Source organism: Proteus columbae, from assembly GCF_002777965.1.
Taxonomy (GTDB): Bacteria; Pseudomonadota; Gammaproteobacteria; order Enterobacterales; family Enterobacteriaceae; genus Proteus; species Proteus columbae.
This window is the reverse complement of the sequence record NZ_NGVR01000007.1, coordinates 1-57,671: the sequence shown is the minus strand read 5'-3', so window position 1 is coordinate 57,671 and position 57,671 is coordinate 1. Positions and strand designations below refer to the sequence as shown.

Here is a 57,671-nt window from a genome sequence, read left to right as displayed (position 1 = left end):
AATGACTATTTCAAAGAAAAAATTTCTTTCCCTTGCTTTATTTGTTTCAGCTTCAGTGGCAAGCGTAAATGTTCTAGCCGCTGATACTCATAGTGGCACTATCTCTTTTTCAGGTTTAATTTATAGTTCAACCTGTACTGTTAGTATTAATGGTGGAGGCTCTGATGGTAACGTTAATATGGGGCGTCATCCATCGAGTGCTTTTGGTACTGAGCCAAAACAAATTGTAGGTGGTGCTGGTACTGATGGACAATTGAATATTTCACTCATTGATTGCCCACCAACGGGTACAGTAGCCTTGAAAATTTCAGGTAGCGAAACACCAAATGAACCTCAAATTTTAGCTCTTGATAATCCTAGTGATGAAAAAACGGCAAAAAATGTTGGGGTATATATCTATGATAAAGATAATTTAGATACGCCATATAACATTAATTTCACAAAAGATATAGAAATTAAAGCTTCAGAGGAAAGTGCCTCCACGTCAGCTACAATCCCACTTATTGCAAAATACGTCAGCGTCAATGCAGGTGGTGTAAAAGCAGGCCAAGCTAATGCGACTCTCAATTATTCGTTAACTTACAAATAATAAACAATGCAGGTTAAATTTATTTAGCCTGCATTATAAAAATAATGGTGATAATGATGTCTTTAAAAAACGTAATTCTAGGATTAGGTCTTTTTTTAAGTTCAGCTACATACAGCTATGCGGGATTTGGTTTAGAAACAACGCGTGTTGTTTATAATGAAAAAAATAATAGCGAAAGTTTTGTTGCTTTTAATAGTGATGCAAATACAAACTATTTGTTGCAGTCTTGGATTGAAGATATCAATGGTAAATTAACCCAAGATTTTGTTATCACGCCACCTTTAATTAAATTAGTTGCACAACAGAAAAATACCTTACAAGTAATAAAAAACACAACATTACCTAACGATGTTGAATCAATGTATTGGATAAATGTTAAATTTGTCGCTCCTAGTAGTGAAGATTTAGAAAACGTTTTACGCTACTCGATGACAAATAGAATAAAGCTTATTTATCGACCTAGCTCATTAAATGATAATAATATCGAAAAAGATATTAATAATTTAAAATGGTCTGTAAAAAATGGCAACCTCGTTGTTAATAATGATTCACCTTTCTTTGTTAATATCGGAAAGATATCCATTAATAATAAAGAAATAAAAGAAACACCTAGCTATTTATCACCAAGAGCAGAAACAATAATAACAAAACCAAAAGAAAATCCAAATAAAATAAAATTAACTTATATTAATGATTTTGGTAAAGATATTTCTGTTGATTTTTCATTATAATTAGAGAGCTTTTTTAAAATGAAGATAGAAAAGGAACATTATTTTAATAAATCTTCACTCTGCTTATTAATAGCAGGAAGTTTATTTGTTTCATTTAATACTTCAGCTGATGATTACTATCCTCCTAATCTATTTAACATTGAAGGAAGCTCTCAACAATTAACCAATGAAGATCTCAGCGTTTTCAGAGAATCTGCCATTGCCCCAGGTATCTATAACGTTAGCTTTTTTGTTAATAAAAATCTGATTTTTACTCGTGAAGTTAAATTTGGACTATTAAAAAATAAAGATAACAAAGAAACACTCACGCCGTTAATGACAAAAGAAGAGTGGTATCAAATTGGTCTTGATATCCCTAGCCATATTTTATCTGAACAAAAAGATAATGAATTTATTAATATCAATGATATTGAACATGTAAACAATACACTGAATATTAACAAATACCAATATGAATTAACCTTACCTCAAAAATATGTTAATACACAAAGAGTAAGAAAAAATGAAAGAAATAATTGGGATAATGGTATTCCTGCATTATTAATCAATTATGCATTTTCTTCATTTAATAGTCGAGAGAATGGAGCAAATCGTGAAAGCTATTATGGTAATATTCAGTCTCAAGTAAATTTAGGTGTATGGCGTTTTCATAATTATTCTACTTGGTCTAAAAGTGAAAATGGCGATAAAAAATGGAATACATTAAGTAATGTTCTTAAAAGAACAATAACAAGTATTGAAAGTGAATTATCAATAGGTGACCTATATACCTCAACCCAACTTTTTGATTCAGTAAAATTTAGAGGGATAAAATTAGCCACTGATAAATTAATGACGCCTTCACAAAATAGATCGTATGCGCCAAGTGTTTCTGGCATTGCTAATTCAGAATCCGTGGTCACGATTACTCAAAATGGGCAAGTTATTTATAAACGTAGTGTACCTGCTGGGCCTTTTAATATTATTGATTACTCCCCGATGAATGCGGGTGGTGATTTATATGTTAACGTAAAAGAGGCCGATGGCTCTGAAAAGAATTTTATTGTTCCTTTTTCTTCAATCTCGAACTTAGAGCGAAAAGGTGAAATCAAATATGATCTCTCGACTGGTAAATATAATAGTCACAACAGTGGTGATGGTACTTATTTAGTGCAAGGTGAAGCTTATTACGGTTTAACTGATTTTGTTACTCTGTATGGCGGTGCTTTAATGGGTGAAAAATATCAATCTGTAGGTATAGGTACAGGTATTAACCTTGGTAGCTATGGTGCGATCACCACGGATTTACTTTATGCTCATTCATCTACTAATTATGGTAACGATACGCTTCAGGGAAATGCATTTAGAATCAATTATTCTAAAAATATCCCATTAACAAATACCAGTCTTACATTAGTGGGTTACCGTCACTTTGATGCCAAATTCTTAAGCTTCAATGATGCAATGGAGTATAAAGAAAAAAAATATGATCCCAAAAACGGCATAAAAAATGAATATACATTTTCTATTAACCAACCTTTATTTTCAGGACAATCATCCCTTAATTTAAGCTCGATTATCTATACTTATGTCGATGGGAAAAACACAAGCTCATATAATGTTGGATTTAATAGTTCAATAAATAAAATCAATTATAGCCTTTATTATACTTATTTCGATGCTAGTAGAAATAAAGACAGTAAAAGCACCTACGATATCAGTATGAATATTAGTATCCCTTTTACATGGCATGATAATTACATTTGGACCAATTACTCTGTATCAACGAATAATAGAGATCAGACATTACAAACTGCACGTATCAGCGGTACTTACGGTGATAAAAATCAAGCTAACTGGGACATCTATCAAGGCTATGGCAATAAAGATGTAAATTATAGTGGTGGTTTAAGTGGTTCTTATAAAGCACCAAGTGCCATTGTTAATGCCGGTTATGCTTATTCTAAAGATAGACAAAATATTAACTATGGTATTAATGGTGCGCTAGTTGCAACACAATATGGCGCAACATTGGCCTCATCTCTACAACAAACGAATGCATTAATTCTCACAAAAGACAGTGCAGGTATTGAAGTGGTTAATGGACAAGCTATTAAAACTAATAATAGTGGATTAGCAGTAGTTTCTGGTATGGTACCTTATCAAAAAAACAGTATCAGTATTGATACAAAATCAATCCCAGCCAATACCGAAATTTCAAATAATATTATTAGTAATATAATTCCGACTAAAGGTGCATTAATCCTTGCGGACTTTGATGCTAAAAAAGGAATTAAATTCTTACTCACATTACAAACGCCTGATAATAGCACTATTCCTATGGGTGCAAGAGCCAAAATAGACAATGCAGATGATCAATTAGTGGCAAGTTTTCATCAACTCTATTTTGTTGCAGAAAAACCAGAAGGTAAGATCACCGTATCATGGAAAGTAAACGGCGAGCAAAAAAGCTGTCATGCAACTTATAACATTGATAATAAAACGCCTGTTAATGGCTTATATATTTTAGATACTGAGTGTAAATAAGGAAATAAAATGGCTAACTTAAAAAATAAAATGAATAAATTATTATTTCTAATTTTTATTCTTAGTTTATCTACCCTCTCTTTTTACAGTCATGCCGCGCCTGATTGTGTCAATAATGGCGGGATTAAACATGGCACGATGGATGCCAGAGGCGGTACCATTGAACTAAAAGGGATGATTAAAAAAAATCAAGAAATAGCACGTTTTACATTTAAGCGTGATGGCTCTGATGTTGCAGTCGCAGATTGCCCCGATGGCGCGGAGTTCTATGCTTATGCGACATATAGTGAAGCCAGTGGCGTAATGCCAACCTATTATATGGATATCGATGGAAGACCTGCTTATTATGTTGTACGCAATGGTCATATTACAGGTTTAGATGATTATGCTTATGTTCTCATTGAAAATGAGTCAGGCCTTTCATTTAGAAGTCAGCCTGGACAAGAAGTTCCTGTTAACAGCCCTAAGCTTAATACAAGGGATGCTACTGTAATTATTTATTCCACTAAAGATAACCCTAAATCACAGCGTTTTACGACTCAATATATTGGCTCAATATTAATTAATCGCTTTAATTCAGGTGGCGGCACAACAGCGGTTGGTTTTAGTTATCGTTTATCAGTCAATATTATTAGCGCGCCAACATCTTGTAGTGCAGAAAATACTAATCTTCAAATGAAGCTTCCTGCTGTTCCGATAACGGCATTTTCAGAAATGGGCTTTCCCGATTCAAGCGTATATGCTGAAGATAATCTTATTATAAATTGTTCAGGCAATGTATCCGCAAAAATAAAGCTGATGGCTAACAATACAACTAGCTATGAAAGTCAGGAATCGGTGATTAAACCTGATAGCGAAGGCGGACGTAATGCAAAAGGTGTTGGTTTTATTGTGACATCACCACTTAGCGATAATACACGTTTAGTGAATAACCAGTTTGTTAAACTTGCCGATTTAAGTAGCGGTACAACTAGCGTGCCATTAAAAACAGAGTATTTTCGTTATGGCAATGAGGTTCAAACAGGATCTATAAATGCCACAGCAAACTTTGTGTTAGAGTTTAATTAGTTATTACTGCGTATTTTACGCCATTAATCAAAAACACCATTAAATAAAATTTTAATGGTGTTTTTATTTAGCCATTGCACTGATATTTTATTTTTAACTATATGTTATATGTCATCATTTATATTATTACTCAATACTATTCAGAAATAATTAATTACACTCATAGAGTGTTATTTAAACAAATAGTTAAATATATCTTGTTAATTAACATTGTCTAGCTAATAATAAAATCTTACTTAAGTAAAAAAAGGGAATTTGCATGGCTATAGGATATTTTCTACGGGTAGGTGATAAAACAACCTGTGGTGGTCAAATAATAACAGGTGATGATACTTTTAAGTTTTATGGTTCCTCGGCAGCACGCGAAGGCGATCGTGTTACCTGTGGTAAACATTCTGGTACTGACCAAATACTTGGTGGCATTAGTTATATTCTGGGAAATAATCGCCGTATCGCGGGAACATTAGACAGTTTTAGTTCCTGCCCTTGTAAATCAAAACTCATTAATTCTATTCAAGATTGCTATGTGACCGAATCATCAGAAAAATCAGGAGCTGGTACAGAAAATAATCTAACAAACAAAATCAATACGACAACAGATCAGCCACATCATATCCGGTATCTCTGCACTGACGACAATAATACTCCATTAGCAAATTGTGAATATCAGCTCTATCTTGATGACAATCAGTCTTTTTCAGGTATCACCGACTCTGAAGGTTATACTTCATGGCATAAAACAAATAGTGCATCACCAGAAAGTTTAACTATTCCAACACATTGGATTGTTTGGGATGGGCCTGTAACACAGATCAAAAATGGAGATATTAATTTACGATTATTTTCCTGGGGTATAATCAACGAACTAATAAAAGAAAATAAAGATGTTAGCTTTTTTATTAAGCGTTTTTTTGGAGGTATGGTTTTTAAACCGCTAAAATGAATATAATTATTTTAAGAATAAAAATTATTATATCCCTATTTTTTTAACTGCATGTAGTTTTTCTGGTAATAAAATAACTTATCTTCCTGATAACGAAATATTAGATAATGCCATTATTGGAGATCCTTATTTTCAAAAAATAACAATATTAGGAGGACCGGTTATTGGTGGTATGCACCGAAAAATTGGCTTTATCACTCCTAATAATTCTGGTCTTTTTCTACGTAATTGTGAATACCGAAGATCTTCTATTATCGATAATACTGAAACTGCCACTCGTGACTATAATTGTGTTGAAATATACGGAACACCCGTAAATATTGGAACAATAAAAGTAACCATTGCTGGCGCTACATATCCAAGCATGCTTATTCCATCAAAAGAATTTAGTAAAGATTATATTATTATAGCTGGCTCATTTTAGGGGAAGTGGATCGTACACATTTTTGATCCGCGGTATGAGTGCTTAACACCTTCTATCCTATCGCTTCACGTTCTGCGAGGATCGTCCACATGGCATTATCCAGATCAATTTCATCCCAACGGGCAAAACGCTGTTCACTAGAACAAATAAAGACTAATAAGGTGTGTTTTGCCCATATAGCTATTGATGCGCATTAGAACTCAGGTAGGTATTTAAGTTCTAAAGCGACTCTATGGATTCGTTTGCCTGTCGCTACTACACCAGCCCCATATCTTGCACTGGGTTATAGTCAATTAAGCCATTTTGAAGAGCCATAATTTATCTCCTTGCGTTGGTACAAACTATTACCAAATCGAGAGATATCGATACGCTTATGCCAACAACATGCAACAGCAGGTACTTGATGTGGGTTGATTTTAATATAACGATGAACGCTGAGAGAAAAGAAAAACCTTATAAACCATAAATTTCAGGCATAAAAAAAGACGCTTTTAGCGTCTGATTTTTGGTGCCGAAGGCCGGACTCGAACCGGCACACCCGAAGGCGGTTGATTTTGAATCAACTGCGTCTACCAATTTCGCCACTCCGGCACTGAAGTGTGTCTGGAAAACCTGCTCATTATACTTGCGTGAAGAACCCTCGCAACAATTATTGTTAGTTTTCAGTTTGATTGGCGAAAAAAAGTGCATTTAGGGTCTGTTGCTATCATAAAACATGGCTTATAGGTTACATCAAGGTATCTATCGTTAATGCTTTAATCATGTTGTATCGATAAATCAATTATTTTGTTTTTCTTGTAGCTAAGTTTATTCGTCATCTTATTTCTACTTTTTTCTTATCTTTTTTCTTTTAAAGATTATATCGTCATTATATAAATTTATTAAAACTAACTTACCTCATCGATATATTTTAAAACACATAACGATAAATAAAAAAAGGATCAAAACTTGGGTTAGTGTTTTGATCCGATAGTACTGCTAATAGAGGGCTTAATTTTATTTTAATGACTATAAATTATTTTTGTAGCGTCACTGCCCTTTTCTTCCCTGGTGTGAGAAGAAGGCGGTTATGTTCTATTAATATAATATACTTCTTTATCTATACTACATATTATTGATATAAAGGATTTACTGCTTTAATAAGATACTTCTTACTACATATAGGAAATTAATATTTAATACAAAGGTACTTATTTACTACTTTAACGAAGGTACTACTATCTAATATAATGGTGTTGAAATATTACGATTAATATATAACTTATTTATTATTGAAGAGGCTATTTTATAATATGCCTTCTTATTTATTTCACTCTATTATTGCTGGGTTATCTTTGCTCTGTAACTCTTATATTCTCAGTCTCTCGACTTGATGAAGCTATAATAAATTTAATTTCACAATCCCACAATCAATAAATTATTACAAAATATGACACACACTTATATTATATTTATAAAACTCCAATAATAGTCATTATAAGAATAAATATGAGAACAATAAACCATGTAAATACCAAAACAAAGACCATAACACCATTCATTAACATTTTCTTGATATACATATCCTAACTTAATAATAAAGAAATGCTAATAATAGGGTTAAAAACCAGGATAAACCAAGGAGGATTGTAACTTAACGGTAATACTTACCTCACTTTTAGAGGAGAAATATGAGGGAAATGTCTTTTTATGATGCAGTTTTTCTTCACTATTTTTTTCTTAGAGACAATTTGACACATTTAATGCCAACTTTTTGATAACTGGCTCTTGCACTGATAGACATTCTTATTTCTGATAATATAATCAAAATTTAGTTTAAATCTGATTAGAAGGCGGTGTTATGGGCATTGTTGGCTGGATTATAACAGGCATATTTGTTGGTATTATCTTAGGTGCCGTATTAAAAATGATAAAGAAAAAATAGCGCGATAAGAAAGGCACCAAATTAAAACATAAACAATTTTATGTTGATCGCATTCCTTTCACCTCACTGACTTCTGTTGAAAGTAAAAATGAAAAAACATTTTCTAAAATATCTTATGATCCCAGTCGCTTTACTGACATTGAATGCGTGTAGCCAACGTTCGTCATTACCACCAGCGACACAACCGTCTATGTTAAATCAACAGAACAGTGTGCCTGAATTAACGCAATGGCCTACGGCATTAAGCCCTAATGTAAGCAATGCAAGTGCGCTGTTTGATAAATACGCCTCACAGATTTATCAAAAGAGTCATCCTCAAGGCATGGTTATTGTCATGATCAATAACTCTCAAACCTTGAATCGTTCTTTTGGAACGACAACACCAGAAAGCCGCAATGCGCCATCAATGAACTCACTGATCCGCATCGCTTCTGTCACCAAGCTGATGACAAGTGAAGTGATGTTAAAGTTACAAGATGATGGAAAACTATTAGTCACCGATCCACTGCAAAAATACAGCTACTATGGTGTAGACATACCATTAGTTAGCGCTCAATCTCCTATCCGTCTTTATCATTTAGCTAGCCATACTAGTGGCTTTCCTCGAGAACAACCCGGTGGAAAATGGGGAAGACCTGTTTTTATATGGCCAACGCATGACGACCGCTGGAACTGGTTGAAAAAAGCGACATTGACATCCACCGCAGGGGATCAAGCGGCTTATTCAAACTTAGCTTACGATCTATTAGCGGATGCCTTGGTAAAAGCATCAGGTAAAAGTTATCCTCAACTTTTACAACAGTATGTCACTCAGCCAGCAGGCATGACTAATACCACGTTGACGCCAACGCCTGCACAATGCCAACGACTATTAGTAGGATATAAACCAAGCCCATGCTCTGACACTATTGCAGCAGCCGGAAGTGGAGGTGTGTACTCAACGCCTGCCGATATGCAACGTTGGATGCAAGGCTTTTTGACTTCTCATAATGCCATGCGAAAGGCAACAGCAAGTAAAGAGCAATCTGTCTATTTTCCTCGTAATCGACTCTCATCAATAGAAGGGATGGATGTAGCGGGTCGTGCTGATGGCGTGGGTTTAGGCTGGGTTTATATGGCTCCCGCCAATGGTATTCCGGCGATTTACCAAAAAACAGGTGGTGGCGGTGGGTTTAATACTTATATGGCAACCATTCCTGAATTAAATATCGGTGTATTCGTGGTGATCACCCGTAAACCTAACGGCACTAAATTTAGTGAAGTGACTCAGGGTACTAATGCTCTTGTCCGTGCACTAGCAAAAGATTTTTATCAGTAATTGCATACTTAATAATGATAAAAAAAGCGCCTTTCGGCGCTTTTTATTTTTTTGCTGACATTTATTTAGCGATTACGCTTCATCAATAACCATAAACTCAACGTTAGAAAGAGTATTCCCGGTACTAATGCTGCAATCACTGCAGGTATGCCATAAACCAAACTTAATCGCCCTGAAACTTCGTTGACGATATAGAATAAGAAACCAAAAGAGATACCCGTTAAGACTCTTAATCCCATTGGTACAGTACGTAATGGTCCAAAAATAAATGACAATGCCATTAACATCATTACTGCAACAGAGATTGGAGCAAAGATTTTTTTCCAGAAATTCAGCTCATAGTTTGCTGACTCTTGCCCACTCTGTTTTAGATATTTAACGTACTGATAAAGCCCGCTGATCGATAATGCATCTGGATCCAACGCCACAACGCTTAATTTTTCTGGCGTTAGTCGTGTTGGCCATTCAAGTGATACCTGTTTTTTACCTGTGATTTTTTGTGGATCAGTTAAATCTGATAGCTCAACTTGCTTCAACATCCACGTCTTTTGATTCACATCGTAGGTTGCACTTGATGCATAACGTACCGTTTCTAGCTTTCTATCATTATTAAAATCATAGAGTGTGATGCCTTGCATCTCATTTTGGCTTTTTATTCGGTTGATATGAATAAATTGGTTGCCATCTTTAGCCCACATACCACGGTTAGTCGAAACTAAAGAGTTGCCCATGATTTTTTCGGCACGATAGTTACGTGCATATTGTTCACCTTGTGGTGCGCCCCATTCACCAATTAGTACGGTTAACAGGACTAATGGAATAGCGGTTTTCATCACAGAGCCAGCAATTTGCAAGCGGGTAAATCCTGATGCTTGCATCACCACCAACTCACTACGCGTTGCTAATGCACCTAATCCTAATAACGCACCCAATAAGGCAGCCATAGGAAAGAAAATCTGCACATCTTTAAGGATATTTAAAATGGCGTAAATACCCGCATCCAACGTGGTGAAATCGCCTTGCCCTACTTTACGAAGTTGATCGACAAATTTGATAATGCCGGATAGTGAAACCAGCAAAAAGAGTGTCATCAAAATTGACTGTAAAATAGTACGCCCGATATATCTATCTAATACACCAAACATCAGGCAACTCCTTTCTTAAAGCGAGCACGGAATTTACGCATAGGCAAGGTATCCCAAACATTCAATAAGATAGCCAAGGCAAGATAAATACCATTAACACTCCACATTGCAATGAGGGGATCCAGCTTTCCTTTTTCACCATTAGAGTGCAATGAACTTTGTAGTAAGAAGAACACCAGATAAAGCAGCATGGCAGGTAGCATACTTAATACGCGACCTTGACGTGGGTTTACCTCACTTAAAGGCACAACCATCACCGCCATAATGACAACAGAGAAAATCAAGGTTAAGCGCCAATGGAATTCAGCGATAGACTCTGTTTCATTCGAATGCCAAAGTTCAGTCATCGTTTTTTGTTCTACACGATTACTGCTAATGGTCGATTCACGGTGCCCGATAACAGCTTGGTAGTCATTAAAATCGGTAATACGAAAATCACGTAGCACAGCCGTACCTTCATAGCGAGTTCCCTCACTTAATACGACTATCTGATTCCCGTTAGGTAATTCTTTGGTATAGCCTTTATCTGCCACCACGACAGAAGGACGCTGATCTTGCGTTGGACGCAGTTGTGCAAGGAACACATCTTGGAATTGATTTCCTTTTACACTACCCAGATAAAGCACCATATTGCGGTCGCTGGACATTTTAAATTGCCCTTCCATCAATGCCGCTAAACTTGGGTTTGCTTTAGCATCCTCAAGGACTTGCTCTTGATGCACCGAAGACCAAGGAATAAGCCAAATGACATTTCCTGCGGCTAATGCGCTGGTCAGTAATGAGAGCAACAGTGCAGCTTGTACTAATGCTTTCTTACCTATTCCACACGCACTCATGACGGTTATCTCACTTTCAACATAAAGTTTGCTGTAAGTCATCAGAAGCCCAAGAAAAAGGCTTAATGGAAGAATAAGCTGTGCCATCTCAGGAATTCCCAGCCACAGCAGAGAAATCACGAGGTTTGTAGGAATGTTACCTTCAACAGCAGCCCCTAAAATTTCAACCAATTTCTGGCTAAAGAAGATAAGCATCAGAATAAATAAGATGGCTATCTGACTTTTAAGGGTTTCCCGAGCTAAATATCGAATTATAATCACGCTAGTTATGCCTGTGAAAACTTGTCTTTTTGCAGGAAAATCGCTAACTTCGTTGTATATCTATCATTTGTGCATCTCAGTTAGACATTCTTGCAGCCCAAATGATATCAAAACATGCTATAAACAGGTTCCCAATAAGAACAAGCTTATAAGTTAGCTAAATTAGTTGTGTTCAATTAATGCATTTAGCTTAACATAAAAAGTAAACTTTCTATGGGGTAGATTAATGCGGATCACTATTCTAAACGATACTTTCCGTTTTTGTCTTTAATATTCAGGAGAACGCATGGAGTTTAATGTAAAAAGCGGCAGCCCAGAGAAACAACGCAGCGCTTGTATTATCGTGGGGGTGTTTGAGCCTCGTCGTTTATCTCCGATCGCGGAGCAACTTGATAAAATCAGTGATGGCTATATCAGCGCCCTGTTACGCAGAGGTGAACTGGAAGGCAAAGTAGGACAATCATTGCTGTTACATCATGTACCAAATGTTCTCTCTGAGCGCGTTTTACTGATTGGTTGCGGTAAAGAGCGTGAATTGGATGAACGCCAGTATAAACAGATCATTCAAAAAACCATTAACACACTCAATGAGACTGGCTCTATGGAAGCCGTATGCTTTCTGACTGAGTTACATGTTAAAGGTCGTAATAATTACTGGAAAGTGCGTCAAGCGGTTGAGACTGCAAAAGACTGCCTCTATACCTTTGATCAACTGAAAAGCAATAAGACAGAATTACGTCGTCCATTACGTAAGATGGTCTTTAATGTACCTACTCGTCGTGAACTGCCAAGTGGTGAACGCGCAATTGCACACGGTTTAGCCATCGCATCAGGTATTAAAGCATGTAAAGATTTAGCTAACATGCCACCAAATATCTGTAATGCCGCTTATTTAGCATCTCAAGCTCGTCAATTAGCAGACTCATCTTCAAATGTTTCTACGCGTGTTATTGGCGAAGAACAAATGAAAGAGCTAAATATGAATGCTTATCTTGCGGTAGGACAAGGCTCTCAAAATGAATCTTTAATGTCGATTATCGAATATAAAGGCAATAAAGATCCGCAAGTGCGTCCAATTGTATTAGTAGGTAAAGGGCTGACATTTGACTCGGGTGGTATTTCTATCAAGCCTGCTGATGGCATGGATGAGATGAAATACGACATGTGTGGTGCTGCAACAGTTTATGGTGTGATGCGTGTTGTTGCTGAACTCCAATTACCAATCAATGTCATTGGTGTACTTGCGGGTTGTGAAAACATGCCGGGTGGAAAAGCGTATCGCCCAGGTGATATTTTAACAACCATGTCAGGACAAACTGTTGAAGTATTAAACACTGATGCTGAAGGTCGTTTAGTGCTGTGTGATACGTTAACTTATGTTGAGCGCTTTGAGCCTGAATTAGTTGTCGATATCGCGACATTAACAGGTGCTTGTATGGTGGCTTTAGGACATCACTACAGCGGATTAATGTCTAATCATAATCCATTAGCACATGAATTAATGAATGCATCAGAGCAAGCCGGTGACCGCGCTTGGCGTTTACCATTAGGCGATGAGTTCTATGAACAAATCGAATCTAATTTTGCTGATTTAGCAAATACGGGTGGCCGTTTAGGTGGCGCAATTACTGCGGGTTGTTTCTTAGCGCGTTTTGCGACTAAATATAACTGGGCTCACTTGGATATTGCAGGTACAGCATGGCGTTCTGGTAAAGCAAAAGGCGCGACAGGCCGTCCTGTTTCTTTATTGTCTCAGTTCTTACTTAATCGCGCGGGTTTGAATAGCGACGAGTAATACCGCATAATTATCAGGGTTAAGGTATTACCCTATTATTATGGTAAATAGAGCAGACTCCAAGAAGGGTATTGCAACGCAATACCCTTCTGTTATCGGGATATCATGAAAAACGCCACGTTTTATTTAATGGAACACCCATCAATACACGATGATTTACAGGCTCATGAGTGGCTTGCCTGTCAACTTACCGCTGAACATTGGCGATTAGGCAAACGTATTTTGTTGGTTTGTGAGTCTCAAGCTCAGGCTGAATTGCTTGATGAGGCATTATGGACAAGAGAACCTCATCAGTTTGTTCCTCATAATCTTGCAGGTGAAGGCCCTCGTTATGGCTCTCCTGTTGAATTATGTTGGCCTGGAAAACGTGGTAATGCACCTCGTGATCTCTTGATTAATTTGCAATCGCAATTCGTAGACTTTGCCACAGCTTTCCATGAAGTGATAGACTTTGTACCTATTGATGAACAATTGAAACAGTTGGCGCGTGAACGATATAAAATTTATCGTAGCGTCGGCTTTACTTTGACAATGGCTACGCCGCCAACCTATTGAATACGTAAAGAATATGGAAAATAAATCCGCACCGAAAGAGCCATCGCTCGACACAACATATAATCCAGCAGAGATTGAACAACCTCTGTATCAGCATTGGGAAAAAAATGGCTATTTCAAAGCCAATGGCGATACAACAAAAGAAAGCTTCTGTATCGTGATCCCACCGCCAAACGTCACAGGTAGCCTACATATGGGTCATGCTTTCCAGCAGACCATTATGGATACCATGATCCGTTATCAGCGCATGCAAGGTAAAAACACCTTATGGCAGTCAGGTACTGACCATGCGGGTATCGCAACTCAAATGGTTGTTGAGCGTAAAATTGCTGCTGAAGAAGGTAAAAATCGTCATGACTATGGTCGTGATGCATTTATCGACAAAATTTGGGAATGGAAAGCAGAATCAGGTGGTAACATTTCTAACCAAATGCGTCGTTTAGGTAACTCTGTTGATTGGGAACGTGAACGTTTCACAATGGATGAAGGATTATCTAAAGCAGTTAAAGAAGCTTTTGTTCGCTTACATAAAGAAGATCTTATCTACCGAGGCAAACGTCTTGTAAACTGGGATCCTAAATTACACACCGCGATTTCTGACCTTGAAGTTGAAAACCGTGAAGTTAAAGGATCTATGTGGCATCTGCGTTATCCTTTAGCTGATGGGGCGAAAACCGCTGAAGGTAAAGATTACCTCATTGTTGCAACAACACGTCCTGAAACCATGTTAGGTGATACCGGTGTTGCTGTTAACCCAGAAGATCCTCGCTATAAAGATTTAATTGGTAAAGAAATTATTCTACCAATCGTTAACCGTCGTATTCCTATTTTAGCGGACGAACACGCTGATATGGAAAAAGGTACAGGTTGCGTAAAAATCACGCCTGCTCACGACTTTAATGACTATGAAGTTGGACGTCGTCATCAATTACCAATGATTAATATCATGGACTTTGATGGCAATATCCGTGTTAGCGCAGAAGTCTTAGATACCAATGGTGTTGAGTCTGATGTTTACAGCACTGAAATTCCAGAAGCCTACCAAGGTATGGAACGCTTTGCGGCACGTAAAACAATAGTCGCTGAATTTGAACGTCTAGGTTTATTAGAAGAGATCAAACCTCACGATTTAACCGTACCTTACGGTGACCGTGGTGGTGTAGTTATCGAGCCATTATTAACAGACCAATGGTATGTTCGCGCCGCACCTTTAGCGAAACCCGCTGTTGAAGCAGTTAAAAATGGTGATATCCAATTTGTACCAAAACAGTACGAAAACATGTACTTCTCATGGATGAATGATATCCAAGATTGGTGTATTTCTCGTCAACTGTGGTGGGGTCACCGTATCCCTGCTTGGTATGACAACCAAGGCAACGTTTATGTTGGTCGTGACGAAGAAGAAGTTCGTCGTGAAAACAATATCGCAGCTGATGTTGCATTACGCCAAGATGATGACGTACTGGATACATGGTTCTCATCTGCACTATGGACATTCTCAACATTAGGTTGGCCTGAAAATACTGAAGCACTGAAAACATTCCATCCAACGAATGTCTTAGTCAGTGGATTCGATATTATATTCTTCTGGATCGCTCGCATGATCATGATGACCATGCACTTTATCAAAGACGAAGACGGTAAACCGCAAGTACCATTTAATACGGTTTACATGACAGGTCTTATTCGTGATGAAGAAGGCCAGAAGATGTCAAAATCCAAAGGTAACGTACTTGATCCTCTGGATATGATCGACGGTATTTCATTAGAGAACCTGTTAGAAAAACGTACTGGTAATATGATGCAGCCACAAATGGCTGAAAAAATTGCTAAACGTACTAGCAAAGAGTTCCCAGAAGGTATTGAAGCACACGGTACAGATGCCCTGCGCTTTACCTTAGCCGCGTTAGCCTCTACGGGCCGCGATATTAACTGGGATATGAAACGTCTATCTGGTTACCGTAACTTCTGTAACAAGCTGTGGAACGCCAGCCGCTTTGTTCTGATGAATACAGAAGAACAAGATTGTGGCTATCAAGGTGGTGAGATGACATTCTCACTGGCTGACCGCTGGATCTTAGCTGAATTTAACAATACCGTTAAAGCCTATCGTGAAGCGTTAGACAACTATCGTTTCGATATCGCTGCTGGTATTTTATATGAATTCACTTGGAACCAATTCTGTGACTGGTATCTTGAGCTATCAAAACCTGCGGTACACAAAGGTAATGATGCTCAAAAACGCGCAGCACGTCATACACTGATCGAAGTGTTAGAAGGCTTACTGCGCCTTGCTCATCCAATTATTCCATTTATCACAGAGACAATTTGGCAACGAGTGAAGGAAGTGAAAGGCATTGAAGGTGAAACCATCATGCTACAAGCTTTCCCTGAGTTCGATGCTTCGCTGGTGGATGAACAAGCGCTTAACGATCTTGAGTGGATCAAAGAAGTTATCGTTGCGGTTCGTAATATCCGTGCTGAAATGAATATTGCTCCGGGTAAACCACTTGACGTTATCTTACGTGGTGCCGATGACAATGCTAAACGCCGCGTTAGTGACAATATTGGTTTCTTAAAAGCAATGGGTCGTTTAGCCGATATCCGTCCATTAGCAGAAGGCGAAGAAGCGCCATTATCAGTTAATAAACTGGTTAACGGTGCAGAATTGCTGATCCCAATGGCAGGCTTTATCGATAAAGATGCAGAGCTTGCACGTTTAGATAAAGAGCTTGAAAAAGTAGAGAAAGATATCACAACTTTAGACAGCAAATTATCTAACGATGGCTTTGTTAGCCGTGCACCAGAAGCGGTTGTTGCTAAAGAGCGTGAACGCTTAGCAACATGCTTAAGTGCAAAAGAAAAGCTAATCGCACAGAAAATCTCTATTGCCTCTTTATAAGCACTATTGCTTTAAAGATACTGAGATCAATAATGAAAACCCGCGTTTTATTGCGGGTTTTTACTTAGCCTCTTTCAGTCAAAAATAAAACCATTTTTCACTCCATATCTTATTATTCTCGGTTCTATTCTCGTTAATATGCATTTCCTCCCCTTATTTTCGCTTAAACTTAATCAATCACTAAAATATAACGCTAGCAATAAGGCGTATAAGTAAGCAAAGAAAAAGGGCTAACGGTTTACAAACATGCTTAATCAATTAAGATAGTTTTTGTAGCCATCCGCGCTACTTTCAATGAAGAAGTTCCTTTCCGGTGCTCTCTCAATAATTAATCAAAAAATATTCTACTAATAAGTGAAAACGATGAGTGCAACTATGACTGCAACCCAAACTATAACCTCAAGTATTGTTATCCGAGCAATTGAAGAAAAAGACAACGCAGGTATTGCACACGTTATTCGTGAAGTCTCAGCAGAGCACGGTTTAACTGCCGATAAAGGCTTTGCGGTTGCCGATCCAATTTTAGACACCCTCTATGAAGTTTATCATCAGCCACGCAGTGCTTACTGGGTTGTTGAAATGGAGGGAGAAATTGTTGGTGGTGGTGGTGTCTCGCCACTTGCTGGAGGTGATGGCAATACTTGTGAATTACAAAAAATGTACCTTTCGTCCAAACTACGAGGCAAAGGTATTGCGAAAAAAATCGTTCTACAATCTCTTGAATTTGGTAAAGAGCAAGGCTTTAGCCGTTGCTATTTAGAAACCACAGATATCTTAAAAGCGGCTGTCGGTTTATACGAAAAACTAGGATTCGAATTTATTGATGAAGCATTAGGCAACACAGGGCATAGTGATTGTGAGATCCGTATGGTAAAACCACTTTAAGCGTTCTTGCTGTTCCCTACGTAATACAATAAATAAAATAAGTTCTACTTTACCCGCATTTTTTATGCGGGTTTTTATTAGCAAAACAGCACCTATTAACACAAATCCTATTTATCAAAATGATATAAATACAGTATATTTCTATGCTTGTTTTCACAATTAATTTCTTAATTGATTATTATCAAAATATTATTAATGAATTTCTTATCTTAAATTTTATTAAAATTTACAAGTTTAAATTATTTTTCATTTCACTCTAGATAATGATATTTCTCTTCTTAAATAAAATATTATTTATCTTATTTTATATTTAAAAAAAGAGATTTTTTTATATTGCTATTTATCGCTAATTTAATATCTTTATGCAGATAAAGTCATGCATTGGCTTTTATAACTCTAAAATTTAAAAGGAATTTTTTCATGAAAAACTTTGTTAAAATTGCACTTATTGCTTCTGTAATTACCGTAATGACTGGTTGTACTGGTAGCGTATACAATAAAGAAAAAGACTGTAACTATGACTACTTACTGCACCCAGCAGTTTCTATTTCTAAAATCATTGGCGGTTGTGGCGACACAAGCAAATAAGATTTAAGAAATAAACGTATTAATAAACTACATTCTGACTTATTGTTGCTAAGAAAGAGTGTAGTTTTTTATATTTCACTTCCTAAAAATAAATAACAATAATTAACCCCATCACAATAAAAACTATTTTATTAATTATTTAAATATAGATAACTTATTATTTCTATTCTCTTTATTACATCTCTTTTATTTTATTTCTATCTATTAAAGTTATTCATTTTTTTTGAATACCATCAACAAATTCCCTCTATTTTGTTCATCGTGCGAACACTTTATGATCTACTTCATTAAGGGATCGCAATAATCTGTATTACCTCCTTCTGTGTCTTGGTTATTGCGATTTCTTTCCTTAACTCGGAGAACAATCATGACTATCAGACAGATTAATCATATTTATTCGGCGCCAAATTCACACTGGGTAGGTAATGGCTTTCCAGTCAGCACCTTATTTTCCTATCAGGAAAATGGTGAGAAACATAGCCCGTTTCTGCTGATGGATTATGCCGAGCCAACACTGTTTAAACCTGTTACCAATGCCCGTGGTGTAGGAGCACATCCTCATCGTGGATTTGAAACCGTAACAATCGCTTATCAAGGCGAAGTTTCTCATCATGACTCTAAAGGTCATGCAGGCACTATCGGTGCAGGTGACGTGCAATGGATGACTGCTGCTTCTGGCATTTTACATAAAGAGTATCACTCTGAAAAAATGACCAAAGAAGGCGGTGTATTGGAAATGGTGCAACTTTGGGTGAATCTGCCAACAGCGTACAAAATGACACAGCCTCGTTATCAGGCGCTAAAAGCAGAGGATATCCCTCATGTTGAATTACCTAATAACCAAGGTTATGTCAGAGTGATTGCAGGTAATTATGCCAATACACAAGGTGTGGCAATGACCTATTCACCGTTGAATGTGTGGGATCTGCATTTAAATCGCGCAGGTATTTCACATTACAGTATTCCCGAAGGCCATAATGCAATGCTGTTTGTAGTAAAAGGTGCCGTACATATCAATGACAGTGAAATTGCACGTCAACACGATATGGTGATATTAGATAATCATGGCGATACACTGACATTAGAATCAATGGGTGACACTCTTGTTTTAATTCTAACAGGTGAGCCGATTAATGAGCCAATTGCAGGGCAAGGACCTTTTGTGATGAATACGCAAGAAGAGTTACAACAAGCTTTTGATGATTATGACAATGGTAAATTTGGTGTAATGAATTAATGACGTTACCTTAAAAATAATAACACCAGTCACAAAGCAATAATTTTGTGGCTGGTGCTATATTGCACTGATAAATCAGGTACAAAAGGACAACATTTAGCAAAAATTAATGTAAACGTGATGACTTATCAGACTCTTCGTCGTCGTCTTCGTCTTCACCTTCTTCATCATCATACTCTGCGTCAGGATCTTCAAAATAAGTACCCCAACCATCGTAATAGACACCCATTTTTTCAGCTAAATTCATTAATTGCTCAACTTGGGCATCAATAAGTTCAGCATTCAAACCACTCTCACTCACAGCATCAAAACAAACTAGGATCTCACCTGATTCGACTTCGATTTCCTCAGGCTCAGTCACTTCGTAACCTAACTTAAAGACTTCAACAGCTGCTTTTTCTAGTGTTTCAAAATTTTCACAAGAAATATGGTGCTCAATGGCATACAGTGCATCAGGATCACTGCCATCTTCCAGTAATTCTTCAATAATAAGACGTGTTTCTTCACGTTGTTCTGCTAACTCTTTGCTGTCCGCCATAATCATGCTCCGCAATAGTCTGAAAAGGTATCTTGTTCATTCTCCCACAGGCAGGATCAACACTCCATACTTAATATGATGCCCTTATCGCATACTGTTTAAATTAAAAGTTTTCCCTTAGGGGTTGATGATGAATATTTATTGATATAAATTGAATATAAATTCAATAATAGGATATCACTCTATGAACCCTTTCTATCAAAAATCATTCTTACGTTTACTTGATTTTTCACCTGCGGAAATTCAGCAACTGCTTACACTGTCAGCACAATTGAAAAAAGCCAAAAAATCAGGTCAAGAAACTCAATATCTCACTGGAAAAAATATCGCATTGATTTTTGAAAAAGACTCAACACGTACCCGTTGTGCGTTTGAAGTTGCTGCATTTGATCAAGGTGCAAGAGTGACTTATTTAGGGGGAGGAAGCCAAATTGGGCATAAAGAATCGATCAAAGATACCGCTCGAGTATTAGGCCGTATGTATGATGGCATTCAGTATCGGGGTTACGGACAAAAAACGGTAGATGCACTTGCACAATATTCTGGTGTGCCTGTTTGGAATGGTTTAACCAATGAATTTCACCCAACACAGCTATTAGCAGATTTACTGACTATCACTGAACACCAAGCTAAGCCGTTATCTGAAACGGTCTTTGCTTACCTTGGTGACGCTCGTAATAACATGGGAAATACCATGCTGGAAGCGGCTGCATTAACAGGTATGGATTTACGTTTAGTTGCACCTAAAGCATGTTGGCCTGAAGCAAGTTTAGTTGCTCAATGCCAAGATATTGCCAAGAAAAATGGCGGAAACATCACGCTAACTGAAAATGTCGCTGAAGGCGTTAAAAATGCTGATTTTCTTTACACTGATGTGTGGGTTTCTATGGGCGAACCGAAAGAGGTTTGGAAAGAGCGTATTGCTTTACTCAAGCCTTATCAGGTCAATATGAATGTTATAAAATTAACCGGAAATCCAGACGTTAAATTTCTTCACTGTTTACCCGCTTTTCATGATGAAGAAACAACGATGGGTAAAGCATTAGCTGAAGAATTTAGCCTATATGGTGGTTTTGAAGTCACTGATGAGGTTTTTGAATCAAAACACAGTATTGTGTTTGATGAAGCAGAGAACCGTCTTCACACCATAAAAGCGGTGATGGTCGCTACACTTGCAAATTCTTTCTAAAATACATAATCATGCAAAACACCTATTTTTTATTTATCAAAAAATAGGTGTTTTCTTCGTTTTATCTCAAGCTTATTGATTTTTAAATTAAAAAAAATTTTTTTGCAAAAAATAAAAGCAAACGCTTGCGTGCAACGCCAAGATGCGTATAATGCGCCACAATTTGTCAGGAGGAAAGATGAAACAGCGCCTATTCCAATTTGTAACAAAAACAAGCACCTTAACCGGTCGCAAGCGCATTCTCTTTTTTCCAATAGCCCAATTTTTTAAAACCCCTCTTATTGAGGGGTTTTTTTTGGCCTATAAAAAACCATCTATCGCACAATTCATCGCTAAAGGAGAACTCTAATGACTAATCCGCTCTACCAAAAGCATATTATCTCCATCAATGATCTGGACAGGGAAGATTTGGAGTCTGTTCTTCATGTTGCTAATAAACTAAAACAGCAACCTAATAACGAATTGTTGAAAGACAAAGTGATTGCGAGCTGCTTTTTTGAAGCATCAACACGCACTCGCTTATCATTTGAAACTGCGATTCATCGCCTAGGCGCATCTGTTGTCGGTTTTTCTGATGGAAGCAACACTTCACTGGGTAAAAAAGGTGAAACTTTAGCGGATACCATTTCGGTTCTTCGCACTTATGCTGATGCCATTGTTATTCGCCATCCTCAAGAAGGTGCGGCGCGTTTAGCTTCTGAATTTGCTGGCGATATTCCAGTACTCAATGCGGGTGATGGCGCAAATCAACATCCAACACAGACTTTACTGGATTTATTTACCATTCAAGAGACACAGGGTCGTTTAGATAATCTCAATATCGCAATGGTCGGTGACTTAAAATATGGCAGAACAGTGCATTCTCTGGCACAAGCATTAGCGAAATTTAAAGGCAATCATCTCTATTTTATCGCCCCTAAAGTACTCGCAATGCCAGAGCATATTCTTCACTTACTGGAAGAAAATGGTGTTGAATATAGTCAACATGAAACAGTAGATGAAGTCATGCCAGAGCTAGATATTCTCTATATGACCCGCGTACAGAAAGAGCGTTTAGATCCATCTGAATATGCGAATGTAAAAGCACAATTTATCTTAACCAGTGCAGATCTTGTGAATGTGAAAGATAACCTCAAGATCCTACACCCACTTCCTCGTATTGATGAAATCACGACAGATGTAGATAAAACACCTTACGCTTATTATTTCCAACAAGCAGGCAACGGTATCTACGCACGTCAGGCATTACTTGCCTTAGTTCTGAATAAAAACTTAGTTCTTTAATAAGGAGCACACCATGACACATGATCACAAACTAAAAGTTGAAGCTATCAAACGTGGGACTGTTATTGATCATATTCCAGCGCAGGTGGGCTTTAAAATTCTTTCACTATTTCGCTTAACAGAAACAGATGAAAGAATAACTGTGGGTTTTAATTTACCTTCAGAAAATTTAGGTAAAAAAGACTTAATTAAAATCGAAAATGTCTTTTTAACCTCTGAGCAAGCAAACCGTTTAGCAATGTATGCGCCTCAAGCAACTGTAAATATTATCGATGATTATCAAGTCGTTAATAAGATGGCGTTAAGCTTGCCAGAATTACTTGAAGATGTGGTGCCTTGCCCTAATAGCAACTGTATTAGCCATAACGAGCCAGTACAAAGTAGTTTCCGTGTCAAAAAACTGGCCTCAGATGTTGTATTAACCTGCAAGTACTGTGAAAAAGAGTTCGAACGCCACGCGGTTATTCGCTGATATAATAACTGCAGCCTACTCTTATTAGGGTAGGCTGTTGTGATAATAAATAGATTTATACTCGCTGAATATCAGTATTCGGCAATAGATTTTCTAACGCTGTTTTTACCTCAGGTATACTATAAAATACGGTATACCATACAGACCAATAGTTACCTTTAGCAAAAATACAAACTTCATCTAACGTTTGATTTTCACGAATATAATTATCTTTAATTATATTCGCCATTTGAAAAGCATTCCTTCGCCCAAGACATAAAGGTTTTTGAGGTTGTCCTGAATCATCCAAGCAAACAAGATCAAGAGTATTCTGTACCTGACTTTTCAGTGCTTCAGACAGATTGGATATAGGTTCTACTCTGCCATCCGTATGATATTGAAGTAAGTGGTATGTATTATGTGTATCAGGCCAAATATAACCCGCTCTTGATTCATTTTTATTTCTTTTAAAATCTCTATTACAACGAGGACAACCTAAAATCAGGTTCGACCACTCAAGTTCAAGATCTGCATTATGTGATGTAGGTACAATATGCTCCACATCCACTTTATCAGTTCGTTCACAATACGAACAATAATTTCCATATGCATCAATCAAATAAGACAAATAACTCTTATATTGAGTTATGGTGTTTCCTGTATATTGAGGGCGAGATATAGGGCGCATATTTATTTCTTCTCGCTCTTTCTTCTTTCAGCCCGCATTAATGCAACCCACGCAGGGTTATCACCAAACAAAGACTCTATCTCATCCAGCTGCTGGGAAACACGTTGAACTTCAGCATCATCCAGCGATTTTCCTTGTTTAAGTAATCTATAATACTTATCTGATATTTCAACTTGTTCATTAAATAAAGCACTGCGCTGAACGTTTTCCATTCCCATGATATCTTCTGCAATATCTTCAATACTCAGTTCTTGATCTAACGATGCACCACCTGATACATCTTCTTTATCCAAATCAATTAATTTTCCATTTTTAACGGATTGAATAATAAAAGGAGAATGTGTCGAAACAATAAATTGAATATTCGGAAAAACATTGACTAAACGAGGTAAAAACTCGCGTTGCCATTCCGGATGTAAATGTAAGTCGACCTCATCGATAAGAATGACCCCCTCGGTTTCTAAAGGATCTTCAGAAAAAGGGTTTGCCTCAGCAATCCGAGTAGCTATATCCATCACCATTGCTAACGTTGTACGATAACCATCACTGAGTTGCTCAATTCTTAATGGTTGAATAACCTTTTCCCCACCTTCCGTTTTCTCCCAATCGACCATAATGCCTGCGGGTTCCGCGGATCGTATATTACTGAATTGAGGAAGGAGCTTTTGTATTGCTAATCGTATCGCACTAAGCTCAGGCAATTCAATATCAAAAGAGCGCTTTTGTTTTTGTAACCTTGATTCTTTTTCTTCTAATTGATAAAAATACTGTACAAAACGCTTAAAATTAGTTCGACTTTCTAACGAGCCATCAAACGCTTCAAATCTTGAAAAATGTTTATTGAAAGCCCTTTTCCGTAATGGTATATCAAATACACCTCGCCCTGTTCCATAATAGATAAAAATAGGTAGAGTGTATGGTGCTTCTTCATTATGTGCATTGATATATTTATCAACATGTTCATTTAATGCTTTGAGACCAACGCCTACAGGAATAGCCTTTAACGTCTTTTTAGCTTTATCTCTTCGCTCAGTTCTATCCCAAATTATACCATTTGTACTTTCACAACGGATACGCATAAAAGGAGGATGTAATCCTTCATTATTAACCCGAAAATCTGTTTTTTTAAAACTCAATCCTTTTACTTTGGGTAGGCGTGTTAAAAAAGAACCTAGAGAAAGAGCTATAGCATCGAGTAATGTTGACTTTCCTGCACCATTACGAGCAATAAGTACAGTTAAACGAGGATCAAAGGTTGTCTCAAGATATTCAAAACAACGAAAATTAGTTAACGCTATTTTAGCTATTTTCATAAACACCTTCTTTTCTCTAAATCAATCAAATACTCCAGCCTATATTCACTTACCAAAGATTATATCAAATCTGTCCTTTAACATAGATAATTTGTTGTTTTTTATTAAATATTAATAGTTGCAATCTAAAACAGTCATCTATCAAAATAATATCTTCTTTATTGTGATTATTTATAGATACACTTTTTCAAAAAGACATAAACTTTTTAAGCAAAAAAGAATAATTCCTCTCTAAAAGCATAAATGGGATATTTTTGAAAAATGAAATTTACATGTAATTCATTTTTATGAAAAATTTTTCTCTAAAATGCCCATTTATTCAGGTAAAAACACATATTAAAATGAAGTAATTACATGAGTTCGTTTTCTTTTTATAATTGCAGACTTTATGATAAAGCCTGACATCTGTCATATTGCTAACCTAAAGCACTGGCTATAATAGCGCCACACTAATCGAATGTTAGCGTTAATCTTATAAAAACAGGAGTTCTACATGTCTTACGAAATTAATACCGATAAAGCCCCAGCAGCGATCGGCCCTTATGTACAAGGTGTTGATTTAGGTAACTTAGTGATCACTTCAGGTCAATTACCTGTTGATCCTGCAACCGGTGAATTTGTTTCTGATAATGCAGCAGAACAAGCTCGTCAATCTTTAGAAAACGTAAAAGCAATCATTGAAAAAGCGGGTTTAACTGTTGCTAATATCATCAAAACCACTGTTTTTGTAAAAGATTTAAATGATTTCGGTACAATCAATGCTGCTTATGAAGCATTCTTCAAAGAGCATAACGCTGCATTCCCTGCTCGCTCTTGTGTTGAAGTTGCACGTTTGCCAAAAGATGCAAAAGTAGAGATAGAAGTTATCGCTATCCGTTAATTTCGCTTCAATAGTAAGCCATAAAAAAGCAAAGGTTCCTTTATGAGCACTTTGCTTTTTTTATGTTCTCACTTTTTGATGAATAATTTATCACTTCTGTTTTTGGCACATATTTACAATTCTACCAATCCCTCTTGATACCTGATGTAGCAAAAATACCTTGATGTAGATCAGTTTTAATGACGATTATTTCCCTTTCAATTACTATATATTGTGCTTTAATACATACCGAACTACAACATATAGTAATTATACACATCTTATCCACAATAAGCCTGAATGCTGTGCCATCACCTGTTTTTATGGGATTTGAGCCTGTGGATAAATAGTTAAGGAGCAAGATTGTGAAAACCATAGTGATAAAACGAGACGGATGTAAAGTCTCTTTTGACCAAACCCGCATCAGCGATGCTATCAAAAGAGCCGCCGTAGCTTGTGAGATCACTGATGATGATTATTGCGTATCCGTCGCTCAATCCGTTTCACAATCTCTCGCAGGACGTTCGAATGTCGATATCCGTGAGATCCAAGACGCCGTAGAAAATCAGCTGATGGCTGGCGAACATAAAGATGTCGCCAGAGCCTATATTGAATACCGTCATGACCGAGATGTTGCTCGTGAGCAACGTGGAAGACTAACTCAGGAAATCCGAGGTCTTATCGAACAAAGTGATGTCTCTATTCTTCATGAAAATGCGAATAAAGACAGTAAGGTTATCCCTACCCAGCGTGATTTACTTGCGGGTATTGTGGCTAAACATTACGCAAAATTGCATATCCTGCCAAGAGATGTGGTACTCGCTCATGAGCGTGGTGAAATTCATTATCATGATCTCGATTATTCACCGTTTTTCCCTATGTTTAACTGTATGCTAATTGACCTTAAAGGCATGTTAAACAATGGTTTTAAAATGGGAAATGCAGAAATAGAACCCCCTAAATCTATTTCAACAGCAACAGCAGTAACTGCACAAATTATCGCACAAGTGGCAAGCCATATTTATGGTGGTACAACGATAAATCGTATCGATGAAGTATTAGCGCCATTTGTAAAATCAAGTTATGACAAACACTATAAAGTGGCAGAAGAATGGCAGATTGCTGACAAAGAAGCCTATGCAACTGCACGCACTGAAAAAGAGTGTTACGACGCATTCCAATCTTTGGAGTATGAAGTTAACACACTGCATACCGCTAATGGACAAACCCCATTTGTCACCTTTGGTTTTGGTCTTGGTACATCAAAAGAAGCACGTTTAATTCAACGCTCTATTCTTGAAAACCGTATGGCAGGTTTAGGCAAAAACCGTAAAACGGCCGTTTTCCCTAAACTCGTTTTTGCCATTAAAGATGGCTTAAACCATAAGTTTGGTGATCCTAATTACGATATCAAACAACTTGCCCTTGAATGTGCAAGTAAACGCATGTATCCCGATATCTTAAATTACGATCAAGTTGTGAAAGTGACGGGATCATTTAAAACCCCAATGGGTTGCCGTAGCTTCTTAGGTGTTTATGAAGAAAACGGTGAGATGATCCACGAGGGTCGTAATAACTTAGGCGTTATCAGCCTAAATCTACCGCGTATTGCTATTGAAGCAAAAGGTGATGAAACGACATTCTGGTCACTGCTTGACTCTCGCCTTGAATTAGCGAAAAAAGCACTGATGACACGTATTGCTCGTTTAGAAAATGTCAAAGCGCGTGTTGCCCCTATCCTTTATATGGAAGGTGCTTGCGGTGTTCGCTTGAAAGCAGATGATAACGTGGCTGAAATCTTTAAAAATGGCAGAGCCTCAATTTCTCTTGGTTATATCGGTGTTCATGAAACCATTAATGCGCTGTTTGGTACTCAAACACACGTTTTTGACGACGAAACCTTAAGAGAAAAAGCGGTGGCGATTATCAATCGTCTACGTGAAGCAACAGATCAATGGAAAGCAGAAACAGGTTATGGCTTTAGCCTTTACAGCACACCAAGTGAAAACTTATGTGACCGTTTTTGCCGTTTAGATGCTGCTGAATTCGGTATTTTGCCGGGTGTGACAGATAAAGGTTATTACACCAATAGCTTCCACTTAGATGTTGAGAAAAAAGTAAACCCATACGACAAACTGGATTTTGAAGCACCTTATCCTCCATTAGCAAATGGTGGTTTCATTTGCTATGGCGAATATCCAAACTTACAACATAACCTTAAAGCGTTAGAGGATGTGTGGGATTATAGCTATACCCGTGTTCCTTACTACGGCACAAATACCCCAATTGATGAATGTTACGATTGTGGATATACCGGCGAATTCTCTTGTACTAGCAAAGGATTTACTTGCCCACGTTGTGGTAATCATAACCCTGCAAGAGTGTCTGTTATTCGTCGTGTATGTGGATATTTAGGTAGTCCAGACTCACGCCCATTTAATGCAGGCAAACAAGAAGAAGTTAAACGTCGTGTGAAACATCTGGCAAATGGTCAGTTAGGTTAAGAGTGTGAATTACCATCAATATTACCCTGTTGATGTTGTTAATGGTGAAGGTACACGTTGCACCCTGTTTGTTTCAGGGTGCATACACCAATGCCGAGGCTGTTATAACAAATCAACGTGGTCATTAACGTCCGGTAAACCGTTTACCCAAGAAATGGAAGACCAGATCATTGCTGATCTTCAAGACACTCGTATTAAACGTCAAGGATTATCACTTTCAGGTGGCGATCCCTTACACCCTCAAAATCTTTCAGCTATATTTAAATTGGTAAAACGCGTTAAAACGGAATGCCCTGAGAAAGATATTTGGGTTTGGACTGGCTACTTACTGGCTGACTTAACCCCAGAGCAGCAAGAAGTCGTTAACTATATTAACGTACTGATTGATGGGAAGTTCATACAAGAACTTTATGATCCCGCATTACTATGGCGCGGTAGTAGTAATCAGGTGATCCACAAGTTGAAGTAATACACATCGAATTAACTGGAGGATGTATGCCTTTAAGTGATAACAAATATGTAAGCTTTTCTGAAGATCATGAACTGAACTACCATTTAAAAAAATGGGGCAAAAAGCAATCTAAAGCGAATCGAGATCAACTCGTGAAGCTAGGCACCGAATTGAAAAAGAAACTTGGTGCTAAACATCTCCAGCATACTGAAATAGATGCTGAGATAGAAAAAAACCTTTCATCATTTGAGTAACACCTAAAAGCCCATTTTTATAATGGGCTTTTTTCTTATTTACATTATTTACATTATTTACATTTAATTAATAGCACTCATATAAATTCAAGTAAAAACAATTAAAAAAACCAATAAAAATAAAACCAATTAAACTGCATTTAATATATTTAAATAGAATTAAAATTAAAACATCTACTAATAAAAATTACAATTTAAGAAATAAAATAAAGGATATAACAATGTTTGGAGGGATTAAACATTTCGATCCTATTGTACGCCACTTTCTTATCGCAACATGATGGGTTCAGTAGCAACCAGCTTAGTAACCTATTATTCTCCAGCAACAGCATTAACCAATTACCAAGGGCTTCTCATTATATCTTTTATAGTTTCTCTTCTAATGATTTATTTTCGTGCGAAATCTATCCAAGATATCTCAGAACCTGAACGAGATGTTAGAAAATTTACTTGGGATAACAATATGGAGTGGAATAATTTCATCGCTCTATTCGTTGCATCACTACTTCTAGGAGCCTCTGTTACTCTCATTTTTCGATTTGTAAATATTGTGATTAGCCAGGCTTACTCTATAAAGGTAAGTGAAATTGCCTTAATAATGGGAGGGGATAAAATTGTTAGTATCATTGGTGCATTATGTGCCCCACTTTTGGTTAAAAACTTCCCTCTAAAACCAACTATTATTATTGTAGGTATATTAACTGCGTTATGCCTCTATCTAGCCTCATATAATATGCCGTTAATCATTTTCACCTCACTCTATTTTATTAGGCTGTTCCTCAACTATTGCCTAATGCCATTATTAGATACTCTTGCAATTACAGGCTTTGCCAAGGAGAGAATGTTTTTATCTACAAGCATACGACAACTTGCCTTTTATCTGGGTAGTGCGCTATCTGCTGTCTTCTATGGAAAATTATTAGATGAGGCCCAATGGGAATATACGTTAATAATTTCTTCTATTTTCGCACTTATAGGTGCCATTTTTATGAGTTTTATTCGCGTAGAAAATAAATAGGAAATTAATATTTAAAAGGAATTAATTATGACGAAGGATTCTGTAATACCAGATAGTGAAAATGTTTCATTGATGCTGAAAAAACTTTCTGCACTCTGGAAAAACCGCGCAGCAGTAAACAATAAACACGCTGACTATTCTGAATTAGCTTTTGAATCGTCAAAGAGTGATTTTAGCGAATCGTTGCTACCATTTCGAAACCATGATGCATGGAGAGAAGCATCTCAAGATATTAAAAGCCGTTGCTTATCTTATGCATGGGGTGTTTATAACCTAAAAACAATCTATATAGAATGCGATGTCGTCACTCCTGCCTGTGAAGATATTATAAAACGTCCGCCAATAAATTCGATAAATAGAGTGGAATTACAGGATGTAATGTCCGAAGCCCTTTTGGATGAAGCGTTACATACTAGAATGTCAATAATGGCCTGTAACTATATATACGACCGCCGAAGATTAGAACCTCTAAATTATACAGATTTTAATTTAATTAAATGTCGTCAAATGATGCTTGCTGATTGCAATGCTGAATGGAAAAGAAGACTCACTTGTTTTGCAATAGCATGTGCAAGTGAAACCCTCATAACTGATTATCTGAAAGTCATGGCTGAAGATAATAGTATCCAAAGACTTTGCCATGAAGTAACAAAAGGAGCATTAATTAGTATCATATAATTCACTAAATCTTACGATATTAGTCGTTATATACATTTTATCCAGTAGCGGGTTATCCAAATACTTACTTAATCACCCCTGTTATCAAATGCGAATCATTTTCAAAAAAGATGGTCAAAGTGATTAGTTTTGTTTTATTATTAACTCTCTTAACTATTCTTTTTATGATGATATTTGATATGAAATTAGCACTTTTTCCTTTGTTTTCAATAATTTTACTTTCGGGTTGTAGCAGTACTTGGGAACCTAAAGGTGCATCAGATTACACATTACAGGAAGCTAAAATGCTTTGTGAATTCGATGCCAATACTCGCTACCCTATTCGCAAAGAAGTGCTACAACGTACAGTCTATCGTGATGTACAAAAAACGTGTCGTAAAGACGATAAAGACCACTGTGGGGATAAAAAAACCTACACTGAACGTGTCCCAATGACAGAAAGTTATGTTGAAGACATTAATCAAGAAGACAGAAAAACCTTCTATACCTCATGTATGTCTTTAAAAGGATGGGAGCAGAAAAACCATTACTTTTGGGAATAGCAGAAAGTTAAGAAAAAATCAGTTTAATCACGTTGCCAATAGAGCTTAGTACCAAAACCCAATTGATTATTCACCATCTTAATTTCTTGCAATTGTAGCTCCCATAAAGGCACATGGATGGCGGCTAATGCGACAGGAAAACGTAAACAATACTGTTTTCTTGCGTTGATGTCGTCCTTACCTGTCAGTAAAGAAACAGTTCCAGTAAATTGGATCCCTTGTAAATCTGAGACAGCAATTTCTTGCGTACTAACACTTCCTGCAACTAATAAGTTTTCCTGCATCATTTGAGCATGCCGTGTTTTCTTTTCAGAAAGAAAAACAAGCCTCATCTGATTTTCATCAAACCAATAAAAACAATTAGCACACCAAATATCACCCAATGAACGTGTGGTACATAAGGTAAAAACATGGTTATTGCTCATGTATTGTTTAATTATTTTGATCGAGTCTAGAGAAGACATAACATACCTGTATAGATACAAAAAGAGACGCTGTTTAGTTGATAATTATATCACCAAAACGAGCGTCTTACCGCGTGTCTCTTATTACAGGTTATTTATCGGAAATAGTTTAAATTAACGATAAATTTCAGCATTTACAGTAAGGTAATCATCACCTGTTGCACCTACAACTTTAAAGCCTTTTGCACCTTCATCTTTTGCGATTTGGGCAATCTTAGTTGTTAAACCATCTAAAGTATCGCTACCTGTGATTGTGATATACTCACCATTCACTGAAGGACTTTTTGATACGCTATCAGATGCGATTGAACCGAATGAAATAGCACTTAAAGCTAATGTAGCAGCGATTAATGTAGATTTTTTCATAATAAACTCCAAATAAATTCTAATTTTTGCTAGGTATCGCGGAGTGTCTCTCTGTGATGTGGATCATATTATGCGCTTTAGTTTAACTTTAAAATTAGCAATAATTGCTGTTCATTTTCAAAAAAATTGAATGTCATTTTTTTAATGATAGAATCTATTGTCACAAATATTTCACAACATATTGATATATCTAATAGATTTCATTTTAATAAAGCGATAAATTACTCACTTAAAAAATTAAGAAATATTATTTATCAAAAGCAAAAGTAGCACGAAAAGGAAAAAATGATGACGGAGACAATGTGGTCACTCTATATTGTTAGAAATCGTCTCGGTTCTCTTTATACAGGGATCACAACAAATGTTGAGAGGCGTTTTCAACAACATCAGAATGGAACTGGTGCTAAAGCACTGAAAGGTAAAGGCCCTTTATTACTGGAGTTTTATTGTCAGGTAGGAAATAGACAACGTGCTTCTCAACTTGAATACCAATTGAAACAGTTGAAAAAGACGCAAAAAGAAAAGCTGATCATTGACCAGCCTTCAGACATTGCACTGTATTTAATACAAGATAAACAAATTTAGCTAAATTGATCAAACAATGGTGAATAGTTGACTAAACCATGGATATCATCAACATTGCCATTTTCTAACGCATAAAGCTGAAAAGCATCTTCTGTATCAGGCCATTTACAATGTAAGCCTTGTGACTTAGCTGGAATAAAACCTGATTTTTGATAGTACTCAGGCTCCCCCAACACCACAACAGCACCGTAACCAAATTCATTTAGGCTATCTAGCCCTTCATTAATCAGTTGACGTCCAATACCTTGGTTTTGGAAATCAGGTGCAACAGCAAGTGGTGCAAGCCCTACCCACTGACAATCTTTTCCATCAATATCAACAGGTGTAAAACCGATATAGCCAATCAATTGGCCCTTATCGCTAATTGCCACCATGCCTAATGTTAATAACCCTTCTTCACGTAAATGTCCGACTAAATCAGCTTCAGCACCTGTCGGAAACGCTTGGCGTAAAAGGTTATCAATTGCAGGAATATCAACGGGAATTTCAACACGTATTAGCATGAAGTTGAGCTCAGTTCATGGCTGTGCAGAGTGTCTTCTTTTTCTTCTTGAAGCCCACTTTTTACAAACTCAGCCAGTTGTAATAAACCAAAACGCAACACAGATGGCATTGAGTCTAATTCAATTGCATCCATCAGGTTCTTAACATATAACCCGAGTTCTGTATCACCCTCAATTTGTAGACGACGTTGGAAAAATAAGGTGTCAGGATCTTCTTTGCGAGCAGCAATTAAAATAAGATCGTTTGCATTTCCGCTAAAGCTGACATCTTCTTTTTCTAAGCGACTGACCACTAATTTATCATCACGAACACTGATAAACCACTGTAAATGTAAGTCTCTTATCTCAACTTTTAGCCACTTATCTTCTAAAAAGTGTAAATCACCTTCAGCTAATGATTCACGAAACTGCCAACTTAAAAACTGTTCTAAGATGTCGCGTTGCAAAGCAAATGGGGTAACTTGTAAAGGGTAACGTAAAAAACGAGGCCCCTCTTTAACCAAATGGGTACGAATTTTGTTAAACACGTTCGGACTCCTATAAATAAAATTACGGGCTATTGTGCCAGATATAGACAGATATTCTGCGATCCTATATCAATATTCGGTTAATCCGTTGTTCACATTTTGAGTTCTTTGATTTTACTTAAGCAAAAAACAGAGTTCTCTGCCCTAAATCAAAACCTTTTTTTATCTTGCTCATTACAATTTCTGATCATTCTTAATTTCTAAAGGGAAGTGAAGATGGAATTGCTGTGCCCAGCGGGTAATTTACCTGCCTTAAAAGCGGCCATAGATAATGGCGCGGATGCCGTTTATATCGGCTTAAAAGATGATACTAATGCAAGACATTTTGCTGGTTTAAATTTCACAGAAAAGAAGTTACAAGAAGCGGTTAATTATGTTCATCGCCACCAGCGAAAATTGCATATTGCAATAAACACCTTTGCTCACCCTGATGGATTTGAACGCTGGCAAAAAGCCGTTGATATGGCGGCATCTTTAGGGGCTGATGCTCTTATCTTGGCGGATATCGCCATGTTAGAGTACGCTGCAGAGCGTTATCCTCATATTGAACGTCATGTTTCAGTGCAAGCCTCAGCAACTAATACACAAGCTATTGAGTTTTATCAACGTAACTTCGATGTGGCTCGCATTGTTCTTCCTCGTGTTCTATCTATTCATCAAGTCAAACAATTAGCACAAACTAGCCCAGTACCTTTAGAAGTTTTTGCCTTTGGTAGTTTATGTATTATGGCTGAAGGTCGATGCTATCTCTCTTCTTATTTAACAGGCGAATCCCCTAATACCGTAGGTGCTTGCTCTCCTGCTCGTTTTGTACGTTGGCAACAGACACCTCAAGGAATGGAATCTCGCCTTAATGATGTGCTTATCGACCGCTATTCACCTAATGAAAATGCAGGTTATCCAACATTGTGCAAAGGGCGCTATTTTGTTGATGACCACTGTTATCACGCATTAGAAGAGCCAACAAGCCTCAATACGCTTTCTCTGTTGCCTGAGCTAATGGCAATGAATATTGCATCTGTCAAAATTGAAGGTCGTCAACGTAGCCCTGCTTATGTAACAGAAGTCGCAAGAGTTTGGCGTACTGCTATTGATCAATGTAAGAAAAATCCTCAAGGCTTTAGCACAGATCCTCGCTGGATGAACGCATTAGGAAAAATTTCAGAAGGAACGCAAACCACATTGGGTGCTTATCACCGTAAATGGCAATAATAAGGATAAGAAAATGAAATATGCATTAGGCTCTGTACTTTATTATTGGCAAAAAGAGACACTTGAAGCGTTTTATGAAAAAGCCAAACAATGTGATGCGGATATTATTTATTTAGGTGAGACTGTTTGTAGTAAACGCCGAGAGACCAAGCCCCAAGATTGGATAAATCTCGCCAAAGAAGTCGCTAAAAGTGGTAAACAAGTGGTTCTTTCTACCTTAGCGTTATTACAAGCACCTTCTGAATTAAAAGAAATTGCGAAGTTAGTTGATAACGGTGAGTTTTTAGTTGAAGCACATGATTTTGGTGTGATTAATATGCTTTACGAACGACATCTTCCTTTTGTCGCAGGCCACGGGCTTAATTGCTACAACGCTTATGCGTTACGTTTGTTGCATAAACAAGGAATGATGCGTTGGTGTATGCCTGTTGAGCTTTCTCGTGAATGGTTAAGTAACCTTCTAAACCAATGTGAAACATTAGGCATTCGCGATCAATTTGAAGTTGAGGTATTTGCTTATGGGCATCTTCCTTTAGCTTATTCCGCGCGCTGTTTTACTGCGCGTTCTGAAAATCGCTCTAAAGATGATTGTGAAACCTGTTGTCAAAAATACCCTCAAGGCCGTAAAGTCCTTTCACAAGAAAATCAGCAAGTATTTGTTCTTAATGGCATTCAAACACAAAGTGGCTATTGTTATAACTTGGGTAACGATCAAACATCAATGGCTGGTTTAGTGGATATTATCCGTTTATCTCCTGAATCTGACGCAATTTTTGATACTTTACAAAAATTTCGCCAAAATGGGCAAGGTCAACAACCCCTTACAACGATTCATCATCATGATTGTAATGGCTATTGGCGTAAGTTGGCTGGATTAGAATTAGTAGAGTAAAAATATAATATGTTGGAATAAAAAGCCCATAAGGGCTTTTTATTTTGACTCACCACGATCATGTAACCAATGTTTAAATTGGTGTGTAATATGTCTTAATTCACCATTGCGTAGCATTCCCACCAGCGTACCTAATACCGTATAAATCACGCCTAAAACGAGCATCATCACGATATCACCCAAGATGCTTTGGAATGACAGCCCCATTTGGTTAATCCCTGCCATGGCATTTACTGCCCATGTAGAAGGTAATGCGGATGAAATCGCAAATACCCAGTCAGGCATTGCTTGTAATGGCCAAATCGTACCAGAAATATAGAACACGGGTGTTGTAACAAATGCGAGTGTCAGATAAATCATCTCAACACTGCGTAAACATTCTGTAATTAGCTTGCCGAGACCTAATACTGCCAATAGGAATGGGAAAGTAAGCATCCATATTTGGTAAAGCGGAGCCTCTTGTCGGTAACCTAATACCCAAGGCCATAATGCAAAGAAGACGGCAGATAAAAATAACCAAATAGGAATAAGTGCCGATAGCGCCCCTAAATACACAGCCAAAGGTGGTTTTCCTTTTGGCGTACTTCGCACTGCAATGCTGACACGCACACAAGCAATTAAAAGGGAGTGTTGTAATAACATCACTAATAATCCAGGGAAAATAATCGCAGCAAAACTCACACCGGGGTTATACATCGCTATAGTTTCGCCTTGGATTGGCTTTAATAAGATTTTTGATTGTTCAACACTAAAGCCTGCATTTCTCAAAATACGTCCATTGTAAGCATCTAATAACTGTTGATACGCCAGCATCAACTCTTGTTGAATTTGCCCGCTAGCCAGCCGGTTTGTTGCATCACCAAAGACTGGCACAGTGACATCTTTACCATTGAGTAATTTCTTCTCAAAATCAGTTGGAATAATAATGATGGCAAAAAGCTCACGCATAATCATATCGTGACGAGCTTCATCTAAATTATCGTAGTTCTTAATGCTTAATTTAGGTGTCGAGTTTAATGCCCTTATAAGCGAATAACTGGCAGGACTATGGTCTTGATTAATCACAGCCACAGGCAAATCCCATAAAACAGGTTTGGCATATACCAAACTCATAATGCATAGGGAAACGATAAGTAACATCCACATGGGTTTTTCTAACATACCCAATAGAACACGCTTAAAAGTTTGGAAGTACATTTGCATCATGCAACACCTACCTGTAATTCCAATCGTTTAAAAATACGTTTGCGAACTAAGAAAGCGATAGCAAAAGGATAAATCAGCAAGAGTGAACAAACATATAAAATACCTTGTAGTGATACTTCTCTTAAGAAGATATCAAACATCGCATTTAAGGCGTGCGTTAATGGCTCTAAATTAGAGATAATCCGTGCAGGTAAGATCATCGAAAGTTCAGGTACAGCCATGCCTGAAAATGCCAAGGCAATACTCACCAACATACCTATCATACTGTATGCCGTGATCGCACTATTGGTAAACGCAAAGAGCAGCAATCCCACACTTTGAGCTGCAATAATGTAGAAAAACCCCACTAACACCATATATAGCGGATTACCGTTCACCTTCGCCCCCGAAAAATGCACTAATGCCGCTAATTCAACAATTAATAAGGTTAAGAAAAACAGCGTGTAAGGAGTGAGTTTACCAATAAGTGCAAATGTGAAGGGCTTAATATTTAATAGCATATTACCGCGCGATAACGAATAAATCGTACAGGTCACGACAAATAGCTGGAGCATATGGATCGTAGCTGCAAATTGCTGGTAATAAATATAACTGCCACTGGCATTAAACAAACTGTCATAAGAGAGAGTCACTTTGGCTAATGGTGGAACAGGTTTATTCATTTCTTGAGCTAAAACAGTGCGATATTGCGCATTAAGCTCTGCAATTAGTCCGCTAAAATCCTGTATTGCATAGCTCCCAGCGGCATAATACAACCCGTTGTAATACATACGTGTAGTGGGTTGTTTTCCTGCTAATACCTTACTTTCAAAGTGTCGAGGAATGGTCAGTATCGCGTAATCTTTTGCACTACCAAGCCGTTCCATTGCCGTGCGAGGATTACCATCTAGCGTATTTAATTGCGCATGAGAGCCTGCATTTAAGTCTCTGATCAGTGTTCTCGATAACGGGCTATTATCGTTATTGATCACTGAGACTGGCAAATTCAGCAATGTACCTTCAGAAAAGTTAGCACTAATTAACGTGAATAACATCAATGGAAATAGCCAGCTTAGCCAGTGAAAAACGGGGCTACGTACTGCCATATGAGTTTCTCGCGAAAATGCGCTACTAAAGCCACGCCAAGCTGCCTTTACTCTCATTGTTTGTCCTTTTATTTATCCCAACGCCATAATGCACTCATGCCGGGGCGAAGCCCTTCTATTGGCGTCACAGGATATAGTCGGATCTCAAACGTTTTTAAATCGAAATCACCCGTTGCTCTTGTTGCTCTTTTTGTTGCGTAGTCACCCATTGGAGCGATATAGCGAATTTCAGCTTCTACCTCTTTATTACCTAATGCGGGCACCGTGATTATAATGCGATCACCTTTGCGGATATCCGCTAAGATGTCTTCACGAAGGTTATAAACAAAATAGGCATCAGGAATACGAATAAGGGTAGCAAGCGGGCTATTGGCATTAAAAAGTTCACCTATTTCCGCAGGAATAGGACCAACTTCACCATCAACAGGTGCTTTGACTTGTAAATCGTCTTGTTGGATCTTCAATTCGATAAGCTGTTGTTCTGCTTGTTGTACTGCTGCTGTATATTTCTGGCGTAATTCAATGCGATCGCCATTTTTGGCTTCATCCAACTCGGCTTGCGCGCCTCTGACTCGTTGTGATGCAACATCACGGTTACGGCGTGCATTATCCAGTTCTGTCGCTGATACATAACCTTGGTTAGCCACTGCGCTGATCCGCTGATAATCTCTTGTCGCATTGGCTGCTTCTACTTTGGCTTGAGATAACACCGCTTCTAGGTTACGGATGCTCTCTTCTCTTGTACCATGTAATGACAAATCTAATTGAGCTTGAGCTTGTGCTTTGGCGGCCTCAAGTGCAGCGACTTGTGCATTGAGTTCAGGGCTTTCTAATGTGATCATCAATTGCCCTTTTTTGACATCATCACCTCGCTCTATATGCCGTTCTATGACACGACCTTTGGCTTTAGAGGCAACAATCACTTCTGGAGCGTCAACTTCTCCTTGCAATAATAAATATTGATTATGCGCACGGAAAAGTATGGCTAATGCAATGAGTATTAGCATTAATAAAATAAGATAAATGGCTCTTTTTTTCATATAACGATTAGACCTTAATAGTGAAGTAGAACACTCACTGACAGAGTTATATTACACAATAACTCAGAATTTCTTTAAGAATTTTGTGCGCCAGATCACTGACGCAAAGGAATATTTTCTTTGATAGTGCGATTAAGTTATTCTTATATCAAACTTTATCGCCTAATTAATATCCCCGTTTTATCTGAACTTTTTATGTTTATCAGATAGAAAAGAGAACGGTACTTAATACTTATGTATGAATTTGATCTTATTTTGCTGTTATTACAGCAAATGTGCGTTTATTTAATTATTGCTTGGTTTTTAAGCAAAACCCCGCTATTTACGCCGCTTTTACAGGTCACGATAAAACTACCACATAAATTAATGTGCTATGTCATATTCTCTATTTTCTGCATTATGGGTACCTATTTTGGGCTACATATTAATGATTCTATTGCTAATACGCGGGCTATTGGCTCTGTCTTAGGCGGGTTGCTAGGAGGCCCTTACGTCGGCTTTCTCGTTGGTTTTACGGGGGGCTTACACCGCTATTCACTTGGTGGTATGACTGCATTTAGCTGTATGGTGTCTACCATTGTAGAAGGATTAATTGGCGGATTAGTTCACCGTTATTACGTCAAGCACGGGCAAATGCACCGGATTTTTAATCCATGGACCGCAGCGGCAGTGACTTTCTTTGCCGAAATAATACAGATGAGCATCATCTTATTATTAGCTCGCCCATTTAATGAAGCGCTTGCCTTAGTGAAAGATATTGCAGCGCCAATGATTGTCGCAAATACCGTTGGTGCTGCGATGTTTATTCGAATATTACAAGATAGACGGGCAATATTTGAAAAATATACCAGCGCATTCTCAGCTCAAGCATTAAAAATTGCCGTTTGTACCGAAGGTATTTTGCGTAAAGGATTTAATCAAGATAATAGCACTCGTGTGGCAAAAGTCATTTATCAAGAACTAAGAGTCAGTGCTGTTGCGATTACAGATAGAGAAAAACTTCTCGCCTTTATTGGTATTGGTGCTGATCATCATTTACCGGGTACACCTATTTCATCAGAACAATCCAAGCAAGCCATCAATAATAATGAAGTTGTTTATGCAGATGGTAATGAAACACCTTACCGTTGCACGCTTTCACCCCATTGCAAACTGGGCTCAACCTTAGTTATTCCATTGAGAGGCGAAAATAACCAAGTCATTGGCACAATAAAACTTTATGAGGCTAAAAATCGCCTATTTAGTTCTATTAACCGAACCCTAGGTGAAGGGATTGCAAGTCTATTATCTGCACAAATTCTGGCTGGACAATATGAGCGAAATAAGCAATCTCTTTTAGAATCAGAGATTAAACTTCTCCATGCGCAAGTGAATCCCCATTTTCTTTTTAATGCATTAAATACACTACAAGCGGTTATTCGACGTGATAGCGAACAAGCAAAGCAATTAGTGCAATTTCTCTCTGCTTTCTTTCGTAAAAATTTAAAAAGACCTGAAGCTGTTGTGACATTAAGTGATGAGATTGAACATGTGAATGCCTATTTACAAATCGAAAAAGCCCGTTTTCAGGAACGTTTACAGATTGATATTCAAATTCCTGAAAGCCTAGCTAATGCTCGTCTACCTGCTTTTTCACTTCAACCAATGGTCGAAAATGCAATTAAACATGGAACGTCACAGTTATTAGATATCGGAAAGATTACAATTAGAGCACACCAAGAACACCATTTAATCATTATTGAAATCTGTGATAATGCGGGACTTTATCAACCTCAATGCCCTTCTCATGAATTAGGGTTAGGAATGAGGCTGGTGGATAAGCGATTAAAATTACGCTATGGCGAGCTTTATGGTGTTTTAGTGGAATGCCAAGCCGATGAATATACAAAGGTAAAAATTTGCTTACCTCTAGAGAAAAGTATGGATAACACTGCATAACAATGAATATATTAATCGTTGATGATGAGCCGTTGGCTCGTGAAAATTTACGTTGTTTACTTGAAGTAGAAAAAGATATTCATATTGTTGGTGAATGCAGTAATGCAATTGAAGCCATAGGAGAGATACACCGTAAAAAGCCCGATGTTGTCTTTCTGGATATTCAAATGCCACGCATTACAGGGCTTGAAATGGTCACAATGCTGGATCCTGAACATCGTCCTTATATTGTCTTTTTAACTGCATTTGAAGAGTATGCAATCCAAGCCTTTGAAGAGCATGCCTTTGATTATCTACTCAAACCTTTAGAGCAAGAGCGCCTTACTAAAACATTGAACCGTTTACGCCAAGGTAATAAACAGAATATTGATTTATTATCCCCACCAGAAGAACGTTTAAAATGCATTCCTTGTACCGGTCATAGCCGTATTTGGTTAATGCCAATTGATGAGGCCGTATTTGCAACATCAAGGCTCAGTGGGGTTTATGTAACCAATAATCAAGGCCAAGAAGGTTTTACAGAATTAACGTTGCGTACATTAGAAACGCGGACACAACTAGTCCGTTGTCATCGTCAATATTTAATCAATATGGATTATGTTAATGAGATTGTTTTTGGTGATAATGGACAAGCGGAATTAATATTACACAATAACAGCCAAATTCCTGTCAGCCGTCGATATTTAAAACCATTAAAAGAAGCGATTGGTTTAAGTTAATTAATAAAATCTCGTAATAAAATAAGTATAAAAAAAACCAGCCAACTTACATTGACTGGTTTTTATTTTTTGTCATCGACTCAAATTTAATATTGAGTTGATTGTAGGCTCTTATTGGTTATGAGAGCTGCTACGACGACGTGGTGTTCCTTCGTTATTACGGTTACCACGGAAGTTACCACGTTCACCACCACGATCATTATTACCACGGCGTTGAGGTTGATCACCATTATTAAAACGGCGACCGCCTTGTGGTTGACCATCACGGCGACTATTGCCACGGCGTTCACGGAAAGGCTGAGATTGAGCATCACCCACTAATTGCATATTCAGTGGTTTGTTCATAATACGTGTACGTGTGAAATGGCTTAATAAATCTGTTGGCATACCTTTTGGTAATTCAATGGTTGAGTGAGAACCATACAGTTTGATATTACCAATGTAACGGCTGCTGATATCGCCTTCGTTAGCAATTGCACCAACGATATGACGAACTTCAACACCATCATCACGACCCACTTCGATACGGTATAAATCCATTTCGCCAGCATCACGACGTTCACGACGAGGAGAACGCTCGCGATCGTTATCACCGCGACGGCGATCATCACCACGACGATCGTCACGATCGTTAAATTCACGGCGAGGACGACGAACTGGATCTGGTGGCAGGATAAGCGCACGCTCACCTTGAGCCATTTTCAGTAATACCGCAGCCAGTGTTTCCATATCTAACGCTTCTTCACCTTGTGGAGCTAATTTAGGTAACAGAGCACGATACTGGTCAAGGTTGCTAGTTTCTAATTGTTGTGCGATTTGCTGTGCAAATTTTTCCTGACGACGTTGGCTGATAAGCTCTGCATTTGGCAGTTCTACTTCAGGAATAGTCATCTTCATTGTACGTTCGATATTGCGCAGTAAACGACGCTCACGGTTATCAACGAATAAAATTGCACGGCCAGCACGACCCGCACGGCCTGTACGACCAATACGGTGAACGTAAGACTCTGAATCCATTGGGATATCATAGTTTACAACAAGGCTGATACGGTCAACGTCAAGACCACGAGCAGCAACGTCAGTCGCGATTAAAATGTCTAAACGACCATTTTTCAGGCGCTCTAATGTTTGCTCACGCAGTGATTGGTTCATATCACCGTTTAACGCTGCGCTGTTATAACCATTACGCTCTAAAGCTTCAGCAACTTCTAATGTTGCATTTTTAGTACGAACGAAAATAATTGCCGCATCAAAATCTTCAGCTTCTAAGAAACGAATTAACGCTTCATTTTTACGTGCGCCGAATGTCATCCAATAGCTTTGGCTAATGTCTGGACGTGTCGTTACGCTACTTTGGATGCGTACTTCTTTCGGATCGTTCATAAAACGACGAGTAATACGACGAATCGCTTCTGGCATTGTTGCAGAGAACAGTGCAGTTTGGTGTTCTGCTGGGATCTTACTTAAAATGTTTTCAACATCTTCAATAAAGCCCATACGTAACATTTCATCAGCTTCATCTAATACTAAACCTTTCAGTTTAGATAAATCTAATGTGCCACGGTTTAAATGGTCTAATAAACGACCTGGTGTACCCACAACAACTTGTGGACCTTGACGTAACGCACGTAATTGAACGTCGTAACGCTGACCACCATACAGTGCAACAACATTTACTTTTGGTAAATGCTTAGAAAAATCTTCAATGGCTTCAGCAACCTGAACCGCAAGTTCACGAGTCGGTGCTAAAACTAAAATTTGTGGTGCTTTTAATGATTCGTCGAGATTGTGTAATAACGGCAGGCTAAATGCGGCAGTTTTACCACTACCGGTCTGTGCCATACCTAAAACATCATTACCATTTAAAAGGAAAGGAATACATTGTTGCTGAATTGGAGAAGGCTTCTCGTAGCCTAAGTCATTCAGTGCAGTCAAAATAGGTGCTGATAAACCTAGATCAGCAAAAGTCATATCGGTTTCAGTAGTCATGTCACTGTGCCTCATTCATTATGGCAGCCAGTTGACATAACATACCGCATGGTTTGTCGGTCTTTATCATCTAAAATGTGAACTGGCTCAAATTATATTATTAAACGAACAAACAAGCCCTCATCCTATGTAGATGATGGCTTTCAAACTGATCAGAGAAATGTTCGTCAGCTATTGCTGGTCCGATTCCGCTAGGTCTTCTTGTTGGCCTAACAGTGCTAATTCCAACAATGCGTAGCGGTGCTCAACAAAGTTATGTGCGTTGTTGGCAACCGTCAGCTTGAATAACGCTTCTGCGCTATCCATGTCCCCCAGACTTAGGTAATACTTACCTAAATAGAAGTTAGTTTCACTAAGATGCTCAGCGAGCGAAGTGTTATCGGTTGAAGCTTCATTTAGTTTCAACATTAATGTTTTCTCATTAATATCGCCTAAATAAAACTCAACTATATTCCATCCCCATTGCCCCGTTTTATTCGCCTGCTGGTATCGCTGTTTTAGCTGTTGTTTAGCCAAATCAGTGTTTATCTCTTTTTCTACAAGATATAACCAAAGCGAACGAATGGGATCATTTGGATCGACCTGATAAAACGCCTGCAGATCATCCTGCGCCAATTTCAATCGGCCACCGTAGTACAAAGCGATACCACGATTAAAACGCGCATTATTGTAAGTTGGATCAAGCTCTAAAACAGAATCAAACGCTTCATAAGCAGCATCGTAATTCGCTGCCTGCGTAAAATAGATACCTAGAAAATTAAAAATTTCTAGCATATCTGGTCGTATTGATAGCGCCATTGAAAAATCATTACGCGCTAAAGCTCGTAAACCGAGGCTATCATACAGCACACCACGCTCATATAAAAGCTGTGCGTATTCATCTTCGGTTAATGAACGGCTCGCTAGGATTTGTTCTATACGAGCCAATATCACTTCTTGTTGTAAAGAAGGCTGCAATGGTGTGGCAAAAATCGCATTCTGGCGCCACTCTGGACTAGTGCTGCATCCGGAAATAAAGATGAAAACAGCAATAGAACAACTGCGCAGAAATGTTTTCATTTCTCACTCCCAAAGTCAGACCTTTCAACAAAAAGCGTTCAAGACGTCCTACTTGTCAATCATAATAAGTCTCTACCGATACCTATGTCTAGATATCGGTAGTAGAATATCATTAATTCGCAGAATCTTCAGAAGAAGTTTCTGTTGCTTCCTGCTGATTAGCTTGAGCTTCTTTCATGCTTAAGCGAATACGGCCTTGACGGTCAATTTCCAGTACTTTAACTGGAACTTCTTGACCCATTTCCAAGTAGTCACTCACTTTCTCAACGCGTTTGTCTGCGATTTGAGAAATATGAACCAGACCTTCTTTGCCGCCACCGATAGCAACGAATGCACCGAAATCTACGATACGGGTTACTTTACCGTTGTAGATACGACCCACTTCAACTTCAGCAGTAATTTCTTCGATACGTGCGATAGCTTGTTTTGCTTGATCGCCACTTGTTGCAGCAATCTTCACTGTACCATCATCTTCGATTTCGATAGTTGTGCCAGTTTCTTCCGTTAATGCACGGATAACTGAACCACCTTTACCGATAACGTCTTTGATCTTGTCTGGATTAATTTTGATAGTATGAATGCGTGGTGCGAATTCAGAAATATCAGCACGAGGTTGGCTAATTGCATCTTCCATTACGCCTAAAATGTGTAGACGTGCGCTTTTCGCTTGGTTTAATGCAACTTGCATGATTTCGCGAGTGATACCTTCGATTTTGATATCCATTTGTAATGCGCTGACACCGTTACGGCTACCCGCAACTTTAAAGTCCATATCGCCTAAATGGTCTTCATCACCCAGAATATCGGAAAGAACAACAAAGTTGTCGCCTTCTTTCACTAGACCCATTGCAATACCGGCAACAGATTCTTTAATTGGTACACCTGCATCCATCAGTGCTAAAGAAGCACCACAAACAGATGCCATTGAAGATGAACCATTTGATTCAGTGATTTCAGAAACCACACGAACGGTATATGGGAATTCTTCAATTGTTGGCATTACTGCTAATACACCACGTTTTGCTAAACGGCCATGACCGATTTCGCGACGTTTTGGTGAACCCATCATGCCTGTTTCACCAACAGAGTATGGAGGGAAGTTATAGTGCAGTAAGAATGTATCAGTGTGCTCACCCATGATGTCATCAATAGTTTGAGCATCACGCGCAGTACCTAATGTAGCAGTGACCAGAGCCTGAGTTTCACCACGAGTGAACAGTGCTGAACCGTGAGTACGTGGTAATAAACCTGTGCGAATGTCTAACGCACGTACCATGTCTTTTTCACGACCATCAATACGTGGTTCGCCAGCTAATACGCGAGCACGAACGATGTTTTTCTCAAGACCTGAGAAGATTTCGCTGATTTCAGCTTCATCTAAAGTTTCATCTTCAGCTACTAATGTCGCGATGACTTCATCACGGATAGCTTCGATTTGTTCATAACGCTCTTGTTTCTCAGTAATACGGTAAGCATCACCAATACGAGCTTGTGCTAATTGTGCAATGCGGTCATGTAAAGGTTGGTTGATGGCTTCTGGCGCCCAATCCCATTTCTCTTTACCCACTTCTGCAACTAATGCATTGATGTTTTCGATCACAACTTGTTGTTGATCATGACCAAATACGACTGCACCTAACATTTCTTCTTCTGATAATAAATCAGCTTCTGATTCTACCATCAGTACCGCGCCTGCAGTACCTGCAACCACTAAGTCTAATTTACTAACTTTCAGCTCATCAACAGTTGGGTTTAGAACATATTGTCCATCGATAAAACCAACACGAGCACCACCGATAGGGCCATTGAATGGAACACCTGACAGCGCTAATACCGCAGAAGCACCAATCATTGCAACGATATCTGGGTTAACTTGTGGGTTAACTGAAACAACGGTAGCAACGATTTGAATTTCGTTTAAGAAACCTTCTGGGAATAATGGGCGTAAAGGGCGGTCAATTAAACGTGCAATTAACGTTTCGCCTTCACCAGGACGACCTTCACGACGGAAGAAGCTACCTGGGATACGACCAGCAGCGTATGAACGCTCTTGGTAGTTAACAGTTAATGGGAAGAAATCTTGTCCAGCTTTAACTTTTTTCTTTGCAACAACAGTAACAAAAACAGCGGTGCCGTCCATGTCAACCATAACAGCAGCTGTTGCTTGACGCGCCATCATGCCTGTTTCTAATGAAACAGTATGTTGACCGTATTGAAATTTACGAACTGTAGGATTCAGCAAAATAATATCCTTTATCTTATTGTCGCCAGATGTTTAGCGACGATGAATGATCTTTTCTCCGCTACGTCCCCTCGCGACTAATGAAAATATTAACCACTTAATGATAAATACTTTCATTAGCCGCGCGAATTGTCGTAACTAGAGAGACTAAATAACAATCACCACATTAAAACATAACGACTAATATTAAAAATAGCACTTTCTAGTAGAAAAGGGGCCAACAGGCCCCTTTCCACTGAAACTCGCTTGATTAGCGACGCAGACCTAAACGTTCAATCAGTGCAGAGTAACGAGCAACATCTTTACGTTTCAGGTAGTCCAGCAGATTACGACGGCTGGAAACTTTACGCAGCAGACCACGACGGCTGTGGTGATCTTTTTTGTGCTCTGAAAAGTGACCTTGCAGGTGGTTGATTTCTGCAGTCAGCAGTGCAATCTGAACTTCGCTTGAGCCAGTATCGTTAGCATCACGACCAAATTCAGCAACGATTTGTGCTTTCGCTTCAGTACTTAGAGACATAATAAACTCCAAATTAAGTAAAATTTTCAGATAGCCAATCTCTAATTCAGCTATCCAACTCAGCCACCTAAACAGATAGCCGCATTATTCTACGCTTCAAACACTTTTAGCGCAAGATTGCTATTAAGTGTTATCTTGTGCGCTATAGTCTACAACCACTCTTTTCGGAGCAACTAGGCCATCTTTAATGATAGCAAGACCAATGAATTTTTTTTCATCGCCTTCAGTTACTCTTACCCATTCGCCTTCATTGATGTCATGATTAACACGAACAGGCTGCCCCAGCTTAAGATAACCCGCAATAATTGTGGTCAAATTCACAACAGGAAAATGTGCAACAGCGGTATCCATAGGCAATAACAGTGCATCAAGCGCCAAGAAAGGATCTTCTTGTGTAGTTTGAGCATTCTCTATCATCGCTCTTAATTGCTCTAACGTGACCATTCGCTCTTTAGGATAATCTGCGACTTCTAATCGACGTAAGAAAATAACGTGAGCACCACATTGTAATTTCTCACCAAGATCATCAATAATTGTTCGAATGTAAGTGCCTTTAGAACAATGAATTTCCAGCTCTAGCTCATCACCTTCCCAGCGAATAAACTGGAGTTCATAAACCGTGATGGGTCTTGCTTCACGCTCAACTTCAATGCCTTGTCGGGCGTATTCGTAAAGCGGTTTACCTTGATGCTTTAAAGCAGAGTACATTGAAGGGACTTGCAATGTTTCGCCGCGAAAACTATCTAAAGCATCATCTAAAGCCTGCTGTGTAAATTGTACTGGGCGCTCTTGAATAACCTCGCCATGTGCATCAGAGGTATCTGTACGTTGCCCTAAACGTGCAATAACGCGATAACGCTTATCTGAATCCAATAGAAACTGTGAAAATTTCGTTGCCTCACCTAAACAAATAGGGAGCATACCTGTTGCTAAAGGATCCAATGCTCCTGTATGCCCTGCCTTACTGGCATTAAACATACGGCGGACTTTTTGGAGTGCATCGTTAGAGGAAATATCTTGGGGTTTATCGAGTAGCAATACGCCGTTAATCTCACGCCCCTTACGACGACGCCCCATTATTTATCCTCTTTGTGACGACGCTCTTCATCGCTTTTAACGACGTTAGAAACTAAGTTAGACATACGCATACCTTCAACTAATGAGTTGTCATAAGCAAATGTCAGTTCAGGTACAATACGTAAACGCATCGCTTTACCTAATAAAGAACGAATAAAACCAGCGGCTTCATTAAGTGCAGTTAAACCATCTGCAACCATCTCTTCTTCGCTTTTTTCACCACCTGATAAGTTTAAAAAGGTGACAAATACTTTGGCATAAGCCAAATCACGAGAAATTTCAACGCCAGAAACCGTTGCCATTCCAATACGAGGATCTTTGACTTCGCGTTGTAAAATGATGGCGATTTCTTTTTGCATTTCCTGAGAAACACGCTGACTACGGCTAAAATCTCTTGCCATTTTATCTCTCCCTGACAATAGGGTATCGCCCTGATTGTCATTGCTAATTCAAATCTAAAATCAATGATATCTAAAGAGTATACATGAAGTGGTATTTAACAACCGCTTTCTCTGATTTCTTTCTTTAGAAATAAAATGTTTCTTTGGTGCTATTTTACCCTGTTATTTCACTTTCATAAATTACTGAAAGGCAATCTATTTCGGTTATGTTGAAAAATGAAGAGGAAATAAAAGGAGAATACAGCAAAGAAAGGAATAAGAAGGGAGCCCTTAAGCTCCCTTTTAAAACAAGACGTACTAAATTAATCAATAGAACGTTTGATTTCGATAACTTGGAAGACTTCAATCATGTCGCCAACACGGACATCGTTGTAGTTTTTCACACCGATACCACATTCCATGCCGTTACGTACTTCGTTGACGTCATCTTTAAAGCGACGCAGTGACTCAAGTTCGCCTTCATAGATAACCACGTTATCACGTAGAACACGAATTGGATTATTACGTTTGATGTTACCTTCAACCACCATACAACCCGCAATTGCGCCGAATTTAGGTGATTTAAACACATCACGGACTTCTGCAAGACCCATGATTTCTTGTTTATATTCAGGTGCCAACATACCGCTCATTGCCAGTTTGATTTCGTCAATCAGGCTATAGATAACGGAGTAGTAACGTAAATCAACGCTTTCTTGTTCAATGATACGGCGAGCAGATGCATCAGCACGAACGTTGAAGCCAAGAATGATTGCGTTAGAAGCAGCGGCTAATGTTGCGTCAGTTTCGGTGATACCACCTACGCCTGAACCAATGATTTTCAGTTTAACTTCATTAGTAGACAGTTTAACTAATGCATCAGTAATCGCTTCACAAGTACCTTGAACGTCTGTTTTCAGAACGATGTTCAGTTCAGAAGTTTTACCTTCTTCCATGTTAGCAAACATGTTTTCCAGTTTAGATTTCTGCTGACGAGCCAGTTTAACATCGCGGAATTTACCTTGACGGTATAATGCAACTTCACGCGCTTTCTTCTCGTCACGAACAACCGTTGCTTCATCACCCGCAGAAGGAACGTTAGACAGACCTAAAATCTCAACTGGCATTGATGGACCAGCAGATTGAACGTCTTGGCCTAATTCGTTACGCATTGCACGAATACGACCGTATTCGAAACCACACAGAACGATGTCACCTTTATTCAGTGTACCTTCACGGACAAGAATAGTTGCAACTGGACCACGGCCTTTATCAAGGTAAGATTCGATAACAACACCGCTTGCCATACCTTCTTTAACTGCTTTCAGTTCAAGAACTTCAGCTTGTAAAAGGATAGCATCCAGCAGTTCGTCAATACCTAAACCTTGTTTTGCAGATACATGCATAAACTGAGTTTCGCCGCCCCACTCTTCTGGCAGGATGCCATATTGAGACAGTTCAGTTTTAACGCGATCTGGATCAGCTTCGTGTTTATCAATTTTGTTCACTGCAACAACAACAGGTACGTTTGCTGCTTTTGCGTGTTGGATTGCTTCGATAGTTTGTGGCATTACACCATCATCTGCTGCAACAACCAGAACAACGATATCCGTTACCTGAGCACCACGAGCACGCATTGAAGTAAACGCGGCGTGACCTGGAGTATCTAGGAAGGTGATTTCACCTTTGTCAGTTTTAACGTGGTAAGCACCGATATGCTGGGTGATACCACCCGCTTCGCCTGATGCTACTTTCGTTGAACGAATGTAGTCCAGTAATGATGTTTTACCATGGTCAACGTGACCCATGATAGTCACAACTGGTGCACGAGATACTGCGCTTTCTTCGCCAGTATCACGATCGCTCATGACTTGTTCTTCTAACTCGTTTTCACGACGTAAGATAACTTTATGACCCATTTCTTCAGCAACAAGCTGTGCAGTTTCTTGGTCTAAAACCTGATTAATGGTCGCCATAGCACCCATTTTCATCATGGTTTTGATAACTTCAGACCCTTTTACTGCCATTTTGTTAGCAAGTTCGGCAACAGAAATAGTCTCACCGATAATAACATCACGGTTTACAACAGCGGCTGGTTTATTAAAGCCTTGCTGTAATGAGCTACCTTTACGTTTACCTTTCTTGTTAGTACGGCCAGCAGCTCGTGCTTCTTCACGATCTGCTTTTTCAGAATGGCGATTGTTTTTCTTAGGACGAGGAGCCTTAGCGTTGCGACCACGACCGCGGCCACCTTCAACTTCAGCATCACTTTCATCTTCGGCATCACGAGCATAACGTGATGTTGTTACATGATAGTCTGAGCCTTCAGTTTCTGGCGCTTTAGGTTCAGCAGTCCATTTTTCAGCATTTTCTTCAGCTAAACGACGTGCTTTTTCTGCTGCAACTCGTGCTTCTTCTTCCGCTTTACGGCGCTGTGTTTCTTCCGTTTTACGCTTCAGTTCAGCCTGTTCAGCATTGCGACGTGCTTTTTCCTGATCTGCTGCTTTATCAGCTTTTGGTTTATCGTTTTGTTTCACTTTATCTTTTTCCGCTGCTTCGCGCTTAGCTAATTCCGCTGCTTCACGTTTTGCTTCTTCAGCTTCACGTTTTGCTTTTTCTTCGGCGTCTTTCTGTGCCTTTTCAGCTTCACGTTTTGCTTTTTCTTCAGCTTCGCGCTGTGCTTTCTCTTGTGCTTCGCGCTGGGCTTTTTCTTCGGCTTCGCGATGCGCCTTTTCTTCCGCTTCACGCTGAGCTTGCTCATCCGCTTGCGCTTTTTCAACGGCGTCACGGTTCACATAAGTGCGTTTTTTGCGGACTTCGATGGCTACTGATTTACTTTTGCCACCTGTACCAGGAACACTTAACGTACTACGCACTTTGCGTTGTAACGTTAATTTTTCTGGTTGGTTGGTTGATACGTCTTTATCACGATTCAACCAAGCCAGTAAGGTTTCTTTCTCTTTTTGGGAGACAGAATCAGAGACGGTCTTCTTAATACCGGCATCAGCAAACTGCTGTACCAAACGTTCAACCGGTGTCTGAATCTCTTCTGCCAGTGATTTTACTGTTTCATCTGTCATTCTGTTCCTTCCTGCTCAGTTGTTACGCATCATTCCCAAACCAGCAGATATTACGTGCGGCCATAATGAGTTCGCCTGCGCGTTCACTATTTAAACCTTCAATATCAGTTAGGTCGTCGATACCCTGTTCGGCAAGATCTTCCAGTGTGCAGATACCACGGGCAGCTAGATCAAATGCTAAAGAGCGCTCCAAGCCTTCGAGAGCTAATAAGTCCTCTGCTGGCTGGTTATCGCCTAGGCTTTCTTTTTGAGCCAACTCAATCGTTGTTAGTGCAGCTTTTGCTCTTTCACGTAGAGCTTCAACGGTATCTTCATCTAATCCGTCAATAGCCAGCAGTTCACTGATTGGCACATAAACTAACTCTTCAAGGGTAGAGAAACCTTCTTCAACTAAAACAGTTGCGAAGTCTTCATCAATGTCGAGATGCTTAGTAAATATTTCAATGGCTGCGTTTGCTTCTGCCTGATGTTTTGCATTCAGTTCATCAGCAGTCATGACGTTTAATTCCCATTTGTCATCACCACGATGTTTTTTCAGTAACTGTGCTGCCAGGCGAACGTTTTGACCATTTCGGCCGATTGCCTGAGCAAGGTTACTGCTTTCGACGGCAACATCCATTGTGCATTTGTCTTCATCGACAACAATAGAAGCAACATCTGCCGGAGCCATTGCATTAATGACGAATTGTGCAGGATTATCATCCCACAGAACAATATCAATTCGCTCGCCGCCCAATTCGCTGGAAACGGCTTGTACACGTGCACCACGCATACCAACACAAGCACCCACTGGGTCAATACGCTTGTCGTTAGTTTTTACTGCGATTTTGGCACGAGAACCTGGATCACGCGCTGCCGCTTTAATTTCAATGATTTCTTCGCCAATTTCTGGTACTTCAATGCGGAAAAGTTCAACCAGCATTTCAGGGCGAGAGCGTGTCACGAAAAGTTGCGCACCACGGGTTTCTGTACGTACGTCGTATAAAACACCACGTAAACGGTCACCTGGACGGAAGTTTTCACGCGGTAACATATCTTCGCGTAAAATAACCGCTTCGGCGTTATTGCCTAAGTCTAAAGTAATATTTTCACGGTTCACTTTCTTCACAACACCCGTGATAATTTCGCCTAGTTGTTCGCGGAATTGATCAACAACCATTGCTCTTTCAGCTTCACGTACTTTTTGTACGATAACTTGTTTAGCGGTTTGTGTTGTAATACGGTCGAAAGTAACAGATTCAATCTGATCTTCAATATAACCACCTAGTTCAATACTAGGATCTTCATATTGAGCCGCTTCAAGTGTGATTTCACGAGTAGGTTGAGTCACTTCATCAACGGCAACCCAACGACGGAATGTATCAAAGTCACCCGTTTTACGGTCGATACATACGCGAACGTCAATTTCTTGCTCGTATTTTTTCTTAGTTGCTGTCGCTAGTGCGGTTTCCAGTGCTTCAAAAATCTTTTCACGAGGAAGAGATTTTTCGTTAGAGACCGCTTCCACAACAGCCAGAATCTCTTTGTTCATCCTAGTTGCCTCTTCAAAACTTAAAAGTGGGGTACCAGGTTAGCTTTCTGGATGTTGCTCAGTGCGAACACTTCGTCTTTACCATCCACAGTAACCGTGATCATTTCGCCAGCGACAGACTTAATAATGCCCTGCCATTTACGGCGGTTTTGCATTGCAATTCGTAATACAATAGCGGCTTCTTCACCGATAAATTGCTCATAATGCGTTGCAGTGAATAAAGGTCGTTCTAAACCAGGAGAAGAGATCTCAAGGTTATAAACTGTTTGAATTGGATCTTCAACATCCAGCACAGCACTGACCTGGTGGCTAACATCAGCACAATCATCAACAGTGATACCGTCTTCACTATCAATATAGATGCGCAATGTTGATTCTCGGCCACGAATAAACTCAAGACCGACAAATTCAAAGCCTAATGCTTCTACTGGTGCTGAAACCATCGCTGTTAATTTTTGCTCTAATGTGGACAAACCCACCCCCAAGGCATAAAAAAAGGGCCTATAGCCCAGTATTCTATTCTCTGATAACAAAAAACCCCGAAATTCGGGGCTTTATGCAACTGGACCCTGTAACTTGCCATTCGAGAATAACCTCTTCTTACGGCACATTCCACTCAGGATCATAATCGGTTCAACAAGATGATTAATGAGAAAAGTGCTGTATTGTTAGAAGTGGTTGCGGGGGCCGGATTTGAACCGACGACCTTCGGGTTATGAGCCCGACGAGCTACCAAGCTGCTCCACCCCGCGTTCGAAAAACGTGGCAAATTTTACGCTGATAACAAGCAAAACGCAAGCTATCTGGAATAATGGTGCCGAGAACGGGACTTGAACCCGTACGCCCGTTTTATAGGCACTACCACCTCAAGGTAGCGTGTATACCAATTTCACCACCTCGGCACTTAATGAGACTGTTACTGCGTAAAAATTAACAATCTCATTTAAATCTTTACTTAGTTTACTGCGGAATATCTGTATTTGCTGGCGCTACAGGCGCTGCTAATTGCTCAGCTTTTTTAGCTTCTTCTGTAGTCTGCTCGATAGACATCCATTTGCTGTCTTCACGCACAGTTTTATTGGCACTTAGATTACCTAAAATAAGGGCAAGTACAATAAAAGCTGTCGCTAAAACAGCGGTCATACGGGTCATAAAGTTAGCTGAACCGCTTGAACCAAATACTGTACCGGAAGCACCTGCACCAAAAGAAGCGCCCATATCAGCACCTTTACCCTGCTGTAACAGGATCAGACCAACTAGCCCTGTTGCTACAATGATAAGAATAACAATGAGTGCCGTATACATTTGCGTTACCTTTTCTATGGAACTTATCGTCTTAACGATAACCTTCGATTGCTTCACCCGCTTTAGTTCAAGACCTTACTAAGCGGGTGTGAATACTAACCAAAGCTGAACTGACAAGCAAGGTTATTTTTCTACAAAGTGATTGATTGAAGAAAAAAGCATCAATTAACCAACGTGCTTCACAGCGTCTGCAATACGATTTGCCATCGCAGTGACTTGTTCTTCATTTTCACCTTCAACCATGACACGAATTAAAGGTTCTGTTCCTGATTTACGCAGCAATACACGACCTTTACCAGCAAGTTCTTCTTCAACCGCTTTAGCGACTTTCTGAACTTCAGGTGTTTGTAAAGGATCGTGGCTACCCGTAAAGCGAACATTCACTAAAATTTGTGGTAATAGTTTCATGCCACTGCATAGATCATGCAGACTCATATGGTTACGTACCATTGCACTTAAAACTTGTAAACCTGCAACAATACCGTCACCTGTAGTCGTTTTATCTAATAAAATAATGTGACCTGAGTTTTCAGCACCTAAACGCCAGCCTTTCTCTTGTAATTTTTCAAGCACATAGCGGTCGCCCACTTTTGCTCTTACAAAAGGAATACCTAGTTGTTTAAGTGCAATCTCTAATCCCATATTGCTCATTAGTGTACCAACTGCACCACCGCGTAATTGGCCTTGGCGTAACGCTTCTCTCGCAATAATGTAGAGAATTTGGTCACCATCAACTTTTAGACCTTGATGATCAACCATGATGATACGGTCACCATCACCATCAAAAGCTAAACCAACATCAGCGCCTTCTTCTAATACGCGTTTTTGCAACATACGAACATCTGTTGCACCACATTCTTCGTTGATATTGATACCTGTTGGTTCACAACCAATAGTGATCACTTCAGCACCTAGTTCACGAAATACGTTTGGCGCAATATGGTATGTTGCACCATGCGCACAATCGACAACCACTTTTAGACCATTAAGATTGTTTTCATTCGGGAAAGTCCCTTTGCAGAATTCAATATAACGACCTGCCGCATCTACAATACGATTTGCACGACCCAGCTCTGCTGATTCAACACAAGTTATTGGCTTTTCCATTTCGGCTTCAATGGCTTCTTCTACTTCATCGGGTAATTTAGTGCCATCAATAGAGAAGAATTTGATCCCGTTATCGTAATAAGGGTTATGAGAAGCTGAAATAACAATCCCAGCTTCAGCACGGAATGTACGCGTTAAATAAGCAACAGCAGGTGTTGGCATTGGCCCTGTAAATGAGGCTGATAAACCTGCCGCAGCTAAACCAGCTTCTAATGCAGATTCCAGCATATAGCCTGAGATACGTGTATCTTTACCAATAATGATTTTGCGAGAGCCATGACGTGCTAATACTTTGCCCGCAGCCCAACCCAGTTTTAATACAAAATCAGGTGTAATTGGACTATCACCTACTTTTCCACGGATACCATCTGTTCCAAAGTATTTACGTTCGCTCATTCATTATTTTCCTTTGCAGAAAGAGTCGCTTGTACGACTTTCATCGCATCAACAGTCTCTTTGACATCGTGTACACGAATAATTTGTGCGCCTTGCATCGCTGCAATGACTGCGCATGCCACGCTACCAGCAACACGCTCTTGTGGTGGTACATTCAATAGTTGTCCAACCATTGATTTGCGTGACATTCCAGCAAGTATGGGTAGACCAAAGTGATGAAGTTCACTTAAGTGTGCTAATAATTGGTAATTATGCGCTAAATTTTTACCAAAGCCGAATCCTGGATCAAGAATAATTTGATTTTTTTCGATCCCAGCATCAACACAACGTTGAATATTTTCTTGTAAAAAACGATCAACATCTATCATCACATTCTCATAATGTGGTGATTGTTGCATAGTTTTAGGGTCACCTTGCATATGCATAATACACACAGGTAAACCCGTTTTAGCGGCAGCTTCAAGTGCGCCTGGCTCTTGTAAAGAGCGAATATCATTGATAATTGAAGCACCTACATTTGCTGATTCAGTAATGACTTGAGCCTTGGATGTATCAACTGAAATCCAAACATCAAAACGCTGACGAATAGCCTCAACAACAGGAACAACACGCTGCAACTCTTCATCAATAGAGACATCACTTGCACCAGGTCTAGTAGACTCACCACCAATATCGATGATAGAAGCCCCTTCAGCGATTAATTTTGCGGCATGGTTAATTGCATCATTAAGTGAATTATGAGTGCCACCATCAGAGAAAGAGTCTGGAGTAACATTCAAAATCCCCATAACTTGAGGTGTCGATAAGTTAAGTTCGGTTCCTCTAGCCATTAATTTCATTTCATTGATACCTTCATAAAAAAACCCCAGAAGTGAACTGACCCCAGTTTATTGGACAGTTTAAATTAGTTAGGTAAAGACTGAGTTCGGTATTGAACTGGACTCAGTCCTTT

The 57,671-nt window shown here is 38.8% G+C and carries 53 protein-coding genes, 3 tRNA genes and 1 pseudogene; 29 read left to right on the top strand and 28 right to left on the bottom strand.

The genetic code is table 11. The features are described from left to right. The first annotated feature begins 1 nt into the window (after nt 1). From CBE70_RS01980 to CBE70_RS01955, 6 genes are all read left to right on the top strand, one after another. Nucleotides 2–589 carry a fimbrial protein gene (locus CBE70_RS01980; RefSeq protein WP_100157991.1) on the top strand — a complete coding sequence of 196 codons (588 nt, stop codon included), beginning with the start codon at nt 2–4 and terminating at the stop codon, nt 587–589. Nucleotides 590–645: 56 nt separating this feature from the next. Next, on the top strand, nt 646–1,320 hold the full coding sequence (locus CBE70_RS01975) for a fimbrial biogenesis chaperone (protein ID WP_100157990.1): 675 nt from the start codon (nt 646–648) through the stop codon (nt 1,318–1,320). Nucleotides 1,321–1,338: 18 nt separating this feature from the next. Then, nucleotides 1,339–3,846, top strand: a complete 2,508-nt coding sequence (locus tag CBE70_RS01970; RefSeq protein WP_100157989.1) for a fimbria/pilus outer membrane usher protein — start codon at nt 1,339–1,341, stop codon at nt 3,844–3,846. 9 nt (nt 3,847–3,855) lie between these two features. After that, complete coding sequence (locus CBE70_RS01965; protein ID WP_100157988.1) at nt 3,856–4,914, top strand: fimbrial protein; 1,059 nt, start codon at nt 3,856–3,858, stop codon at nt 4,912–4,914. A gap of 259 nt (nt 4,915–5,173) precedes the next feature. Continuing rightward, nucleotides 5,174–5,857 carry a PAAR domain-containing protein gene (locus CBE70_RS18440; protein WP_232797330.1) on the top strand — a complete coding sequence of 228 codons (684 nt, stop codon included), beginning with the start codon at nt 5,174–5,176 and terminating at the stop codon, nt 5,855–5,857. A gap of 172 nt (nt 5,858–6,029) precedes the next feature. Then, the gene (locus tag CBE70_RS01955) at nt 6,030–6,281 is read left to right on the top strand and encodes a hypothetical protein (protein WP_100157987.1); all 252 of its coding nucleotides are present in this window, start codon (nt 6,030–6,032) and stop codon (nt 6,279–6,281) included. Between the two features lie 5 nt (nt 6,282–6,286). On the opposite strand, the pseudogene CBE70_RS18435 reads toward CBE70_RS01955, so the two are convergent. Both CBE70_RS18435 and CBE70_RS01945 read right to left on the bottom strand, forming a co-directional pair. Further along, a pseudogene (locus tag CBE70_RS18435) lies at nt 6,287–6,593 on the bottom strand (integrase); the annotation flags it as partial. A gap of 194 nt (nt 6,594–6,787) precedes the next feature. Continuing rightward, nucleotides 6,788–6,872 (bottom strand) — tRNA-Leu (locus tag CBE70_RS01945). 1,421 nt (nt 6,873–8,293) lie between these two features. Between CBE70_RS01945 and ampH the strand changes: the two genes are divergently transcribed. Next, nucleotides 8,294–9,523, top strand: coding sequence for a D-alanyl-D-alanine-carboxypeptidase/endopeptidase AmpH (ampH, locus tag CBE70_RS01940; RefSeq protein WP_100157986.1), 1,230 nt, complete (start codon nt 8,294–8,296; stop codon nt 9,521–9,523). Nucleotides 9,524–9,588: 65 nt separating this feature from the next. Here ampH and lptG read toward each other — a convergent pair whose 3' ends face one another. Both lptG and lptF read right to left on the bottom strand, forming a co-directional pair. Next, nucleotides 9,589–10,668, bottom strand: coding sequence for an LPS export ABC transporter permease LptG (lptG, locus tag CBE70_RS01935; RefSeq protein ID WP_100157985.1), 1,080 nt, complete (start codon nt 10,666–10,668; stop codon nt 9,589–9,591). Next, complete coding sequence (lptF, locus tag CBE70_RS01930; protein WP_100157984.1) at nt 10,668–11,765, bottom strand: LPS export ABC transporter permease LptF; 1,098 nt, start codon at nt 11,763–11,765, stop codon at nt 10,668–10,670. Before lptF ends, lptG begins: the two co-directional genes overlap by 1 nt. Before the next feature lie 286 nt (nt 11,766–12,051). On the opposite strand from lptF, the gene pepA reads away from it, so the two are divergent. The 6 genes from pepA (at nt 12,052) to CBE70_RS01900 (ending at nt 19,727) form a co-directional block, all read left to right on the top strand. Beyond that, nucleotides 12,052–13,560, top strand: a complete 1,509-nt coding sequence (gene pepA, locus CBE70_RS01925) for a leucyl aminopeptidase (protein WP_100157983.1) — start codon at nt 12,052–12,054, stop codon at nt 13,558–13,560. Nucleotides 13,561–13,665: 105 nt separating this feature from the next. Beyond that, nucleotides 13,666–14,115 (top strand): DNA polymerase III subunit chi, encoded by a 450-nt coding sequence (locus CBE70_RS01920; protein WP_100157982.1) that lies wholly within the window; start codon nt 13,666–13,668, stop codon nt 14,113–14,115. Between the two features lie 13 nt (nt 14,116–14,128). After that, the gene (locus CBE70_RS01915) at nt 14,129–17,017 is read left to right on the top strand and encodes a valine--tRNA ligase (RefSeq protein ID WP_100157981.1); all 2,889 of its coding nucleotides are present in this window, start codon (nt 14,129–14,131) and stop codon (nt 17,015–17,017) included. A gap of 375 nt (nt 17,018–17,392) precedes the next feature. Beyond that, complete coding sequence (locus CBE70_RS01910; protein WP_100158037.1) at nt 17,393–17,902, top strand: GNAT family N-acetyltransferase; 510 nt, start codon at nt 17,393–17,395, stop codon at nt 17,900–17,902. Between the two features lie 420 nt (nt 17,903–18,322). Beyond that, the gene (locus CBE70_RS01905; protein WP_036914671.1) at nt 18,323–18,490 is read left to right on the top strand and encodes a YhfL family protein; all 168 of its coding nucleotides are present in this window, start codon (nt 18,323–18,325) and stop codon (nt 18,488–18,490) included. Nucleotides 18,491–18,857: 367 nt separating this feature from the next. Next, nucleotides 18,858–19,727, top strand: a complete 870-nt coding sequence (locus CBE70_RS01900) for a pirin family protein (RefSeq protein ID WP_100157980.1) — start codon at nt 18,858–18,860, stop codon at nt 19,725–19,727. A 106-nt stretch (nt 19,728–19,833) separates the two neighbouring features. Here the strand turns inward: CBE70_RS01900 and rraB are convergent, their stop codons facing one another. After that, nucleotides 19,834–20,265: a ribonuclease E inhibitor RraB gene (rraB, locus tag CBE70_RS01895; RefSeq protein WP_100157979.1), complete on the bottom strand. Its 432-nt coding sequence runs from the start codon at nt 20,263–20,265 to the stop codon at nt 19,834–19,836. A gap of 184 nt (nt 20,266–20,449) precedes the next feature. Here rraB and argF point away from each other — a divergent pair, with 184 nt between their 5' ends. From argF to pyrI, 4 genes are all read left to right on the top strand, one after another. Then, the gene (argF, locus tag CBE70_RS01890; protein WP_100157978.1) at nt 20,450–21,454 is read left to right on the top strand and encodes an ornithine carbamoyltransferase; all 1,005 of its coding nucleotides are present in this window, start codon (nt 20,450–20,452) and stop codon (nt 21,452–21,454) included. Nucleotides 21,455–21,632: 178 nt separating this feature from the next. Further along, complete coding sequence (locus CBE70_RS18320; RefSeq protein WP_165121734.1) at nt 21,633–21,803, top strand: hypothetical protein; 171 nt, start codon at nt 21,633–21,635, stop codon at nt 21,801–21,803. Next, a complete protein-coding gene (gene pyrB, locus CBE70_RS01885) occupies nt 21,803–22,738 on the top strand; it encodes an aspartate carbamoyltransferase (RefSeq protein WP_088493958.1) in 936 nt (311 codons plus the stop codon). Before CBE70_RS18320 ends, pyrB begins: the two co-directional genes overlap by 1 nt. A gap of 13 nt (nt 22,739–22,751) precedes the next feature. Continuing rightward, a complete protein-coding gene (gene pyrI / locus CBE70_RS01880) occupies nt 22,752–23,210 on the top strand; it encodes an aspartate carbamoyltransferase regulatory subunit (protein ID WP_006535648.1) in 459 nt (152 codons plus the stop codon). A gap of 55 nt (nt 23,211–23,265) precedes the next feature. Here pyrI and CBE70_RS01875 read toward each other — a convergent pair whose 3' ends face one another. Both CBE70_RS01875 and CBE70_RS01870 read right to left on the bottom strand, forming a co-directional pair. Continuing rightward, nucleotides 23,266–23,877, bottom strand: a complete 612-nt coding sequence (locus CBE70_RS01875; RefSeq protein WP_100157977.1) for an HNH endonuclease — start codon at nt 23,875–23,877, stop codon at nt 23,266–23,268. 2 nt (nt 23,878–23,879) lie between these two features. Further along, nucleotides 23,880–25,190, bottom strand: a complete 1,311-nt coding sequence (locus tag CBE70_RS01870) for an AAA family ATPase (RefSeq protein ID WP_100157976.1) — start codon at nt 25,188–25,190, stop codon at nt 23,880–23,882. Nucleotides 25,191–25,683: 493 nt separating this feature from the next. On the opposite strand from CBE70_RS01870, the gene CBE70_RS01865 reads away from it, so the two are divergent. The 7 genes from CBE70_RS01865 to CBE70_RS01830 all read left to right on the top strand — a co-directional run bounded on the left by CBE70_RS01865 (nt 25,684) and on the right by CBE70_RS01830 (nt 31,496). Beyond that, nucleotides 25,684–26,070, top strand: a complete 387-nt coding sequence (locus CBE70_RS01865) for a RidA family protein (RefSeq protein ID WP_006535650.1) — start codon at nt 25,684–25,686, stop codon at nt 26,068–26,070. A gap of 344 nt (nt 26,071–26,414) precedes the next feature. After that, entirely contained in the window at nt 26,415–28,553 is a 2,139-nt protein-coding gene (nrdD, locus tag CBE70_RS01855) for an anaerobic ribonucleoside-triphosphate reductase (protein ID WP_100157975.1), read from the top strand. A 4-nt stretch (nt 28,554–28,557) separates the two neighbouring features. Continuing rightward, a complete protein-coding gene (gene nrdG / locus CBE70_RS01850; protein ID WP_100157974.1) occupies nt 28,558–29,022 on the top strand; it encodes an anaerobic ribonucleoside-triphosphate reductase-activating protein in 465 nt (154 codons plus the stop codon). Between the two features lie 26 nt (nt 29,023–29,048). Then, nucleotides 29,049–29,258, top strand: a complete 210-nt coding sequence (locus CBE70_RS01845; protein WP_100157973.1) for a hypothetical protein — start codon at nt 29,049–29,051, stop codon at nt 29,256–29,258. Nucleotides 29,259–29,538: 280 nt separating this feature from the next. Next, entirely contained in the window at nt 29,539–30,276 is a 738-nt protein-coding gene (locus CBE70_RS01840) for an MFS transporter (RefSeq protein WP_232797329.1), read from the top strand. Nucleotides 30,277–30,303: 27 nt separating this feature from the next. Further along, nucleotides 30,304–30,954, top strand: coding sequence for a diiron oxygenase (locus tag CBE70_RS01835; protein ID WP_232797328.1), 651 nt, complete (start codon nt 30,304–30,306; stop codon nt 30,952–30,954). A 179-nt stretch (nt 30,955–31,133) separates the two neighbouring features. After that, nucleotides 31,134–31,496: a hypothetical protein gene (locus tag CBE70_RS01830; protein ID WP_232797327.1), complete on the top strand. Its 363-nt coding sequence runs from the start codon at nt 31,134–31,136 to the stop codon at nt 31,494–31,496. 23 nt (nt 31,497–31,519) lie between these two features. On the opposite strand, the gene CBE70_RS01825 is transcribed toward CBE70_RS01830, so the two are convergent. Beyond that, on the bottom strand, nt 31,520–31,960 hold the full coding sequence (locus CBE70_RS01825) for a YhbP family protein (protein WP_100157972.1): 441 nt from the start codon (nt 31,958–31,960) through the stop codon (nt 31,520–31,522). 114 nt (nt 31,961–32,074) lie between these two features. Continuing rightward, complete coding sequence (locus CBE70_RS01820; protein WP_075673608.1) at nt 32,075–32,326, bottom strand: YdgH/BhsA/McbA-like domain containing protein; 252 nt, start codon at nt 32,324–32,326, stop codon at nt 32,075–32,077. Between the two features lie 288 nt (nt 32,327–32,614). Here CBE70_RS01820 and CBE70_RS01815 point away from each other — a divergent pair, with 288 nt between their 5' ends. Next, nucleotides 32,615–32,911, top strand: a complete 297-nt coding sequence (locus tag CBE70_RS01815; RefSeq protein WP_100157971.1) for a GIY-YIG nuclease family protein — start codon at nt 32,615–32,617, stop codon at nt 32,909–32,911. Here the strand turns inward: CBE70_RS01815 and CBE70_RS01810 are convergent. Both CBE70_RS01810 and ubiT read right to left on the bottom strand, forming a co-directional pair. Then, nucleotides 32,908–33,414, bottom strand: coding sequence for a GNAT family N-acetyltransferase (locus CBE70_RS01810; protein ID WP_100157970.1), 507 nt, complete (start codon nt 33,412–33,414; stop codon nt 32,908–32,910). The genes CBE70_RS01815 and CBE70_RS01810 overlap by 4 nt on opposite strands. After that, nucleotides 33,408–33,941 carry a ubiquinone anaerobic biosynthesis accessory factor UbiT gene (gene ubiT / locus CBE70_RS01805; protein WP_006535669.1) on the bottom strand — a complete coding sequence of 178 codons (534 nt, stop codon included), beginning with the start codon at nt 33,939–33,941 and terminating at the stop codon, nt 33,408–33,410. The genes CBE70_RS01810 and ubiT overlap by 7 nt, the downstream gene beginning before the upstream one ends. A 216-nt stretch (nt 33,942–34,157) precedes the next feature. Between ubiT and ubiU the strand changes: the two genes are divergently transcribed. Together ubiU and CBE70_RS01795 are read left to right on the top strand one after the other, a co-directional pair. After that, on the top strand, nt 34,158–35,153 hold the full coding sequence (ubiU, locus tag CBE70_RS01800) for a ubiquinone anaerobic biosynthesis protein UbiU (protein WP_100157969.1): 996 nt from the start codon (nt 34,158–34,160) through the stop codon (nt 35,151–35,153). Nucleotides 35,154–35,166: 13 nt separating this feature from the next. Then, nucleotides 35,167–36,045, top strand: coding sequence for a U32 family peptidase (locus tag CBE70_RS01795; RefSeq protein ID WP_100157968.1), 879 nt, complete (start codon nt 35,167–35,169; stop codon nt 36,043–36,045). A gap of 39 nt (nt 36,046–36,084) precedes the next feature. Here CBE70_RS01795 and CBE70_RS01790 read toward each other — a convergent pair whose 3' ends face one another. From CBE70_RS01790 to CBE70_RS01780, 3 genes are read right to left on the bottom strand one after another with little or no spacing between them, the layout of a single operon-like run. Next, on the bottom strand, nt 36,085–37,248 hold the full coding sequence (locus CBE70_RS01790) for an ABC transporter permease (protein ID WP_100157967.1): 1,164 nt from the start codon (nt 37,246–37,248) through the stop codon (nt 36,085–36,087). Beyond that, nucleotides 37,248–38,393: an ABC transporter permease gene (locus CBE70_RS01785; RefSeq protein WP_100157966.1), complete on the bottom strand. Its 1,146-nt coding sequence runs from the start codon at nt 38,391–38,393 to the stop codon at nt 37,248–37,250. The genes CBE70_RS01790 and CBE70_RS01785 overlap by 1 nt, the downstream gene beginning before the upstream one ends. Before the next feature lie 11 nt (nt 38,394–38,404). Then, entirely contained in the window at nt 38,405–39,376 is a 972-nt protein-coding gene (locus CBE70_RS01780) for an HlyD family secretion protein (RefSeq protein WP_100157965.1), read from the bottom strand. A gap of 234 nt (nt 39,377–39,610) precedes the next feature. Here CBE70_RS01780 and CBE70_RS01775 point away from each other — a divergent pair, with 234 nt between their 5' ends. Continuing rightward, on the top strand, nt 39,611–41,314 hold the full coding sequence (locus CBE70_RS01775; protein ID WP_100157964.1) for a sensor histidine kinase: 1,704 nt from the start codon (nt 39,611–39,613) through the stop codon (nt 41,312–41,314). Between the two features lie 2 nt (nt 41,315–41,316). Then, the gene (gene btsR / locus CBE70_RS01770; protein WP_100157963.1) at nt 41,317–42,033 is read left to right on the top strand and encodes a two-component system response regulator BtsR; all 717 of its coding nucleotides are present in this window, start codon (nt 41,317–41,319) and stop codon (nt 42,031–42,033) included. A gap of 111 nt (nt 42,034–42,144) precedes the next feature. On the opposite strand, the gene CBE70_RS01765 is transcribed toward btsR, so the two are convergent. From CBE70_RS01765 to folP, 14 genes are all read right to left on the bottom strand, one after another. Beyond that, the gene (locus tag CBE70_RS01765) at nt 42,145–44,022 is read right to left on the bottom strand and encodes a DEAD/DEAH family ATP-dependent RNA helicase (RefSeq protein ID WP_100157962.1); all 1,878 of its coding nucleotides are present in this window, start codon (nt 44,020–44,022) and stop codon (nt 42,145–42,147) included. A 171-nt stretch (nt 44,023–44,193) separates the two neighbouring features. Then, nucleotides 44,194–45,081, bottom strand: a complete 888-nt coding sequence (gene nlpI / locus CBE70_RS01760) for a lipoprotein NlpI (RefSeq protein WP_100157961.1) — start codon at nt 45,079–45,081, stop codon at nt 44,194–44,196. Between the two features lie 112 nt (nt 45,082–45,193). Then, nucleotides 45,194–47,323, bottom strand: a complete 2,130-nt coding sequence (pnp, locus tag CBE70_RS01755; protein ID WP_100157960.1) for a polyribonucleotide nucleotidyltransferase — start codon at nt 47,321–47,323, stop codon at nt 45,194–45,196. 250 nt (nt 47,324–47,573) lie between these two features. Further along, nucleotides 47,574–47,843 carry a 30S ribosomal protein S15 gene (gene rpsO / locus CBE70_RS01750; RefSeq protein ID WP_023583571.1) on the bottom strand — a complete coding sequence of 90 codons (270 nt, stop codon included), beginning with the start codon at nt 47,841–47,843 and terminating at the stop codon, nt 47,574–47,576. Between the two features lie 123 nt (nt 47,844–47,966). After that, a complete protein-coding gene (truB, locus tag CBE70_RS01745) occupies nt 47,967–48,920 on the bottom strand; it encodes a tRNA pseudouridine(55) synthase TruB (RefSeq protein ID WP_100157959.1) in 954 nt (317 codons plus the stop codon). Beyond that, complete coding sequence (gene rbfA / locus CBE70_RS01740; protein ID WP_099073997.1) at nt 48,920–49,321, bottom strand: 30S ribosome-binding factor RbfA; 402 nt, start codon at nt 49,319–49,321, stop codon at nt 48,920–48,922. The genes truB and rbfA overlap by 1 nt, the downstream gene beginning before the upstream one ends. Nucleotides 49,322–49,623: 302 nt before the next feature. Continuing rightward, nucleotides 49,624–52,380 (bottom strand): translation initiation factor IF-2, encoded by a 2,757-nt coding sequence (gene infB / locus CBE70_RS01735; RefSeq protein ID WP_100157958.1) that lies wholly within the window; start codon nt 52,378–52,380, stop codon nt 49,624–49,626. Nucleotides 52,381–52,402: 22 nt separating this feature from the next. Beyond that, the gene (gene nusA / locus CBE70_RS01730) at nt 52,403–53,911 is read right to left on the bottom strand and encodes a transcription termination factor NusA (RefSeq protein WP_006535691.1); all 1,509 of its coding nucleotides are present in this window, start codon (nt 53,909–53,911) and stop codon (nt 52,403–52,405) included. Nucleotides 53,912–53,931: 20 nt separating this feature from the next. Next, a complete protein-coding gene (gene rimP, locus CBE70_RS01725; protein ID WP_036914691.1) occupies nt 53,932–54,384 on the bottom strand; it encodes a ribosome maturation factor RimP in 453 nt (150 codons plus the stop codon). Nucleotides 54,385–54,586: 202 nt separating this feature from the next. After that, a tRNA-Met gene (locus CBE70_RS01720) sits at nt 54,587–54,663 on the bottom strand. A 60-nt stretch (nt 54,664–54,723) separates the two neighbouring features. Next, nucleotides 54,724–54,813: transfer RNA gene (locus tag CBE70_RS01715), tRNA-Leu, on the bottom strand. 58 nt (nt 54,814–54,871) lie between these two features. Further along, entirely contained in the window at nt 54,872–55,216 is a 345-nt protein-coding gene (gene secG, locus CBE70_RS01710) for a preprotein translocase subunit SecG (protein WP_036914692.1), read from the bottom strand. A 165-nt stretch (nt 55,217–55,381) separates the two neighbouring features. After that, entirely contained in the window at nt 55,382–56,719 is a 1,338-nt protein-coding gene (glmM, locus tag CBE70_RS01705) for a phosphoglucosamine mutase (RefSeq protein ID WP_023583574.1), read from the bottom strand. Then, entirely contained in the window at nt 56,716–57,558 is an 843-nt protein-coding gene (gene folP / locus CBE70_RS01700) for a dihydropteroate synthase (RefSeq protein WP_100157957.1), read from the bottom strand. Before folP ends, glmM begins: the two co-directional genes overlap by 4 nt. Between the last annotated feature and the right edge of the window lie 113 nt (nt 57,559–57,671).

What these genes read in the sequence shown, in the direction of transcription:
- CBE70_RS01845 (WP_100157973.1), top strand. Translation starts at nt 29,049, where the DNA reads ATGCCTTTAAGTGATAACAAATATGTAAGCTTTTCTGAAGATCATGAA.
- CBE70_RS01830 (WP_232797327.1), top strand. Translation starts at nt 31,134, where the DNA reads ATGAAATTAGCACTTTTTCCTTTGTTTTCAATAATTTTACTTTCGGGT.
- CBE70_RS01920 (WP_100157982.1), top strand. Translation starts at nt 13,666, where the DNA reads ATGAAAAACGCCACGTTTTATTTAATGGAACACCCATCAATACACGAT.
- CBE70_RS01835 (WP_232797328.1), top strand. Translation starts at nt 30,304, where the DNA reads ATGACGAAGGATTCTGTAATACCAGATAGTGAAAATGTTTCATTGATG.
- CBE70_RS01865 (WP_006535650.1), top strand. Translation starts at nt 25,684, where the DNA reads ATGTCTTACGAAATTAATACCGATAAAGCCCCAGCAGCGATCGGCCCT.
- argF (WP_100157978.1), top strand. Translation starts at nt 20,450, where the DNA reads ATGAACCCTTTCTATCAAAAATCATTCTTACGTTTACTTGATTTTTCA.
- CBE70_RS01875 (WP_100157977.1), bottom strand. Translation starts at nt 23,877, where the DNA reads ATGCGCCCTATATCTCGCCCTCAATATACAGGAAACACCATAACTCAA.
- CBE70_RS01975 (WP_100157990.1), top strand. Translation starts at nt 646, where the DNA reads ATGTCTTTAAAAAACGTAATTCTAGGATTAGGTCTTTTTTTAAGTTCA.
- folP (WP_100157957.1), bottom strand. Translation starts at nt 57,558, where the DNA reads ATGAAATTAATGGCTAGAGGAACCGAACTTAACTTATCGACACCTCAA.
- CBE70_RS01790 (WP_100157967.1), bottom strand. Translation starts at nt 37,248, where the DNA reads ATGCAAATGTACTTCCAAACTTTTAAGCGTGTTCTATTGGGTATGTTA.
- CBE70_RS01955 (WP_100157987.1), top strand. Translation starts at nt 6,030, where the DNA reads ATGCACCGAAAAATTGGCTTTATCACTCCTAATAATTCTGGTCTTTTT.
- CBE70_RS01780 (WP_100157965.1), bottom strand. Translation starts at nt 39,376, where the DNA reads ATGAAAAAAAGAGCCATTTATCTTATTTTATTAATGCTAATACTCATT.
- CBE70_RS01775 (WP_100157964.1), top strand. Translation starts at nt 39,611, where the DNA reads ATGTATGAATTTGATCTTATTTTGCTGTTATTACAGCAAATGTGCGTT.
- CBE70_RS01910 (WP_100158037.1), top strand. Translation starts at nt 17,393, where the DNA reads ATGACTGCAACCCAAACTATAACCTCAAGTATTGTTATCCGAGCAATT.
- pepA (WP_100157983.1), top strand. Translation starts at nt 12,052, where the DNA reads ATGGAGTTTAATGTAAAAAGCGGCAGCCCAGAGAAACAACGCAGCGCT.
- CBE70_RS01915 (WP_100157981.1), top strand. Translation starts at nt 14,129, where the DNA reads ATGGAAAATAAATCCGCACCGAAAGAGCCATCGCTCGACACAACATAT.
- rraB (WP_100157979.1), bottom strand. Translation starts at nt 20,265, where the DNA reads ATGGCGGACAGCAAAGAGTTAGCAGAACAACGTGAAGAAACACGTCTT.
- rbfA (WP_099073997.1), bottom strand. Translation starts at nt 49,321, where the DNA reads ATGGCAAGAGATTTTAGCCGTAGTCAGCGTGTTTCTCAGGAAATGCAA.
- CBE70_RS01965 (WP_100157988.1), top strand. Translation starts at nt 3,856, where the DNA reads ATGGCTAACTTAAAAAATAAAATGAATAAATTATTATTTCTAATTTTT.
- CBE70_RS01765 (WP_100157962.1), bottom strand. Translation starts at nt 44,022, where the DNA reads ATGACTACTGAAACCGATATGACTTTTGCTGATCTAGGTTTATCAGCA.
- CBE70_RS01810 (WP_100157970.1), bottom strand. Translation starts at nt 33,414, where the DNA reads ATGCTAATACGTGTTGAAATTCCCGTTGATATTCCTGCAATTGATAAC.
- nlpI (WP_100157961.1), bottom strand. Translation starts at nt 45,081, where the DNA reads ATGAAAACATTTCTGCGCAGTTGTTCTATTGCTGTTTTCATCTTTATT.
- secG (WP_036914692.1), bottom strand. Translation starts at nt 55,216, where the DNA reads ATGTATACGGCACTCATTGTTATTCTTATCATTGTAGCAACAGGGCTA.
- ampH (WP_100157986.1), top strand. Translation starts at nt 8,294, where the DNA reads ATGAAAAAACATTTTCTAAAATATCTTATGATCCCAGTCGCTTTACTG.
- CBE70_RS01795 (WP_100157968.1), top strand. Translation starts at nt 35,167, where the DNA reads ATGAAATATGCATTAGGCTCTGTACTTTATTATTGGCAAAAAGAGACA.
- CBE70_RS01900 (WP_100157980.1), top strand. Translation starts at nt 18,858, where the DNA reads ATGACTATCAGACAGATTAATCATATTTATTCGGCGCCAAATTCACAC.
- pyrB (WP_088493958.1), top strand. Translation starts at nt 21,803, where the DNA reads ATGACTAATCCGCTCTACCAAAAGCATATTATCTCCATCAATGATCTG.
- truB (WP_100157959.1), bottom strand. Translation starts at nt 48,920, where the DNA reads ATGGGGCGTCGTCGTAAGGGGCGTGAGATTAACGGCGTATTGCTACTC.
- ubiU (WP_100157969.1), top strand. Translation starts at nt 34,158, where the DNA reads ATGGAATTGCTGTGCCCAGCGGGTAATTTACCTGCCTTAAAAGCGGCC.
- CBE70_RS01970 (WP_100157989.1), top strand. Translation starts at nt 1,339, where the DNA reads ATGAAGATAGAAAAGGAACATTATTTTAATAAATCTTCACTCTGCTTA.
- CBE70_RS18320 (WP_165121734.1), top strand. Translation starts at nt 21,633, where the DNA reads ATGAAACAGCGCCTATTCCAATTTGTAACAAAAACAAGCACCTTAACC.
- CBE70_RS18440 (WP_232797330.1), top strand. Translation starts at nt 5,174, where the DNA reads ATGGCTATAGGATATTTTCTACGGGTAGGTGATAAAACAACCTGTGGT.
- CBE70_RS01820 (WP_075673608.1), bottom strand. Translation starts at nt 32,326, where the DNA reads ATGAAAAAATCTACATTAATCGCTGCTACATTAGCTTTAAGTGCTATT.
- CBE70_RS01905 (WP_036914671.1), top strand. Translation starts at nt 18,323, where the DNA reads ATGAAAAACTTTGTTAAAATTGCACTTATTGCTTCTGTAATTACCGTA.
- CBE70_RS01840 (WP_232797329.1), top strand. Translation starts at nt 29,539, where the DNA reads ATGGGTTCAGTAGCAACCAGCTTAGTAACCTATTATTCTCCAGCAACA.
- lptG (WP_100157985.1), bottom strand. Translation starts at nt 10,668, where the DNA reads ATGTTTGGTGTATTAGATAGATATATCGGGCGTACTATTTTACAGTCA.
- CBE70_RS01870 (WP_100157976.1), bottom strand. Translation starts at nt 25,190, where the DNA reads ATGAAAATAGCTAAAATAGCGTTAACTAATTTTCGTTGTTTTGAATAT.
- nusA (WP_006535691.1), bottom strand. Translation starts at nt 53,911, where the DNA reads ATGAACAAAGAGATTCTGGCTGTTGTGGAAGCGGTCTCTAACGAAAAA.
- btsR (WP_100157963.1), top strand. Translation starts at nt 41,317, where the DNA reads ATGAATATATTAATCGTTGATGATGAGCCGTTGGCTCGTGAAAATTTA.
- CBE70_RS01825 (WP_100157972.1), bottom strand. Translation starts at nt 31,960, where the DNA reads ATGTCTTCTCTAGACTCGATCAAAATAATTAAACAATACATGAGCAAT.
- CBE70_RS01815 (WP_100157971.1), top strand. Translation starts at nt 32,615, where the DNA reads ATGACGGAGACAATGTGGTCACTCTATATTGTTAGAAATCGTCTCGGT.
- rpsO (WP_023583571.1), bottom strand. Translation starts at nt 47,843, where the DNA reads ATGTCTCTAAGTACTGAAGCGAAAGCACAAATCGTTGCTGAATTTGGT.
- pyrI (WP_006535648.1), top strand. Translation starts at nt 22,752, where the DNA reads ATGACACATGATCACAAACTAAAAGTTGAAGCTATCAAACGTGGGACT.
- CBE70_RS01980 (WP_100157991.1), top strand. Translation starts at nt 2, where the DNA reads ATGACTATTTCAAAGAAAAAATTTCTTTCCCTTGCTTTATTTGTTTCA.
- glmM (WP_023583574.1), bottom strand. Translation starts at nt 56,719, where the DNA reads ATGAGCGAACGTAAATACTTTGGAACAGATGGTATCCGTGGAAAAGTA.
- CBE70_RS01785 (WP_100157966.1), bottom strand. Translation starts at nt 38,393, where the DNA reads ATGAGAGTAAAGGCAGCTTGGCGTGGCTTTAGTAGCGCATTTTCGCGA.
- infB (WP_100157958.1), bottom strand. Translation starts at nt 52,380, where the DNA reads ATGACAGATGAAACAGTAAAATCACTGGCAGAAGAGATTCAGACACCG.